The 56,675-nt window shown below is 53.1% G+C and carries 60 protein-coding genes and 1 other RNA gene (2 of these 61 only partly in view); 23 read left to right on the top strand and 38 right to left on the bottom strand.

The features are described from left to right. The 16 genes from HMPREF9623_RS01660 to HMPREF9623_RS01585 all read left to right on the top strand — a co-directional run. Positions 1-2,789 carry the 3' portion of a penicillin-binding transpeptidase domain-containing protein gene (locus tag HMPREF9623_RS01660; RefSeq protein ID WP_009532153.1) on the top strand. Its footprint begins 103 nt before the window's first position, so 2,789 of the gene's 2,892 nt are visible here — the last part of the coding sequence; the start codon falls outside the window, past its left edge; the stop codon is at positions 2,787-2,789. A gap of 83 nt (positions 2,790-2,872) precedes the next feature. Next, positions 2,873-4,042: an FtsW/RodA/SpoVE family cell cycle protein gene (locus tag HMPREF9623_RS01655; RefSeq protein WP_009532152.1), complete on the top strand. Its 1,170-nt coding sequence runs from the start codon at positions 2,873-2,875 to the stop codon at positions 4,040-4,042. Between the two features lie 34 nt (positions 4,043-4,076). After that, complete coding sequence (mgsA, locus tag HMPREF9623_RS01650) at positions 4,077-4,475, top strand: methylglyoxal synthase (protein WP_009532151.1); 399 nt, start codon at positions 4,077-4,079, stop codon at positions 4,473-4,475. Continuing rightward, positions 4,447-5,505, top strand: coding sequence for a D-alanyl-D-alanine carboxypeptidase family protein (locus tag HMPREF9623_RS01645; RefSeq protein WP_009532150.1), 1,059 nt, complete (start codon positions 4,447-4,449; stop codon positions 5,503-5,505). The genes mgsA and HMPREF9623_RS01645 overlap by 29 nt, the downstream gene beginning before the upstream one ends. A gap of 59 nt (positions 5,506-5,564) precedes the next feature. Continuing rightward, a complete protein-coding gene (locus HMPREF9623_RS01640) occupies positions 5,565-5,984 on the top strand; it encodes a hypothetical protein (protein WP_009532149.1) in 420 nt (139 codons plus the stop codon). Between the two features lie 88 nt (positions 5,985-6,072). After that, the gene (locus HMPREF9623_RS01635; protein WP_009532148.1) at positions 6,073-7,467 is read left to right on the top strand and encodes an HlyD family efflux transporter periplasmic adaptor subunit; all 1,395 of its coding nucleotides are present in this window, start codon (positions 6,073-6,075) and stop codon (positions 7,465-7,467) included. A 10-nt stretch (positions 7,468-7,477) separates the two neighbouring features. Then, entirely contained in the window at positions 7,478-8,179 is a 702-nt protein-coding gene (locus HMPREF9623_RS01630; protein ID WP_009532147.1) for a YggS family pyridoxal phosphate-dependent enzyme, read from the top strand. Beyond that, entirely contained in the window at positions 8,176-8,742 is a 567-nt protein-coding gene (gene sepF / locus HMPREF9623_RS01625; protein WP_009532146.1) for a cell division protein SepF, read from the top strand. Before HMPREF9623_RS01630 ends, sepF begins: the two co-directional genes overlap by 4 nt. Further along, entirely contained in the window at positions 8,742-9,503 is a 762-nt protein-coding gene (locus HMPREF9623_RS01620) for a YlmH/Sll1252 family protein (RefSeq protein ID WP_009532145.1), read from the top strand. The genes sepF and HMPREF9623_RS01620 overlap by 1 nt, the downstream gene beginning before the upstream one ends. A 14-nt stretch (positions 9,504-9,517) precedes the next feature. Beyond that, entirely contained in the window at positions 9,518-10,033 is a 516-nt protein-coding gene (gene lspA, locus HMPREF9623_RS01615; protein ID WP_009532144.1) for a signal peptidase II, read from the top strand. Positions 10,034-10,045: 12 nt separating this feature from the next. Further along, positions 10,046-10,960, top strand: coding sequence for an RluA family pseudouridine synthase (locus HMPREF9623_RS01610; protein WP_009532143.1), 915 nt, complete (start codon positions 10,046-10,048; stop codon positions 10,958-10,960). Between the two features lie 79 nt (positions 10,961-11,039). Continuing rightward, the gene (locus tag HMPREF9623_RS01605; protein WP_009532142.1) at positions 11,040-11,687 is read left to right on the top strand and encodes a cytidylate kinase-like family protein; all 648 of its coding nucleotides are present in this window, start codon (positions 11,040-11,042) and stop codon (positions 11,685-11,687) included. After that, complete coding sequence (locus tag HMPREF9623_RS01600; protein ID WP_009532141.1) at positions 11,674-13,569, top strand: LCP family protein; 1,896 nt, start codon at positions 11,674-11,676, stop codon at positions 13,567-13,569. Before HMPREF9623_RS01605 ends, HMPREF9623_RS01600 begins: the two co-directional genes overlap by 14 nt. A gap of 780 nt (positions 13,570-14,349) precedes the next feature. After that, positions 14,350-15,414 carry an NAD(P)H-dependent flavin oxidoreductase gene (locus tag HMPREF9623_RS01595; RefSeq protein WP_009532139.1) on the top strand — a complete coding sequence of 355 codons (1,065 nt, stop codon included), beginning with the start codon at positions 14,350-14,352 and terminating at the stop codon, positions 15,412-15,414. A 558-nt stretch (positions 15,415-15,972) separates the two neighbouring features. Further along, on the top strand, positions 15,973-16,194 hold the full coding sequence (locus HMPREF9623_RS11610) for a hypothetical protein (protein WP_040799169.1): 222 nt from the start codon (positions 15,973-15,975) through the stop codon (positions 16,192-16,194). A 63-nt stretch (positions 16,195-16,257) separates the two neighbouring features. Next, entirely contained in the window at positions 16,258-17,331 is a 1,074-nt protein-coding gene (locus HMPREF9623_RS01585; RefSeq protein WP_009532138.1) for a tyrosine-type recombinase/integrase, read from the top strand. A 2-nt stretch (positions 17,332-17,333) separates the two neighbouring features. Here the strand turns inward: HMPREF9623_RS01585 and HMPREF9623_RS01580 are convergent, their stop codons facing one another. Beyond that, on the bottom strand, positions 17,334-17,717 hold the full coding sequence (locus HMPREF9623_RS01580; protein WP_009532137.1) for a hypothetical protein: 384 nt from the start codon (positions 17,715-17,717) through the stop codon (positions 17,334-17,336). Positions 17,718-17,888: 171 nt separating this feature from the next. Between HMPREF9623_RS01580 and lexA the strand changes: the two genes are divergently transcribed. Continuing rightward, entirely contained in the window at positions 17,889-18,503 is a 615-nt protein-coding gene (lexA, locus tag HMPREF9623_RS01575) for a transcriptional repressor LexA (RefSeq protein ID WP_009532136.1), read from the top strand. Positions 18,504-18,745: 242 nt separating this feature from the next. On the opposite strand, the gene HMPREF9623_RS01570 is transcribed toward lexA, so the two are convergent. The 24 genes from HMPREF9623_RS01570 to HMPREF9623_RS01450 form a co-directional block, all read right to left on the bottom strand. Then, the gene (locus HMPREF9623_RS01570; protein ID WP_009532135.1) at positions 18,746-20,104 is read right to left on the bottom strand and encodes an NCS2 family permease; all 1,359 of its coding nucleotides are present in this window, start codon (positions 20,102-20,104) and stop codon (positions 18,746-18,748) included. A gap of 53 nt (positions 20,105-20,157) precedes the next feature. Further along, complete coding sequence (rsfS, locus tag HMPREF9623_RS01565) at positions 20,158-20,520, bottom strand: ribosome silencing factor (protein WP_009532134.1); 363 nt, start codon at positions 20,518-20,520, stop codon at positions 20,158-20,160. Continuing rightward, positions 20,507-21,082, bottom strand: a complete 576-nt coding sequence (gene yqeK, locus HMPREF9623_RS01560) for a bis(5'-nucleosyl)-tetraphosphatase (symmetrical) YqeK (RefSeq protein ID WP_009532133.1) — start codon at positions 21,080-21,082, stop codon at positions 20,507-20,509. The genes rsfS and yqeK overlap by 14 nt, the downstream gene beginning before the upstream one ends. Positions 21,083-21,111: 29 nt before the next feature. Further along, positions 21,112-21,723, bottom strand: a complete 612-nt coding sequence (gene nadD, locus HMPREF9623_RS01555) for a nicotinate-nucleotide adenylyltransferase (protein ID WP_009532132.1) — start codon at positions 21,721-21,723, stop codon at positions 21,112-21,114. Between the two features lie 6 nt (positions 21,724-21,729). Continuing rightward, on the bottom strand, positions 21,730-22,029 hold the full coding sequence (yhbY, locus tag HMPREF9623_RS01550) for a ribosome assembly RNA-binding protein YhbY (RefSeq protein WP_009532131.1): 300 nt from the start codon (positions 22,027-22,029) through the stop codon (positions 21,730-21,732). Between the two features lie 11 nt (positions 22,030-22,040). Further along, positions 22,041-23,321 carry a GTPase ObgE gene (obgE, locus tag HMPREF9623_RS01545; protein ID WP_009532130.1) on the bottom strand — a complete coding sequence of 427 codons (1,281 nt, stop codon included), beginning with the start codon at positions 23,319-23,321 and terminating at the stop codon, positions 22,041-22,043. A 111-nt stretch (positions 23,322-23,432) separates the two neighbouring features. Continuing rightward, on the bottom strand, positions 23,433-23,726 hold the full coding sequence (gene rpmA, locus HMPREF9623_RS01540) for a 50S ribosomal protein L27 (protein WP_040799321.1): 294 nt from the start codon (positions 23,724-23,726) through the stop codon (positions 23,433-23,435). Between the two features lie 5 nt (positions 23,727-23,731). Beyond that, entirely contained in the window at positions 23,732-24,061 is a 330-nt protein-coding gene (locus HMPREF9623_RS01535; protein ID WP_009532128.1) for a ribosomal-processing cysteine protease Prp, read from the bottom strand. Between the two features lie 3 nt (positions 24,062-24,064). Next, positions 24,065-24,373, bottom strand: a complete 309-nt coding sequence (gene rplU / locus HMPREF9623_RS01530; RefSeq protein ID WP_009532127.1) for a 50S ribosomal protein L21 — start codon at positions 24,371-24,373, stop codon at positions 24,065-24,067. 111 nt (positions 24,374-24,484) lie between these two features. After that, positions 24,485-25,549, bottom strand: coding sequence for a ribonuclease E/G (locus HMPREF9623_RS10750; RefSeq protein ID WP_009532126.1), 1,065 nt, complete (start codon positions 25,547-25,549; stop codon positions 24,485-24,487). Continuing rightward, the gene (locus HMPREF9623_RS01520; protein ID WP_009532125.1) at positions 25,533-26,291 is read right to left on the bottom strand and encodes a TIGR03936 family radical SAM-associated protein; all 759 of its coding nucleotides are present in this window, start codon (positions 26,289-26,291) and stop codon (positions 25,533-25,535) included. The genes HMPREF9623_RS10750 and HMPREF9623_RS01520 overlap by 17 nt, the downstream gene beginning before the upstream one ends. Then, positions 26,275-28,143 (bottom strand): TIGR03960 family B12-binding radical SAM protein, encoded by a 1,869-nt coding sequence (locus HMPREF9623_RS01515; RefSeq protein ID WP_009532124.1) that lies wholly within the window; start codon positions 28,141-28,143, stop codon positions 26,275-26,277. The genes HMPREF9623_RS01520 and HMPREF9623_RS01515 overlap by 17 nt, the downstream gene beginning before the upstream one ends. Beyond that, positions 28,143-28,697: a Holliday junction resolvase RecU gene (locus HMPREF9623_RS01510; RefSeq protein ID WP_009532123.1), complete on the bottom strand. Its 555-nt coding sequence runs from the start codon at positions 28,695-28,697 to the stop codon at positions 28,143-28,145. The genes HMPREF9623_RS01515 and HMPREF9623_RS01510 overlap by 1 nt, the downstream gene beginning before the upstream one ends. Next, positions 28,698-29,678: an RluA family pseudouridine synthase gene (locus HMPREF9623_RS01505; protein WP_009532122.1), complete on the bottom strand. Its 981-nt coding sequence runs from the start codon at positions 29,676-29,678 to the stop codon at positions 28,698-28,700. It lies immediately after the preceding gene. Between the two features lie 15 nt (positions 29,679-29,693). Next, on the bottom strand, positions 29,694-30,272 hold the full coding sequence (locus HMPREF9623_RS01500; RefSeq protein WP_009532121.1) for a hypothetical protein: 579 nt from the start codon (positions 30,270-30,272) through the stop codon (positions 29,694-29,696). Next, the gene (locus HMPREF9623_RS11080) at positions 30,269-31,666 is read right to left on the bottom strand and encodes a pseudouridine synthase (RefSeq protein ID WP_009532120.1); all 1,398 of its coding nucleotides are present in this window, start codon (positions 31,664-31,666) and stop codon (positions 30,269-30,271) included. The genes HMPREF9623_RS01500 and HMPREF9623_RS11080 overlap by 4 nt, the downstream gene beginning before the upstream one ends. Then, entirely contained in the window at positions 31,663-33,033 is a 1,371-nt protein-coding gene (locus HMPREF9623_RS01485) for an RsmB/NOP family class I SAM-dependent RNA methyltransferase (protein WP_009532119.1), read from the bottom strand. Before HMPREF9623_RS01485 ends, HMPREF9623_RS11080 begins: the two co-directional genes overlap by 4 nt. 56 nt (positions 33,034-33,089) lie before the next feature. After that, positions 33,090-33,659, bottom strand: a complete 570-nt coding sequence (locus HMPREF9623_RS01480; protein ID WP_009532118.1) for a hypothetical protein — start codon at positions 33,657-33,659, stop codon at positions 33,090-33,092. Beyond that, entirely contained in the window at positions 33,656-34,165 is a 510-nt protein-coding gene (gene coaD / locus HMPREF9623_RS01475; RefSeq protein WP_009532117.1) for a pantetheine-phosphate adenylyltransferase, read from the bottom strand. Before coaD ends, HMPREF9623_RS01480 begins: the two co-directional genes overlap by 4 nt. Continuing rightward, on the bottom strand, positions 34,162-34,731 hold the full coding sequence (gene rsmD / locus HMPREF9623_RS01470) for a 16S rRNA (guanine(966)-N(2))-methyltransferase RsmD (RefSeq protein WP_009532116.1): 570 nt from the start codon (positions 34,729-34,731) through the stop codon (positions 34,162-34,164). Before rsmD ends, coaD begins: the two co-directional genes overlap by 4 nt. After that, positions 34,728-36,842, bottom strand: coding sequence for a L,D-transpeptidase family protein (locus tag HMPREF9623_RS01465; protein WP_009532115.1), 2,115 nt, complete (start codon positions 36,840-36,842; stop codon positions 34,728-34,730). Before HMPREF9623_RS01465 ends, rsmD begins: the two co-directional genes overlap by 4 nt. Positions 36,843-36,854: 12 nt before the next feature. Next, positions 36,855-38,888: an ATP-dependent DNA helicase RecG gene (gene recG, locus HMPREF9623_RS01460; protein WP_009532114.1), complete on the bottom strand. Its 2,034-nt coding sequence runs from the start codon at positions 38,886-38,888 to the stop codon at positions 36,855-36,857. Positions 38,889-38,964: 76 nt separating this feature from the next. Next, a complete protein-coding gene (locus tag HMPREF9623_RS01455; RefSeq protein ID WP_009532113.1) occupies positions 38,965-40,656 on the bottom strand; it encodes a DAK2 domain-containing protein in 1,692 nt (563 codons plus the stop codon). Between the two features lie 19 nt (positions 40,657-40,675). After that, positions 40,676-41,038 carry an Asp23/Gls24 family envelope stress response protein gene (locus HMPREF9623_RS01450; protein WP_009532112.1) on the bottom strand — a complete coding sequence of 121 codons (363 nt, stop codon included), beginning with the start codon at positions 41,036-41,038 and terminating at the stop codon, positions 40,676-40,678. A 193-nt stretch (positions 41,039-41,231) separates the two neighbouring features. On the opposite strand from HMPREF9623_RS01450, the gene rpmB reads away from it, so the two are divergent. Further along, complete coding sequence (rpmB, locus tag HMPREF9623_RS01445; protein WP_009532111.1) at positions 41,232-41,417, top strand: 50S ribosomal protein L28; 186 nt, start codon at positions 41,232-41,234, stop codon at positions 41,415-41,417. A 45-nt stretch (positions 41,418-41,462) separates the two neighbouring features. Here the strand turns inward: rpmB and HMPREF9623_RS01440 are convergent, their stop codons facing one another. From HMPREF9623_RS01440 to gmk, 8 genes are read right to left on the bottom strand one after another with little or no spacing between them, the layout of a single operon-like run. Further along, positions 41,463-41,870, bottom strand: a complete 408-nt coding sequence (locus tag HMPREF9623_RS01440; protein WP_009532110.1) for a GerW family sporulation protein — start codon at positions 41,868-41,870, stop codon at positions 41,463-41,465. Continuing rightward, positions 41,863-42,771: a hypothetical protein gene (locus tag HMPREF9623_RS01435; protein WP_195891201.1), complete on the bottom strand. Its 909-nt coding sequence runs from the start codon at positions 42,769-42,771 to the stop codon at positions 41,863-41,865. The genes HMPREF9623_RS01440 and HMPREF9623_RS01435 overlap by 8 nt, the downstream gene beginning before the upstream one ends. Positions 42,772-42,820: 49 nt before the next feature. Next, positions 42,821-43,138 (bottom strand): hypothetical protein, encoded by a 318-nt coding sequence (locus HMPREF9623_RS01430; protein ID WP_009532108.1) that lies wholly within the window; start codon positions 43,136-43,138, stop codon positions 42,821-42,823. 5 nt (positions 43,139-43,143) lie between these two features. Next, the gene (locus HMPREF9623_RS01425; protein WP_009532107.1) at positions 43,144-43,662 is read right to left on the bottom strand and encodes a CinA family protein; all 519 of its coding nucleotides are present in this window, start codon (positions 43,660-43,662) and stop codon (positions 43,144-43,146) included. Between the two features lie 2 nt (positions 43,663-43,664). After that, positions 43,665-44,207, bottom strand: a complete 543-nt coding sequence (pgsA, locus tag HMPREF9623_RS01420) for a CDP-diacylglycerol--glycerol-3-phosphate 3-phosphatidyltransferase (RefSeq protein ID WP_040799310.1) — start codon at positions 44,205-44,207, stop codon at positions 43,665-43,667. Further along, positions 44,191-45,540 carry a 30S ribosomal protein S12 methylthiotransferase RimO gene (gene rimO, locus HMPREF9623_RS01415; RefSeq protein ID WP_009532105.1) on the bottom strand — a complete coding sequence of 450 codons (1,350 nt, stop codon included), beginning with the start codon at positions 45,538-45,540 and terminating at the stop codon, positions 44,191-44,193. Before rimO ends, pgsA begins: the two co-directional genes overlap by 17 nt. Further along, positions 45,537-45,809, bottom strand: coding sequence for a DNA-directed RNA polymerase subunit omega (gene rpoZ / locus HMPREF9623_RS01410; RefSeq protein ID WP_009532104.1), 273 nt, complete (start codon positions 45,807-45,809; stop codon positions 45,537-45,539). The genes rimO and rpoZ overlap by 4 nt, the downstream gene beginning before the upstream one ends. Beyond that, positions 45,810-46,472, bottom strand: coding sequence for a guanylate kinase (gmk, locus tag HMPREF9623_RS01405; RefSeq protein ID WP_040799159.1), 663 nt, complete (start codon positions 46,470-46,472; stop codon positions 45,810-45,812). A gap of 288 nt (positions 46,473-46,760) precedes the next feature. Here gmk and HMPREF9623_RS01400 point away from each other — a divergent pair, with 288 nt between their 5' ends. After that, positions 46,761-48,341: a YifB family Mg chelatase-like AAA ATPase gene (locus HMPREF9623_RS01400; protein ID WP_009532102.1), complete on the top strand. Its 1,581-nt coding sequence runs from the start codon at positions 46,761-46,763 to the stop codon at positions 48,339-48,341. A 1-nt stretch (position 48,342) separates the two neighbouring features. Further along, a complete protein-coding gene (gene dprA, locus HMPREF9623_RS01395; protein WP_009532101.1) occupies positions 48,343-49,440 on the top strand; it encodes a DNA-processing protein DprA in 1,098 nt (365 codons plus the stop codon). A gap of 54 nt (positions 49,441-49,494) precedes the next feature. Here dprA and galE read toward each other — a convergent pair whose 3' ends face one another. From galE to HMPREF9623_RS01380, 3 genes are read right to left on the bottom strand one after another with little or no spacing between them, the layout of a single operon-like run. Beyond that, a complete protein-coding gene (gene galE, locus HMPREF9623_RS01390) occupies positions 49,495-50,550 on the bottom strand; it encodes a UDP-glucose 4-epimerase GalE (RefSeq protein ID WP_009532100.1) in 1,056 nt (351 codons plus the stop codon). Between the two features lie 47 nt (positions 50,551-50,597). Continuing rightward, positions 50,598-51,776, bottom strand: a complete 1,179-nt coding sequence (locus tag HMPREF9623_RS01385; RefSeq protein WP_009532099.1) for a phosphoribosylaminoimidazolecarboxamide formyltransferase — start codon at positions 51,774-51,776, stop codon at positions 50,598-50,600. After that, the gene (locus HMPREF9623_RS01380; protein WP_009532098.1) at positions 51,773-52,507 is read right to left on the bottom strand and encodes an IMP cyclohydrolase; all 735 of its coding nucleotides are present in this window, start codon (positions 52,505-52,507) and stop codon (positions 51,773-51,775) included. Before HMPREF9623_RS01380 ends, HMPREF9623_RS01385 begins: the two co-directional genes overlap by 4 nt. A gap of 162 nt (positions 52,508-52,669) precedes the next feature. Here HMPREF9623_RS01380 and pyrB point away from each other — a divergent pair, with 162 nt between their 5' ends. The 3 genes from pyrB (at position 52,670) to HMPREF9623_RS01365 (ending at position 54,548) form a co-directional block, all read left to right on the top strand. Beyond that, positions 52,670-53,593: an aspartate carbamoyltransferase gene (gene pyrB, locus HMPREF9623_RS01375; protein WP_009532097.1), complete on the top strand. Its 924-nt coding sequence runs from the start codon at positions 52,670-52,672 to the stop codon at positions 53,591-53,593. Beyond that, positions 53,587-54,024 (top strand): aspartate carbamoyltransferase regulatory subunit, encoded by a 438-nt coding sequence (locus HMPREF9623_RS01370; protein ID WP_009532096.1) that lies wholly within the window; start codon positions 53,587-53,589, stop codon positions 54,022-54,024. The genes pyrB and HMPREF9623_RS01370 overlap by 7 nt, the downstream gene beginning before the upstream one ends. 98 nt (positions 54,025-54,122) lie before the next feature. Further along, positions 54,123-54,548, top strand: coding sequence for a Dps family protein (locus HMPREF9623_RS01365; protein ID WP_009532095.1), 426 nt, complete (start codon positions 54,123-54,125; stop codon positions 54,546-54,548). Between the two features lie 60 nt (positions 54,549-54,608). On the opposite strand, the gene rnpB is transcribed toward HMPREF9623_RS01365, so the two are convergent. Next, positions 54,609-54,973: RNase P RNA component class A (rnpB, locus tag HMPREF9623_RS10795), an RNA gene on the bottom strand. Between the two features lie 41 nt (positions 54,974-55,014). Continuing rightward, on the bottom strand, positions 55,015-56,675 hold the 3' portion of the coding sequence (locus tag HMPREF9623_RS01360; protein WP_009532094.1) for a nucleoside kinase. It continues 1 nt past the right edge of the window; only the last 1,661 of its 1,662 coding nucleotides appear in the window; its start codon straddles the right edge of the window (only 2 of its three bases are visible, at positions 56,674-56,675); its stop codon occupies positions 55,015-55,017.

Below are 56,675 nucleotides of genomic sequence, written 5' to 3'. Positions count from 1 at the left end.
TGCTCTGCATCATGATCTTCCGGCTCTATCATTTGCAGATTATCAATGGAGAGTCCTATCAGAAAAACTATCTGCAAAAGACGGAGAAGACTGTCGCGATTCCCGCGACGCGCGGCAATATCTTCGATGCGAACGGCAAGCTGCTCGCCTATAACCGCCTTTCGTACAATGTGACCATCAAAGACAGCGGCGAGTACCGGAAGGCTCTGCAGCGGAATCAGATGTATTATCGTCTGATTCAGATTCTGAATGCGCACGGTGAGACCGTGACGGGCCGTCTCGAAATCGGGCTGAATGAGAACAATGAGTTCTATTACACGAGTGTCAATGAAGAGGCGCGGAAACGCTTTCTCCGTGACTTTTACGGTTTAAAGCGTGTGAGCGAACTGACGGGGGACGGGGGCAAGTATCCGTCCGAAATTTCAGCCGAAGAACTTTTGAACAAGCGCTTCCTGAGCTACAAACTGAACCTTCTGACCGATGAGGAGGGCAAACCGGTCACGCTCAGCAATCTGGAGAAACTGGAACTCGTGAATATCCGCTACACCATAGGTCTCACGGCCTATCGAAGCTATGAGAGCACAACGGTGGTGACGCACGTCAAGGATGAGACGAGAGTCGATATCCTCGAGAACCAGGCGAAACTGCTCGGTGTCAACTGTGAGCAGACGACCGAGCGCGTCTATAACGACGAGGTGCCGTTTTCTTCGCTGATCGGCTATGTCGGCAAGATGCCGGACGAGCAGCTAAAGGAACTGCGCGAAAAGAATCCGGACTATACGCTCAGCGATACCATAGGCCGCACGGGCATCGAAGAGTACATGGAGCAGGATTTGCACGGCAAAAAGGGATCCCGCACCATGTATGTCGACAATGTGGGCCATGTGATGGAAGTCGAGAGCGAGACGGAGCCCGTCGCCGGCAACGATGTCTACCTCTCGATTGACCGCGATCTGCAGGTCGGCATTTACCACCAGCTGGAGCAGCACCTCGCAGGTATTGTCGCGGCAAAACTGGTCAATGAGGACAATCCGAACACGGAGACGACGGACTCGACCGCGCGCCTCATTCCGGTCAAAGACGCCTATTATCAGCTGATCGGCAACAATGTGCTTTCGCTGGATCACATGAAGGGGGATTCCGCGAGCGAGACAGAGCGCTACATTGCGGAGCGCCTCAGCGCGTACAGCGAGAGTTCGCTCGCCGCGATGCGGGAGCAACTCATGAACCCGTCGCCGCTCAACATGGCGGAGCTTCCGAACGATCAGCGCGCCTTTCTCTATTTCATGTACACGAGTCTGACTTCCGCGGACAGCGGTGTCATCTCCAAGGATAAGATAGACAGCAACAAGGACTACTATGCGCGCTGGAAGGCGGATTCCATCTCGCTGCGCGAGTTCCTGCAGGATGGCATCAAGGACGGCTGGGTCAATACCACCGCAATCAAAGGCATTAAAAAGTACGCGGGAGCGGAAGAGGTGTATGAGGCGCTCGTCAATTCTTCGCTCGAGTCGCTGAAGACCGATCCGGACTTTGAAAAGCTGCTCTGCCAGTACATGATACGGAATAATCTGGTCGGCGGCAGGGAACTCTGCCTCGCGCTCTATGACCAGGGTGTGCTGGAACCGGATCCCGCGGCCCAGGCGGAGCTCGCTGCCGGCGGTCCGGCCTATGCCTACAGCTTTTTTGTCCGTCTGGTCTCGGAGCTCAAAATCACACCGGCGCAACTCGCGCTCGATCCCTGTACGGCCGGCTGTGTCGTGACCGATGTGACGACGGGCAAGGTAAAAGCGCTGGTGTCGTATCCCGGCTATGATAACAATCGCCTCACGAATACGATGGATGCGAAATACTATAACCGGCTGGTCAAGGATGAATCTCTGCCGCTCTATAACAATGCGACACAGGCCAGAAAGGCGCCGGGTTCTACCTTTAAGCCGATTATCGCGATTGCCGCACTCGAGGAAAATGTCATCGGACTGAATGACACCGTCAACTGTACGGGTATTTACGATGCGATTACGCCGCCGCTGCGCTGCTGGATTTATCCGGGTCGCCACGGCGTCCAGAACATCGTTGCCGGTATCCGGAATTCCTGTAACGTCTTCTTTGCGGACCTCGGACATCGCCTCGCGACGAACCCGCAGGGCGAGTACGATCCCGCGCTCGGCATTGCGCGTCTCAATAAATACGCGACCATGTTCGGTCTGGACCAGAAGTCCGGCGTCGAAATTATCGAGAACGACCCCATGATTTCCGACCAGAGCCCGGAGCGGTCGGCCATCGGTCAGGGTACCAACTCGTTCGCAAATGTGCAGCTCTCGCGTTATGTCACGGCGCTCGCAAACCGCGGCACAGTCTTTGATCTCTCGGTACTCGACCGTGTGACCGACTGGCAGGGCGAGGCAATCCGAAGCTATGATCCGAATGTCATCCGCACCATGGAAGTCAAACCGGAGAACTGGGACGCCGTACAGCAGGGTATGCGCGGCGTGGTCGAGTCGGGCTCCGCAAGCCGTATTTTCAAGGGCTTCGAGGTGAATATCGCCGGTAAGACCGGTACGGCACAGGAGTCGAAGACGAGAGCCAACCACGCGTTCTTCATCTCGTTCGGCCCCTATGAGAGTCCGAAGCTCGCGGTCACGGTCAATATTCCCTACGGTTACACCTCGGCGAATGCCGCTTCCGTCGCAAAGGATGTATACCGCCTCTGCTTTGGCTATACCAATGTGGACGAGATCCTGAATGCGGGTGCGCAACGTGTCAGTGATGTCAATATCGAGGATTAAAGATTGAAAAATTTCGACATTTTAGATAAAAATACTGGAAATATTCCGGCTTTTCCGTTAGAATTTGAGGAGGCTCGCGCGGAATGGATGTAAAACGTTTTTTGCGGGTATTTTCCTTCCGCTTGCTTTTTGCAGTTTGTGCGCTGAATGTCATTGGCATTTTGGCGATTAACAGTGCGACAAACCAGAACATGAGCTATGTCGGGCGACAGGCTGCCGGAATGGTCTTGGGCATCGCGGTCATCGCGTTGCTCTGCTTTGTTCCATATCAGAAGTTGTTGCGCTATGCGGTGCCGGTTTTTGTGCTCTGCGCAATCCTGCTCCTTATGGTTCGCTTCTTCGGTAAGAGCGTCAACGGTGCAAAGCGGTGGATTGTCCTGCCGGCACTGGGACAGGTGCAACCGTCGGAGTTTGCAAAAATCGGTGTTGCGATGTTCTTTTCCTGGCTACTCGGCAAAAACTACGAGAGTATCAATCAGCCCCGATTTTTGCTGCTGTTTGCGGCCTTTGCGATGATTCCGATCGGACTCATCAGCTCGGAGCCGGATCTCTCGACAACCATCGTCGTGGCAGTCAGTATTGCCGCCATGCTGTTTGCGGCGGGTATCAGTTACCGCTGGATCGGCCTTGCGTTGCTGGTCGCCGTGCCCTTTGCCGTCAGCACCGTCTTTTTGCTGAAGCGAGGCATGGTGCCTTTCCTGAAGGAGTATCAGGTGCGCCGCATTCTGGCCTTTCTGTACCCGGCACAGTATGCGGATGCGAACTGGCAGCAGGACAACTCCATCATGGCAATCGGATCTGGGCAGCTCTTCGGCAAGGGCTTGAACAACAACACGCTCGCTTCCGTGAAGAGCGGTAATTTCCTCTCCGAGGAACAGACCGACTTCATCTTTGCCGTGATCGGAGAAGAAATGGGCTTTGTGGGTTGTCTGCTCGTGTTATTGCTCTATGCGATTCTGGTCTATGAGTGCTATTATCTCGCCGGTAAAGCGCGCGACATGGAAGGACGTATTCTCTGCACCGGTGTCGGCACACTCATTGCCTTTCAGGGGTTCAGCAACATTGCTGTGGCAACGGGTATCTTCCCCAATACGGGGCTTACGCTTCCTTTTATCAGCTATGGTGTCAGTTCACTGCTCGCCTTTTATGTGCAGATCGGACTGGTACTGAATGTCGGGCTACAACGGCGGGATATCTACCGGGAGGATGATATGCCGCGTGGTAGAGTTGGGTTCGGAGGGCAATACCGCTGAGCACCTTTCAAAGAAAGAATGAGGAATGAGCAGTATGAATATCGGATTGATTGCACATGATGCAAAAAAGAAGTTGATGCAGAACTTTTGTGTCGCTTACCGAGGAATACTTGCGAAGCACACGCTGTTTGCAACCGGGACAACGGGACGTCTCGTTGAAGAGGTCACCAACCTCACGGTTCACAAGTATCTCGCCGGACACCTGGGCGGTGAGCAGCAGCTCGGCGCACAGATTGAGGACAATGACCTAGATCTCGTGATTTTTCTTCGCGACCCACTGCAGCCGAAGCCGCACGAGCCCAATGTCAGCAATGTCCTTAGGCTCTGCGATGTTCATAATATTCCGGTCGCAACCAATCTTGCGACGGCTGAGCTGTTGATTAAATCCATGGAGCGTGGCGATTTTGAATTCCGAAATTACTACCGGCGCTGACTATGCGTCGAGACGGCGGCGGAGTAGCAGGCGACGCAGAAAGCGTGGTCTGCCGCTCATCCGCCTCTTCCTTTTGCTCGTTCTGCTGTGTGCGGCGCTCGCCTATCGGGAGTTCGGTTCCCTGCTCTCGAATCGCTATGTGCCGAATACGCGCGGCAGCGCACTCTTACAGAGTACGGCGCAGGCCTCGGCGCTGAAATCGTTTGCGGCGGACCTCGCGGTTCCGGAGGCCGACAGCGGCACCGAATTACTCGGCGATATCCGCGCCGAAGGTGTGCTTCTGATTGACGGGACCAATGAAAAAGCACTGCTCTCGCGCAATGCCTATACGCGCATGAATCCGGCCTCGACCACAAAGATTATGACCTGTCTCCTCGCACTCGAAGACAGCGACATCCACATGGACGATGTGTGGACGGCCGGTCCGGAGATTGTCGTCTCGGAACCTGGCGCCAGCATGGGAGGTTTTCAGCAGGGAGACAAGCTAACGGCAGAGCAGGTACTCTATTGTCTCATGGTTCGCTCCGGCGCCGACGCGGCCAATATGATTGCAAAACAGGTGGCCGGCAGTGAAGAGGCCTTTGTCGAGAAGATGAATGCGCGCGCAAAAGAGCTCGGTGCAACCGGGACGCATTTCACCAATTCGCACGGTTTAACCGACCCCGATCACTATACGACGCCCTATGACCTGTATCTGATACTCCACGAGGCGATGAAGTACCCGGAGTTTCAGAAACTGGCGAGTCAGAAGCTCTACACAGCCGACTATGTGGACGCGGCCGGGCAGCCGGTGCAGAAGAAGTGGTTTAACACCAATTACTACCTGGTGGGCAAGGCGAAGCTCCCGGAGGGCTTTTCCGTGGTCGCGGCAAAGACCGGAACCACACTGGCGGCAGGAGCCTGCCTCGCGCAGCTCACGGCGTCGGAGTCCGGAAAGCAGTATTATTCGGTCGTTCTAAAATCGCCGAATCACGACGTGCTTTATCAGGACACCAGCCTCTTATTGCAAAAAAGCGCACAAGTGCATTGAACTTTTTTCGGTGCTAACGTATAATTACTATAACAGACAGAAACCAAGGAGGTAGACACATGGTTCAGATTATTGTGGGCGTCAAGGGAAAAGGAAAGACCAAGCGACTTCTTGAGATGGCGAATGAGGCTGTCAAGAATGCGAAGGGTACGGTCGTCTACCTTGATAAGAGCGCAAAGCACATGTATGAGCTCAGCAATAAAATTCGTTTGATCAATGTGAATGACTACGAGATTATGAGCAGCGACGGCTTCACCGGTTTTGTCTCCGGCATCATTTCGCAGGATCACGATTTGGAGACCATGTTCCTCGACAGCTTCTTGAAGCTTGCGAACTTAGAGGGCGGCGATATCACCCCGGTCGTTGACACGCTGGAAAAGATCGGTGAGAAGTACAATGTGAACTTCGTGCTCAGTGTTTCGATGGATGCGGCCGATCTTCCGGAGAATGCGAAGAAAGACGTTGTCATCGCGCTCTGACCGATAGGCGTAAAGAGAATTTACGGACAGCCCTTTCCGGGCTGTCCGTCCTTGTGTACAGGCATTTTCAGCGCAAGCGGAGGTCGTTTTGGCGAATCAAAAAAAAGCGGACAATGAGCAGAAGGCGAATTCCGTACTTCGCCCGGAATATATTTTGTTGATTGCCGCAGTCGTTTATCTTCTATATACCATCTGTACCCCTGTTATGCGAAAACGTCCGCGCGTCACAACCGTTGAGCCGGGCGAGATTGTGAGCAATCACTACTATACCGGCATCATATTGCGTGATGAGCAGATTGAGACAGCGCCGCGCGGCGGCTATCCGATTTACTATCTGCAGGAGGGGAAGCGCGCCGCCGTCGGCAATCGCATTTATGCGCTCTCCGCAACCGATGTGACGCCGCAGCTCGCAGGCAATTTAGGCGGCAATGCACCGCTCGGCGCCGACAATATCCATGAGATTAAAAATCGTCTCTCCGCCTACCGGAAAAGCTATGACCGCGACCAGTACGCGCAGAACTACACGGCGGAGAATAGCATTCAGTCTCTGCTCTCGTCCTACGCATCGCTAAGCCTGCTCGGCAATCTGGACGAGGAGATGAAGAAGCAGGGAATCGAATTGACGGATGTCACCTCCCCGCTCTCGGGTGTGGTTTCCTTTCGTCTGGACAATTACAGCACTGTGACGGAGGACAATATCACCGCGGCGCTCTTCGATCAGGATACAACTTCCGCGGCGGCCGACAGCAAAAAGACCTTTGTGAACGCGGGCGATCCTGTCTACCGGATTGTGCCCTCCGAGGAGTGGAAAGTCGTCTTTCCGCTCGACAAAAAGGAGAGCCGCGAAAATACGAAGAGCCTGCGGGTCAGTTTCATGGGCAGCAATATCAGCTTGAGCGGAGACTACCATGAAATTACCGGGAAGGATGAAGATGCCAACCAGCGCTACGGCGTCCTGACGTTTCAGCGCTATATGATTCAGTTTCTGGAAGACCGCTTTGTAAAATTCCGCATTGTCGAGGGAAGAAAAGACGGCCTGAAAATCCAGAAGACCGCGCTCACCAAGAAGACGTATTATGCGATTCCGTTGCTCTACCTGACGCGCGGCGGCGCAAACAACGGCAATGTGGTGCATCGTCTGCAGATGGAGAACGGAGAAGAGCAGGCGGTCGATGTGCCGGTCACGGTCGTGCACCGCGATGATACATATTTCTATGTCAGTATGGATGAGAATGCGTCGCTGAAGAAAGGCGACTGGCTCATCAATGACGCCAGAGACCAGAAGGTTCAGGTCGGAGACACCGGAGAATTGCCGGGCGTCTACAGTGTGACCGGCGGCATTGCGGTATTCCGCAAGGTCGAGATTATCGAAGAGAATGATGAATATGCCATTGTACACCGCGGTATCAGCGGCAGTATCAATCCCTATGACCGCATTCTGCTGAACGGAAGCGAGGGGCGAGAGGGCGAGATGGTTTATTGAGGAGGTACCTATGCTGCGTGAGCATTTAGAAGAAATCGAAAGCAATATTCAGAGCGCCTGTGCGCGGGCGGGGCGTTCGCGCGAGAGCGTCAGACTGATCGCCGTGAGCAAGACCCAGCCGGTCTCCGCAATCGAAGAGGCCTATGCGCTCGGACTGCGCGATTTCGGTGAGAATAAAGTGAAAGAGATGCTCGGCAAAGAGTCGCAGCTGCCGGAAGATATCCGTTGGCATCTGATCGGACATCTGCAGACCAACAAGGTTCGGCAAGTGCTCTCCAAGACGGTATTAATTCACTCCTTGGATTCTCTGAAACTTCTCGATGCGGTGGATTTTGAGGCCATGAAACAGCGTATCGTCGTGGAAGGTCTGCTCGAGGTAAATGTCGCGGAAGAGGAGAGTAAATTCGGCTTCTTACCCGAAGAACTCTGGGGACTCCTGAATCGGCTTTGTCAGTATAAAAATCTCAAAATTCGCGGCCTTATGACAGTTGCACCCTTCACAATTAATCAAGAAGATAATCGCGCTGTCTTTCGAAAATTGAAAGAAATATCGATTGACACAAGATGGAATACACTGGATAATATCAGTATGGATATCTTGTCTATGGGGATGACGGGGGATTACAGCGTCGCGATTGAAGAAGGCGCCACCATAATTCGGGTGGGGACAGGGCTGTTTGGCGCGCGGAATTTAGGGGAGGACGGACAATGAGTGCGATAGACTGGTTCAAAAGGGTCATATTGGGAACCGATCCGGATGACGGAGGGCTGGGAGGTCCGGATAATTTCGGCGGTGAAGACGATGACGAAAAAATCAATGTCTTTGGCGGTACGAAACAGTTTTACACGGAAGACGATGATTATCCGTATGCTGAGAACTATGCGTCCGCATCGAGTAAAAAGAGCGGAAACGAGGCAGGCACTACAAAGTCGCAGAGCAGAAAGATGCAGAGCGGCAACATCACACCGGTCACAGGACGCTCAAATCTCAACATCTCGCTGATGACGCCCAAGCGTTTTGAGGATGATGAGATGCATAAGGCCATTCAGATGCTTCGCGATGAAGGGCGCACCATCATTCTCAACCTTGAGAACTGTGAAGAGGAGCAGAGTTTCGTTTCATTTGCGATCGGACTTGCCGGCGGCGTCAACGGCCATATCGACAATGTATCGCAGTCCATCTATATCCTGGTGCCAAAGAATGTGGAGCTCTCCGGTGATTTCGAAGATGTCGAGAGCCAGGTGGCGCAGATGCCGCGCTCCAAGTCTGTCTGATGAACGAGAGAGAGTTGCAGTTGTTTCGCAATCGCCTGCTGGATTTGTCCCGGCAGTGCGAGGATCGGAATGTGCCGACGCACAGCTATTTTCTGACTGTGGAAGAGCAACGTCTCGCAGCGCAATGTTTACCAAACGTCGCCGGAATCCGTATGATTTCCGACGGCGTTTTTTGTGACGCTGAGAGAAAGGTGCTCTTTTTTTTGCCGTCCTATCTCGAAGAACCGCCGGAGGACGAGCTGATTTGTCTGGAGCTTGCACCGCGTGCACCGAAGTTTGCGGAGCCGCTCGGCCACCGCGATTTTCTCGGCGCGCTAATGGGACTCGGCATACGGCGGGAGATGCTCGGAGACCTTATGGTAACGGAAAACAAGGCGCAACTGGTCGCGCTGCCTTCCGTCAAAGCGCTCATAGAGCGCGAATTGACGGAAGTGCGGCATACCCGCATCGAAGTGCTGGAAATACCGCGGGAAGCGCTCAGTGCCGTGCGTCGCACCGAAGTTCGCAGCGTCAATGCGGCTTCTCTTCGTGCCGATGTTCTGGTCGCCGCAGTCTGGAATTTATCCCGTACCCGGGCCAAAGAAGCATTTTCGACGGGAAAGGTGCTGCGAAACGGTACTGAGCTCAGCAATCCGGCCGAGGTTCTGCGGGCCGGAGATGTTATGAGTCTTCGCGGCAAGGGAAAGTTCCGGCTCTGCGACGCGGAGCCGCGCTCCACACGAAGCGGGCGCCTGTATGTGGATATCGCATATTTCGTTTGAGAGAGGATTTTACTATGACAGAAAAAAACGAAACCGCTTGTTCCAAGGCGAGGATGTCATTGCTATTTGCCGTGATTGTTGGGCTCTGTGTTCTGCTGGATCAGTGGACCAAGCGCCTTGCTCTGCAACACTTGCCGCTTGAAACCGCGAGATCTTTTTTGCCGGGACTGGTCGAGCTGATTCGGATAGAAAATCACGGTGCGGCCTTTGGCATGTTGCAGGGACAGATGATTTTCTTTTATGGTATTACGGCGGCGATTTGTCTTTTTGTCGTTTATGTGCTTTATCGCTTGCCGGAAAAGAAAAGATATATGCCGCTTGTTATTAATCTCGCATTTTTAATCGGCGGTGCACTGGGGAATTTATGTGACCGCGTCATGCGCGGTTCCGTCGTCGATTTTTTCTCATTTATTCCGATTTCTTTTCCGGTATTTAATGTCGCGGATATTTTTGTAACCTGTGCGGCAGCTGTCTTTATTCTGTTATTTTGTTTTTATTATAAAGAGGAAGAATTTTCATTCTTAAAATAAAAGGAGACAGGTTTGGAGGAGCTTATTATTCAGGAAGAACTTGCGAATAAGCGACTGGACATAGCAATCTCCCTGCTCTTTCCGGAGCTGACGCGTGCACATGCTCAGAAGTTGATTAAGGAGGGGAGCGTCCTGGTCGACGGCAAGCCGCGCAAGGCGAGCTATCCATTGACAGCGGGGGAACGCCTTTCGGTCACTTTGCCGGAACCCGAGGCGACAGAGGTGCTTCCGGAAAATATTCCGCTCGACATTCTTTATGAAGACAAGGATGTCATCGTAATCAACAAGCCCAAGGGTATGGTGGTTCACCCGGCAGCCGGGCATACCGGCGGAACACTGGTCAATGCCCTCCTGTACCACTGTAAAGACAGCTTGTCGGGCATCAACGGGATTCTTCGGCCGGGAATTGTACACCGCATCGATAGGGACACGACAGGTGTGATGATTGCCTGCAAAAATGACAGGGCGCATCAGTGCATTGCCGAACAGCTGAAGGCGCACAGCATTACGCGCCGTTATCTCGCACTGGCACAGGGCAGGATGCAGGAAGAGGAAGGAACTGTGGACGCACCGCTCGGGCGTGACCCGGAGAACCGGAAGCGCATGAAAAGCGGTATGATCGGCGGCAAGCATGCGGTCACCCACTACAGGGTGCTGGAGCGCTTTGCAGCGGCAACTTATCTCGAGTGTCGTCTGGAGACCGGACGGACACATCAGATTCGAGCACATCTGGCCTCACTCGGCCATCCGTTGCTCGGCGACACGGTCTACGGAAGCGGGAAAAACCCCTATCATCTGGAGGGACAATGTCTGCATGCGGCGGTGCTTGGCTTCCGTCATCCGGCGGATGGCCGCTATCTTGAGTTCACGGCGCCGCTCCCGACCTATTTTGAAGCGCTACTCGACAAGTTTCGACAAAAAGCATAGATTTACCTTTTCCCTGCAAAATGTTACAATAGAAGAACAGAGAAACCCGTATTTTTAGCATTTCTGTGGGAGGTGCCTTATGGAGACAAAGAGAATCATCACCTTGGGACGTGAGACCGGAAGTGGTGGTCATAAAATCGGAGAGATGCTCGCCGCAAAACTCGGCGTCAAGTGCTATGACAAAGAACTTTTGGATCGCGCCGCGAAAGAGAGTGGTCTCTGCCGCGAATTGCTGGAGTCAAACGACGAGAAGCCGACGAACAGCTTTCTCTATTCCCTGGTCATGGATACCTATTCTCTCGGCTATTCCTCCTCGCCCTATGTGGATATGCCGATTAATCAGAAGATTTTCCTAGCACAGTTCGATACCATTCGAAACCTCGCGCAGCAGGAGAGTTGTGTGATTGTAGGTCGCTGCGCCGACTATGCGTTGGACGGCATGCCGGGCGTACTCTCGGTATTTATCTCCGCAGCGGAGGAGGATAAAATCACACGTGTACAGAGTTACCAAGGCGGCAACATCAGCCGCGACAAGGCGCGTGAGATTATGTTAAAGACCGATAAGCGGCGCTCCAGCTATTACAACTATTACTCCAACAAGCGCTGGGGCGATTCCAAGAGCTATGATCTCTGCATCAACAGTAGCAAGTTCGGCCTGGAAGGTGCAGTACAGCTGATTCTTGACAGCTTAAAGAGGGAAGAGGAATTCCGGAATGGCAACAGATGACAAGAACGAGCGCGAGCAATATCTGAAGGAGCTCGCTCGTCTCAAATCACTTCGAAACCAACATAGAATGGAGAAGAAAGACGCGGTGGAGGACGCCGCGTCTCTTCCTGTTCACAGGGAGACCGCAAAGCGACCGGACCGAGAAACGGGAAGAGAAATTGGGGAGCCTGTGACAGAGGACGCCGAGAGCGCTTCCGAGAAGCCGCAGTTTTCTGCGGAGGAGCAGGAGAAACGCAGATTAAGACGCGTCCTTGAAAACATGCGAAGACAGGAGGCGTCTTCCCGCAGACAGGCGGAACAGCAGTCAGCGGAAGCGCAGGAAGTAGCGGAGGAGGACGTCGAAGAAGCGCCGGAAGAGATTCCGGCGGGAAGATTCGCAGAAAGAGAAGGGTTGCGTGAAGCGCGCGACGAGGAGGAAGAGATGGCGGGGAAAACGGCACGCCGACCGCGGCGGCAGGCAAAGGAAAGTAAAGCCGCGACCGTCAAGCGGAAAAAAAGAAATCCTCTTCTGGTCCTGATCGGTCTCCTCTGTGCTTTTCTGGTTGTCTGGGGAGCAAAGACACTCTTGCTCGGCCAGAAGACGCACGAGACCGGCTTCTATACAGTCGCGGTGTTTGGCGTGGACTCCCGGAACGGTAATCTCGGAAAAGGTGCGCTCTCCGATGTCAACATGCTGGTGAGCCTCAATAAAGAGACAGGGGATATCCGCATCTGCAGCATTTTCCGCGATACCTTTGTACAGATTGATAAAAAGGGTAAGCATCATAAATTCAATGAAGCCTATTTTCAGGGCGGGCCCGAGCAGTCCCTCTGGATGATGCATTATAATCTCGACATTCAGCCGGATGACTATGTGACCTTCAACTGGAAGGCTGTGGTCGATGCCGTGAACATTATGGGCGGCGTGGATCTTGAGGTTACACCCGCGGAATTCAAATATATCAATTCCTTCATCACGGAGACGGTGAAGTCCACGGGAGTCGGATCGGTGCAGCTCACGCACGCAGGGATGAATCACCTGGACGGTGTACAGGCTGTTGCCTATGCGAGACTCCGCCTTATGGACAGCGACTACAACCGCACCGAGCGCCAGCGCAAGGTCGTGTCACTTCTGATGGATAAAATTCACGCGGCCGATGCGGCAAAGCGCATTGAGCTTGTGACTTCCGTGTTGCCGGAGACCAAGACCAGCATGGGAATCGATGATGTTCTGGCCTACGCGAAGGATATCAAGAAGTACCACATCGCGGAGAGCTCCGGTTTTCCGTTTGAGCGCGACACAGCCTGGGTTGAGAAAAAGGACTGTGTGGTGCCGATTACGCTTGAGAGCAATGTCGTGAGCCTGCACCAGTTCCTGTATCAGCAGGAAGATTATCAGCCGAGCGCCTCTGTGAAAGAGGTGAGTGCTTATATCGTTAAGCGGACCGGCATGAAAGGCAAAGGCGAAAAGGTCGATATTCAGACAGACAAACCGGGTGCCGTCGGCAATACCGGTCCGGTCAAAGAAAAGACAAAGAAAAACACGGAAGTCGAGACTGCGCGCGAAGAAAAGAAGAGTAACAAGCAGAGTAGCAGTGCGGCGGAAAGTGCTATGTCGGAGACCACCGTGACGGAAACGACCGCTGCCGAGACGACAACAGCTGCCGAGACCGAGAGCCGCAAAAAGCGTCGCACGGAGAGCACGACCGCTACGGCTGCCGAAACCGTGGAGAGCCACAGCGGCCGCGTGCAACCGAACGGCGGCAAAAATAATTCCAATGACAGTGAGAACAGTGAGGCCGAGCGCGGCCCGGGATCCGGCGTCCAGGAAAACAAGCACAGCGCGACTAGTAGTGCAGAGACTGAGCTTGTGGGGCCCGGCGCCGGTTTACCGGCCAACTAAATCGCGAGACCGCTGATGGCATCAATCCCCCTTTTCTGGTAATTTCGGTAGAGGGGGATTTTTTGATATTGTTTTGAATGAGGTGCATTCGCCGATTTCCGAGACAATCAAGTGGGTGAAATAAGATTTCCACTTTCCCGGTGAAAGGCAGAAGAGAATTCGATACAGCGGGTGTGGATTCGCGGGAGTACAAGAAAGAGGTTGCATGAACGCTAGGTAAAAGAAATTTTCGTGGGAAGCAGTTCAGGAAAACGGTGATCGGACGGGGAAGCATAGATGAGAAGCGGAGAAATGCAGAAGCAGATTTGGCATGGCAGGTACGGTTTTACGGCAGCGTCGAGTAAGATTTGCATGAACGCTAGGTAAAAGAGAGTTTCGAGGGGATAAATTCAGGGAAATGATAATTGGCCGATAGGAAGCATGGATGAGAATCTTCGAAGAAGAGAGTGCACAGGAAAAGTCATCGGATGGCGGGAGAGTGTGGAAGTGGAGAGGGAGAGAAGAGGATAGTAGTGCATATGGCGTGAATATATACACAAATAACGAGTATGTATTTAAAATGAATTATTAGTATTAATATACATTAATAATCAGGCGACTGCCGAATGACTGTTTTAACAGCCCGCATCAATCACATCTAGTTTTAAATACCAGTTGACCTAAGTCTAAAAATGACTTAGGATAGAGTCGGTTCCGGAGGATTGCCGGAATTTTGGAATGGAATTGGAATTTTGGTGTTGTTTAAACACGCTACTGATACTGATATTGAGGAGGTCAGCCATGTCGGAAGAACTTCACTTGTCTGTTAACCATAGAGAACTGGAAATTCCGCTGCTGCAAGGTGGCATGGGGGTTGGAGTATCGCTGGAGCGCCTCGCGGGCAGTGTGGCAGCTTGCGGTGCCATGGGCTGCATCAGCACAGCAGACTGCGGCTATCGGGAGCCAGATTTTTATAAGAATCCGGAAGAGGCAAATCTCCGCGCGCTACGGCAGGAAATCTCGGATGCACGTGACATCTCGGGCGGACGCGGTCTGCTCGCTATCAATGCGATGGTTGCCACACAGCAATTTGCCGAGGCCATCCGGACGGCTGTCGCTTCGGGCATTGATGCGGTGATCTCGGGTGCCGGTTTACCCCTGCAGTTGCCGGAATTGGTGCCGGAAGGCAGCGCTCTGATTGCACCCATTGTGTCGGGCGGGCGGGCGGCAAAGCTGATTCTGCAGTCCTGGATGAAGAAGTACAATCGCTTTCCGGATTTCATTGTCGTCGAGGGAGCCAAGGCCGGAGGACATCTCGGGTTCAAGGAGGATGAATTGCTGGCAGGTGAAGCCCCCTCTCTCGCGGCCATTCTGAAAGATGTGCTGGAGAATATTCGCCCCTTTGTCGATGCGGCAAAGCGCAACATCCCGGTCTTTTGTGCAGGCGGTGTCTGGAACCGGGAAGACATACAGGCACTCACGGAACAGGGGGCAGCCGGCGTGCAGATGGCAACCCGTTTTATTGCGACCGAGGAATGCGATGCCTCTCAGGCCTATAAGGATGTGTTACTCGGGGCAAAGCGGGAAGATGTCTCTATCATTCACAGTCCGGTCGGTATGCCGGGACGCGCTGTGCAGACCCCGCTGTTAAAGAAGCTAAGCCTCGCGGGCCGAATTCCTCCGGTCCACTGCTCTCGTTGCATCAAGAAATGCAATCCCGCACAGGTGCCGTTTTGTATTACGAATGCATTGATTGAGGCGGTCAAAGGCAATCTGGAGACAGGACTTTTCTTTACCGGCGAGAATGTCGGCAGAATGAAGAAAATGACCACAGTGCCCGCCCTGATCAAAGAACTCGGGTACTGAAGGGAAAAGTAAGCTCACAAATCAGACATCCTATCTGCAGAGTCCGGAGAAAATCCGGACTCTGTTTTTATCTGTCGTGAGATGTGTAAATTCGTAAGAGCTAAAAGTTTACGGAAATATATTATGTAACCTATAAAGAGCGGCGGTTTCAAGAGAACCCATTGAGCAGTTATCTGTTACGGACAAGCAAATTTGAACGAAAATGTAAATTTTGTAACCATAACACTTACATAAAATGAGAATTACATCCGGACGGCAGATGAACCGATTGAGCAAGCCTGACAGTTGTCAGGATGAACCGATACAACGTTAACCATTATCAGCCTTACAGGTCCTTAGATCATGGAACAGCTGTGCGGCGCAGGGACCTCCGGAAACGAAAGGATAAGCAAGCCAATTCGGCATTAGAATAAGGAAACGACGAAAATTCAGCCTGATAAGCCTTAGGTCAAATGAGTCGATGTACAAGCATTGAAATGAAATAACGAGAAACCAGCCAGCTGGAGGTCCTTAGGTCATAAGATGGCCTTGTGACACAGATACACAGGAAAGATAAAGTTGATACAGCATTACAACAAAAGAAATAACAGAACAAAGCATATCAAAGCGGTACGGATAGCGTTGCGCGGCAGACAGTCCGGTGATATGAATTCGGAAGAAAAATCATTGCAACTTGAGATGACCGTTCAATCCGTGCGTAAAATAGCAAGGCGGGAACGAAAACAGGCCTTGAGAGCAGTAAAACTTCGCACTACAACTATTCGCGAAATGCTTGTTTAACGAATAGTTGCGTCGTATACTATTGCTGAACGGAAAAATTGAGGCATTTCGGAGGTTTTTCGTATGGCTGACAAAACACAAAAAAATAACAATTATTTTGCGGAACTGGATCGCGCGAACATTTTACATCTTCGGGAACTGCTTGCAGAGCTTCCGGACTACTGCAGAACGTATCTCCGCGGCATTGAACCCAGAACACAATCCCGCACACGCATTGCGTATGCCTATGACTTGCGCGTATTCTTTCAATATCTGATGCGCGAAAATCCCTTGGCTGCCCGCTATGGCACAGCCAAGGAAATTCCGCTTTCTCTTCTGGAAAAGCTCCGTGCGACCGATCTCGAGGAATATATGGAATATCTGAAGTATAGACCCACAGAGCAAGGGGAAGGCAAATTGAACCAGGAAACAGGCATCAAGCGGAAACTCTCTTCTCTGCGCAGTTTCTACAAATATCTCTATCAGAAAGAAATGATTGAGAGCAATCCGGCAGACCGTGTACTTCTGCCAAAGCTGCACGAAAAAGAAATTATCCGTCTGGATGTCGACGAAATTGCGGAGTTGCTGGATCAGATTGAATCCGGGGAAAAGCTGAGTGAACGCCAGCGTCGCTACCATGAAAAAACTAAGCTCAGGGATTTGGCGCTGATCACACTTTTGCTTGGTACAGGCATTCGTGTCTCCGAGTGTGTCGGCTTAAATCTCAATGATGTGGATTTTAAAAATGATGGGATCCGGGTACACCGGAAAGGCGGCAAGGAACAAATTGTCTATTTCGGAGATGAAGTTGAGGAGGCGTTGCTAAACTTCATGGAGGAACGGGAAGCCTTGCTCACAGAGGAGTTTCAGGAGCAGGCGCTTTTCCTGTCATTGCAGCAAAAACGGCTCTCTGTGCGGAGTGTCGAAAAACTGGTCAAAAAATATGCGCTTGACGCAGCACCCCTCAAGCATATCACACCGCATAAATTGCGTAGCACCTACGGCACAACGCTGTACCGCGAGACCGGAGACATTTATCTGGTCGCCGATGTTCTGGGGCACAGCGATGTCAATACCACCAAAAAGCACTATGCGGCAATTCAGGAAGATCACCGGCGCAGCGCACGCAATAAGGTGCGGCTGCGCGAGGAAGAGTAAACTTACTCTTCCACTGCCTCCAGGACGGTAAGAAAGCAGCCCGGATACAGGCGGGTATTCCGGTCAATGTGATTGACGCGGCACAACTCCTCCAGATAGGAATCATCGGAGCGATACAGTCCCCGGTTATAGCGCATCGCGAAATCGTCGAGCTTATCTCCCACCTGAATTTTAACCGCGCGGTAGCGATACGCTTCGCTATGATCCGGGAGTTCTCCGGCGCGCGCCACAGAGGCGCGCCCTGCAAAAAAGGCAAGCAGAAGGATAAAAGGAAGCAGGAAGCCGAGCAGGCCGCGCTTGTTCTGTCTGCGCGGACGCACAATGCGACCATAGCTCCTCTGCGGCTCCGATACCCAGTGATTCATTCTGTTGTTTGTCTGTCGCATGGGTTGTCCTCCCTCGAAACTTTGTTCTTGAACATCTGTTTGCATCTTACCACACGAACGGAAGTTCGGCAAGCAAAAAAGCGAACAAAATTTCGCGAACAATCGTTTGCTTTTTGGAGCGCTTCGTGCTACACTTTTAACGAGAAAGCTGGAAGTCCCGGAGGAAAAGTTATGAGCCGCGATACCATATCAGAGAAACAGAGAGAAATTCTTGAATTTATCAAGGATTGTATTTTGCAGAAGGGCTATCCGCCGTCCGTGCGCGAAATTTGCAGTGCTGTAAAGCTTCGCTCCACCTCGTCGGTACATGCGCACCTCGGCGCGCTGGAAGAGGCGGGCTACATTCGCCGCGACCCGGCAAAGCCCCGCACCATTGAAATTGTGGACGAGGCCTTTAATTTGTCGCGCCGTGAGGTCGTCAATGTACCGATCCTCGGAAGTGTTGCGGCAGGACTCCCCATTTTTGCGGAACAGAATATCAGCGACTACTTCCCCATTCCCGCCGAGAATCTTCCGAACCAGGAGACCTTCATGCTGAAGGTACAGGGAAATTCTATGGTCAAGGTCGGGATTCTGAACGGGGATCTGGTCATTGTCGCGCGCCAGTCCACGGCGCGAAACGGTGAAATCGTTGTGGCACTTGTCGAAGACGGGGCGACTGTCAAGCGCTTCTACAAGGAGAACGGCCACTATCGCCTGCAACCGGAGAATGACGCAATGGAACCGATTATCGTCAAAGATGTCACGGTACTCGGCAAGGTTGTGGCGCTCTACCGGAATCTTTGATAACAAGTGTCGGCTGTCTGTCATAAAGTCAAAAAGGATGCCATTCTGAATGATGCAGGATGGCATCCTTTTTTTGGCGGAGCGAAAATTTTGCAGTCTGGAAAACAGGCTAAGCGGCAGGAGTGCGAACGCCTCTCCTCTCATATCAATGAAAATACAGCCCCCGCAACACCGATAGAAACAGGTGTTGCGGGGGCTGTAATCAATCCTTTTCTCCGATTACGTGACAGGTATCTCCTGTCTTACAGGAAAATATATTTCAGGATGAAAATGAAACTCAACACATACATGAGCACCGTGACATTTTTGCCTTTACCCGCTGCGAGGTGCAGTACGGTGTAGCTGATGATGCCGAATGCGATGCCCTCGGAAATCGAGTATGCAAACGGCATTGCAAAGATGCAGATAAACGAAGGAATGGCGGTCAGCATATTGCTCCAGTCAATTTTGCTGACCTGCTGCATCATGAAGAAGCCGACGATAATCAGTGCGGGAGCCGTCGCAAAGGAAGGAATCGCGAGGAAAATCGGTGAGAAAAAGAGGCTCAGCAGGAACAGGAAACCTACGACAATCGAGGTGAGTCCCGTGCGCCCGCCCTCTGCGATGCCGGAGGAGGATTCCACAAAGGTAGTAATGGTCGAAGTGCCGAGTACAGCGCCGACCGTGGTTCCGATTGCATCTGCGAGCAGTGCGCCCTTGATGCGCGGCAGTTTGCCGTCTTTGTCGAGCATATCTGCCTTCGAGGCACAGCCGATCAGGGTGCCGAGCGTATCAAAGATATCGACAAAGAGGAAGGAAAACACAACGACCACAAAGTTCAGCGACAAAAGGTCACTGAAATCCATCTTAAACAGAGTCGGCGTCACCGATGCTGGCATTGCAATGAGAGAAGACGGAATCAGACTGTAAAATCCGGCATCGGGATTCGGTACATAAAGACCGAACAGCTGGCAGAGAATTCCGAGTCCCCAGGTAATCAGAATCCCGAGGAGAATGTTGCCCTTCACGTTTTTGATGACGAGGAGCGCGGTAATCAGCATGCCGATCAATGCGAGCAGCACGGTGATACCCTCCGAGGAAAATGTGCCGCTTGTGACCGAACCCTTGAAGGAAAACAGAGTGACCAGTGTCGCGCCGTCGACAACAATGTGAGCATTCTGAAGACCGATGAATGTGATGAAAAGACCGATGCCGACCGAGACCGCAAGTTTCAGCTCGCCCGGGATTGCATTGAAGATGGCTTCACGCACATTGGTCAGCGAGAGGACGATAAAGATGAGACCTTCCACGCAGACTGCGGCAAGCGCAACTTCCCAGCTGTATCCCATGCCCATGCAGACCGTGTAGGTAAAGTAGGCGTTCAGTCCCATACCGGCCGACAGTGCAAAAGGCAGATTCGCGAGCAAAGCCATCGCGAAGGATGCAATGGCCGAGGCAAGTGCGGTCGCCGTGAAAACAGAACCGCCGTCCATGCCGGTTTTTCCCAGTAGATTCGGATTTACGGCGAGGATATAGGCCATGGTCATGAAGGTCGTGATACCCGCGATCACTTCTGTCCGCACAGTCGTGCGGTTTTCTTTCAGGTGAAAAAACTGTTCCATATGCAAGCTCCCCCTATTCATTTACAGAATTAAATTATGTAACCTCTGTGCCGTTACTCTTCAGAAATGTGGAATGTCTTCGGATCCACGGTGATGCCGTCCGCCCAGATACGCTCCAGATTATAGAAGCGACGATCTTCACCGTTGAAGATGTGAATCACGACGTCCTGGTAATCGAGAAGAATCCAGGTACCGCCGGAATATCCTTCTTTCTGGCGCGGAAATACCTCGTGCTTTGCAAGCTTTTCCTCGATTTCATCGGCAATTGCCTGCGTCTGCTTCTGGTTGGTGCCGCTGACGAGCATGAAATAGTCGGCGACCACCGAGACCTTGGAGATGTCAATCACCGAAATTTCGGTGCCCTTCTTGTCTTCCATTGCGGTGACTGCGTAGGCAACGAGCTCATTTGTCGTCATATTTCTTTACCTCCTTTAACCATTGATAGCACTCTTCTGTCTTTTGATCTGCGCGAATCTGTTTCGATGCGAGATAGCGGAGGGTATCCGCTGTGATGCGATAGACACAAAAATCAAGGTCTTGAAATGCCAGATAACGCATTTCCGCAAGATTATCGGCGCGGTCGCGGTTCGGCTCGATATAGTCGGCCGTAAAAACAATTTTTTCGAGCAGAGACATCTCTCGCCGTCCGGTTGTATGCCAGCGAATGGCGGAGAGAATTTCCGGTTTCGCGACGCCGTATCTCTTTTCGGCGACAACGGGGCCGATGATGGCATGCCAAATCTGTGGCGCGGCCATATCCGCTGCCGAAAAGCGGATGCCGGATTTTTCCGCAATCGAGAGCGATTCCTTTTTGTCATACTCCTTGGCACAGTCGTGCAACAGCCCCGCAAGCTCCGCATCTTCGATAGATGCCTGATAGCGCATTGCAAGCGCTGCTGCCGTATAAGCGACGCCAAGCGTATGCTGATAACGGTCGTTGCTCAGATTTTTCTCCAGTTTGCGGCGTATTTCGGCCATTTCTTTCCGGTTAATGGCGAGCCTCCTTTCTAACGACGATACAGGCCCTCTGTCCGGATGTAGTCATAGACAGCCGGCGGAAGGTACTGCGCCGCACTTTTTTTACCGGCGGCGAGCAGGGCGCGAATGTGCATGGATGAAATATCAATGAGCGGCGCCGGAATCAGTTCAATCCGCGCGCCAAAGAGCGCACGGAGGTGCTCGGCGTGCTCATGCAGACTCGTATGCCGGTCCGCATATTCCCGCGCCGCGACCAGCAGGCGCGCATCGCGACAGATGTCAGCCGGTGCATGCCAGAATTCCAACTGAAAGAACGAGTCCGCGCCGAGAATCAACGAAAAAGCGCAGTCCGGATAGGTCTCGCGAAGTAAGGCCAGGGTGTCACTGGTATAAGAGAGGCCTCTCCGTTTTGCTTCAAAGTCAGAGACACAAAACGCTTCGTAGGGTGCCGTTGCAAGTTCTGCCATCCGTAGACGCTGTGCGTAGCTTGCCAGTTTTCTGTCCTGCTTATGCGGCGGCGCCGCCGCCGGCATGAACCAGCAGGCATCCAGCGGAAAATGTGAGCAGGCTTCTTCCGCGAGTTTCAAGTGCCCGTTGTGAATGGGATCGAAAGTTCCGCCGAGAATTGCAATCTGTCGCATGGCCGTTTAGTCGCGCGGCAGCACAATCTTGCGGTGCTTCTCTTCTTTGGCCTGCCGGTACAGCACGATTTTCTTTCCGATGACCTGCACGACTTCACTCTTGGTGCGAGCTGCGAGGCGCGCTGCCATTTCCTTCGGATCCTCCAGGCAATTCTGAAGCACGGAAATCTTGAGCAGTTCGTGCTTCTCAAGCGTTTCATTGACGGCCTTTGTGAGCTCCGGTGTGAGTGCGGCCTTTCCGATCTGGAAAAGAGGCTCGGTTGTCATTGCGATTCCCTTTAAAAACGAACGCTGTTTGCTGTTCAAGGCATCCTCCCTTATTTATAATAATCAAACTCGTGTCCGTACATACGAACGGTATCGCCGTCCTGAATACCGGCGTGTTCCAGTTCCTCGAGAATTCCGCTGTCTTTCAGGAAATTCTGGAAAAAGTTAAAGCCCTTCTCCGACTCCAGATTGGTGTAGCCGAGCATTTTCTCAATGCGCGGTCCTTCCACGACAAAGACATCCCCGTCTCGCTCGATGGTATAGGGCAAATCCCGATCGGAGAGATACGAAATTTCCATCTCCGGCTCAAAAACGGTGACTCCGCGCTTCATATTGCGGAGAATTTCCAGAATGCCGTAGGTCAATGCACGAATACCTTCGCCGGTGACACCGGAAATCGGATAGAGCGGCAGGTCCGGAAAAGCCGCGCGCAGGCGGTCTATCGGGTTTTCCTCTCCTTCTTCGACCTGGATGCTGTCAATTTTATTGGCAGCAATGATTTGCGGGCGCGTCAGAAGCGCGGGATCGTATTTTTCAAGCTCATGCCGGATGCGGTGCACATCCTCTACCGGATCTCTGCCTTCCGTCGAAGCGGCATCCACGACGTGAACCAGAACCTTGGTTCTCTCCACATGGCGCAGGAAATCGTAACCGAGACCCACACCTTCCGAAGCACCCTCGATGAGACCCGGGAGATCGGCCATCACAAAGCCTTCACCGTCATCAAAATCGACCACGCCGAGATGCGGCCGCAGGGTTGTGAAGTGGTAGTTTGCAATTTCGGGTTTCGCATTGCTGACGCGGCTAAGCAAGGTGGATTTACCGACATTCGGAAATCCGACCAGTCCCACATCTGCAATGACCTTCAGTTCCAGGCGCACAAACATACCCTTGCCGGGCTGACCGGGCTTTGCATAGTTCGGCGCCTGCATAGTCGCCGTGGCGAAGTGCATATTGCCGACGCCTCCCCGGCCGCCGCGCAATACGACCAGTCTCCGGTTTTCACCGGACATATCGGCGATTACCTTTCCGCTCTCATCGTCGCGAATCACAGTTCCCTCGGGAACGCGAATCACGAGATCCTTTCCGTCGGCACCGTGGCAGCGCTTTTTGCCGCCGGGCTCACCGTTTTCCGCGACATACTTCCGGACGTGACGGAAATCCGCCAGGGTATTCAGACCGTCATAGACTTCAAAAATGATATCGCCGCCTCTGCCGCCGTCACCGCCGTCAGGGCCGCCGGCCGGCACATAGAGCTCACGGCGAAAGCTCACATGCCCGTCGCCGCCCTTGCCGGATTGAATAAATATTTTGGCGTTATCTGTAAACATCGTTCTCTCCTGTGCGCATTGCGCATGACAAGCTGTATTCCGTGGGAATGCAAACGGGCTTCATACTTAGCAGTATGAAGCCCGGTCTTACACTACAGCTTTCGTTCAGTTTTACTCAGCAGCTTCTGCTTTCGGGTAGACAGAAACTTTCTTGCGATACTTGCCCCATCTCTCGAACTTTACGACACCGTCTGCCGTAGCAAACAGGGTGTCATCACCGCCTCTGCCGACATTGACGCCCGGATGAATGTGCGTGCCTCTCTGTCTGTAAAGAATGTTACCGGCCAGAACAAACTGACCGTCTGCCCGCTTTGCGCCAAGACGCTTGGACTCGGAATCACGACCGTTCTTGGTCGAACCGACACCTTTCTTGTGAGCATGCAGCTGAAGGTTCATCTTGAACAACATCATTACACCTCCTGATCTTTGATCATCAAATATGAATTGCCGTACGCTTCCTGAACAGTCTGATATCCCAAGAGGAGAGACTGCAAAAGAAGTTCGGCCTTTCCGTTGCGCTCGCCCAAGAGCTTAAAATCAAAACTGCCGTCTTCTTCACCGAGATGAACTTCAAACTTGGCATCCGTCAATTCCTCGACGGAATTCGCAAAATTGAGTTCCAGCGCCGAAACGGCTGCACAGACAATGTCGATGGTTCCGTCTCCGTAGTCTGCGTGACCGAGGGAGTGGATTCCCACTGCCCTTCCGCTCTTGTCGCGTAAAATGTGTACTTCTATCATGCCTCAGGCATTGATCTTGTCAATCTTCACCTGGGTGTAAAGCTGTCTGTGGCCGTTCTTCTTGTGATAGCCGAGCTTTGCCTTGTACTTGTAGACAACGACCTTCTTAGCCTTTGCCTCTCTCAGCACAGTCGCACTGACGCTTGCGCCGGACACCGTGGGTGCACCGACAGTCATCTCGCCGTTGTTGACTGCAAGCACCTGATCAAACGTAACTGTCTGACCTGCTTCAACGCCGAGCTTTTCAACTCTAATGATGTCACCTTCCGATACCTTATACTGCTTCCCGCCAGTCGCAATAATCGCGTACATATTGGTACCTCCTTCAATCATTACTCGCCAACTTTGGTGTCTGCCGAAAGACAAAACTTAAACCTTGTTGTGCGGCATACTCGTACATATTACTGAATAAAATCCATTCTGTCAAGAATTTGGCAAAAAGAATTGTTCCTGTAAACTCTTACCGCGGCGCGGACGAATCAATTCCGCGAGGTTGAGCTGTGTCATATCGACAAAGCGAGTCGCCACGGAGTCCCTTTCGGCGAGTGCGGTCAGAGTTTCCGTGAGCGCCGTGACATCGGCTTCGTCCGCAAAGTCAATAAAGTCTACGAGGATGATGCCGGACAGGTTCCGGAGTCTCAGCTGACGCATCAGCTCTTCCGCGGCCTCCCGGTTGGTGCGACGCAATGTGGCTTCCTTATCTTTACCGCGTACATCCTTGCCGCTGTTCACATCGATTACCGTCAGGGCCTCGGTGCGCTCTATGACAATATTGCCGCCGCTCGGCAACCACACGCGGCGGGCCAGAGCGGACTGCACAGTTGTCTCAAGGCTATAGACAGAGGCCAGTTTGAGCTTCTCGTCAGTATACAGGCGGAGCGAGCAATATGCGTCGAGAGCGACGGCGTTCACCGGTTCGCCGCGAAAGCGCTCCGGCAAATTTTTTTGATACGCAGGCATCTCAGTGGGGGGATTTCCGCTCAGTTCTTCGTAGATATCCGGTAGATCTGTGACCAGTTCGACGCTACGTTTTTCCCGTCTGCACTGAGCGAGAATCTGTTCCCACTGTCTCGGAGCCGGTTTTAAGCAGCGCGGCGCCTGCAGGAAGGCGGCACGTGCCAATACGGGGTCATTTTTCCGGAAGGTAGCCGCCCGGGCACTGTACCCCTTTTTCGCATGTGCGTCTTTCCGGATTTCCACGAGGAGCTCTGTGCCCTCGGTAATTTTGGCGGGCAGTGCACCGGTTGCGAGTCGCGGCAGGCGGCCCTTCTCCAGATTTAAATAGGCGGGCTGTTCCTTGCCGAGATCCAGGAACGCAGCGTTCAGATTTTTTTGTACATGAGAGACACGCGCCAGATAGATGGCGCCGACCTCGCTTTCATTCTCCCGCGAGAAGGCTAGTTCCACAGGCTTTGCGTCCTGAAACCAGGCGGTCAGAATCCCGTCGCGAAAGCCGCACACAATCAGTTTGTCAGAAGATTGTTCCATAACTTTCCAGTGTCTTTCCGGCGCTGTCATAGAGTTCGGTGCGAACCACACGGCGCGGCATTGCGGCAAACGGGCGCGCTGTATCCAGAGAAAACAGCGCCGAGAGCAGAAGTTCCGGCTTTAAATTGGCCTCACTGCCCTGGGCGACCGTGCAGCGCAGGCGATTGTCCTCACAGCGCAGCGCATGAATCATGGGACGAAGGTCGAGTTCGCGGAGATTCCCTTTTTTTCCGGTTTTCTGCACCGGAATTTCTTTGCGCTGTAACAGTTCATCGACTGCTGCGCGAAGGGAACGCTCTTCGTCTCCGGTCAGGCTTCGATAGGCACTGCCGTCGACAAACTGCCCTGCGATTTTGTCCTCCGGTGCAACAGCCCGGAATAAGATTTCGTAATCCGCCGCATGGACGATTGACATACAGTTCGGCGAGTCGTCGGGAAGGCGCAAAAAGGAGAGAATCCGGATGCCCTCCGCCATCTCTCGGTTCAAACGCTCGGCAGCCTCTGCACTGTGCAGTGTGGCTGCGCCCTCTTCCGTGATGCGAAGATCAAAGTATTCCGCCTTTCCCTCGAGGCCCATGCCGAGGGGAGCCGCAAAACTCATAATCTGATGAGGATGAAAGCCCTCCGAATAGGCGACCGGGAGCTCCGCACGCCGATTTGCCTTCTGAAAATAGCGCATCATATCCAGATGTCCGACAAAGCGGAGATTCCCCTCCTTGGAAAATTTAATTCTTGTTTTCAAAGCAGACTCCTCCCTGATAAGACGTTGCGCCGCAACCGGAGCAGTGCTCGCGGCAATTAGGTGTTACCTTTCCCTCCAATGCGCTCTTCCACTCGCGCTTTAAGAATTCCTTGCTCACACCGCAGTCGATAAAATCCCAGGGGAGAAGTTCATCTGTGCTGCGCGTGCGCTGCGTGTAGAAGTCCGGATCCACGCCGCAAGCCGCAAAGGCATTGGCCCAGCGCTCCGCATCAAAGTATTCGGTCCAGGCATCATAGATGGCGCCGTCCCGGTATGCGCGCTCAATGACATCGGCGACACGGCGGTCGCCGCGCGCAAAAACACCCTCCATCAGGGTGGTGCCGACATCGTGATACTGGTAGCGAAGACTCTTCCAGTTTTTCTCCTGCTTAAAAGTCTCTTTCACAAAACGGGCGCGCTCTTTATACTCCTCAGCCGAGCACATGGGAGCCCACTGGAAGGGCGTAAACGGTTTCGGCACAAAGAAAGAGGAACTCGCGGAAATCTGTACCCTGCCGACGCGCTCACTCTTCGGGATTTCATCGTAGAAGAGGTCTGCGACTCTCTCGCAGAGATCCGGAATTCCCTTTCTGTCCTCCTCCGTCTCCGTCGGAAGTCCCAGCATGAAGTAAAATTTAACCTTGGTCCAGCCGCCGTGAAAGGCCGAGGAGACACCGCGCATAATGTCCTCCTCCGTGATGCCTTTGTTGATGACATCCCGAAGACGCTGGGTGCCGGCTTCCGGCGCAAAGGTCAGAGAACTCTTTTTGACGTCTTGAATGCGCTGCATGACATCGAGCGAAAAGGCGTCAATGCGGAGAGACGGCAGTGAAATGTTGATTTTGCGCTCTTTGGTGTACTGAATCAGATATTCCAAAAACTCCTGCAAGCGAGAGTAGTCGCTGGAACTCAGAGAGCTAAGAGAAATCTCTTCGTTGCCTGTGATTTTCAGGAGCTTTTCCGCATAGCGCTTCAGGTACTCGACCGAGTGCTCGCGCTGCGGGCGGTATACATTTCCGGCCTGACAGAAACGGCAGCCGCGAATACAACCGCGCATGAGCTCAAGGACGGATCTGTCCTGGGTCACGCGGATAAAGGGCACCAGCGGGGTGTCGATAAAGTCTGCGCGGTCCAGCACGGACATGACGAGACGGCGAACGGACGCGGGTGCCTCGGGACAGAGCGGTTCAAAGGCGTCAAGTGTTCCGTCTTCCCGATAGCGGGGTTCATAGAGGGAAGGCACATAGATACCGGGCAGGGCAGCCGCTTTTTTGAGGAAAGTGTTCCGGGCGCCGCCCGCTTCTTTGTGCGCGAGATAGAGATCCAGGAGCTGATCATAGATGACCTCGCCCTCTCCCATGTAGAACAGGTCAAAGAAGGGCGCAATCGGCTCCGGATTATAGGTGCAGGGGCCGCCGCCGATTACAATCGGATCGCTGTCACTGCGGTCAGCGGCGCGAAGCGGAATCTCAGAGAGTTCCAGGACCTGCAGGATATTGGTATAGCACATCTCGTATTGCAGTGTGATGCCGAGAAAATCGCATTCCCGCACGGGACGCTGACTCTCCAGCGTAAAGAGCGGAATCTTTCTTTCGCGCAGGATGCGATCCAAATCGGTCCACGGCGAAAAGACACGCTCACAGTAAACATCCTCGCGGCGGTTGAACATGCTGTATAAAATCTGTATCCCCAGATGGCTCATGCCGATTTCATAGACATCCGGAAAGCACATGGCAAACCGGAGTTTCACCTTGTCGGGGTCTTTTTTGACACTGTTGATTTCGCCGCCGATGTAGCGCGCCGGCTGTTCGACCTGCAGTAAAATCTCTTCGTCCAAAGCGAGTTTTTGCATTATAATTCATTCCTCTCGCGGTCTTCCCGCATTTGTAAATACTGATCCAACGCTTCCAGATAGTGCAGCGGCACCGCAGCCGTCTCCCGGATGCGAAACTGTCGATTCATTTCCGCGTAGGTGAAACTCTTGCGGCCGCCGGCTGCCATGCGCGCCGCATAACAACCGAGCTCCTCGTAGGGGAGCAAGTAGTGCTCTTCTCGCACCGTAAAAGAAATCAGCAAAAAGGAAATGCCGCGCTGCTGCTCAAAGGCGCGCATAAAGGCAAGTTGATGTTCGTGAATATTGGCGAGCGGAAAGGTATCACTCGCACATTCCTTTGCGTCGAAGCAAACCGGAATTCCCTGCACGACACCGATATAGTCGACAGTGCTCTGCTTCTCAAAATAGGCGAGGGTAATACAACGATGATTTTTGCTCATTTCGACCGGCGTGATGGGGGTCGGAATTTTTTGTACCAGCGCAAGTCCCTGTGTCCGATAGACCTCATTGCTGTGGTTAATGAGTTCCTCGAGCAGGGAGCCGCGAAGCCCGCGGCTGTTCCAGGTTCCCATTTAAAAAGCCTCCGGAAACAGCCGGCGGAAAGGATCGGGCGGCGGCGCGAGGATGCTTTGCCGATGCAGCGCGCCGAGCACACCTGTCTCCTCCGGAAATTGTACCTGAAAGGCGTGCAGGAGCTGGTATTTTACGCCGAGGCGCTTTGCGAGGCGTGCATTTTCCGCCGGATCTCCGTACTTCGGATCCCCGAGTATGGGGTGACCGACGGCGGCCAGTTGTGCGCGAATCTGATGAGACCGCCCCGTTAAAAGCTGCACCTCCAGGAGACTGATGCCGTCTTGTACTGCTATCGGGCGGTAGGCGGTCTGAATTTCCTTGTCTTCCGCACAGGTTTTACGGCTTCGAATCTGTACCTGATTTTTTCCTTTGTCCTTATACAGAAAAGCAGAGAGTCGCTCGGCCTCTCTGACTTCTCCTTTGACACAGGCAAGATAGTATTTTTGAAGCCTTTTATCCCGGAGCTGCACGGAAAGCTCTTCGGCCGCAGTGCGTGTTTTTGCGGCGAGCACGAGCCCCGAGGTGTTGCGATCCAGACGGTTTACAACGCCGGGGCGGAAACCGTTCGGGTTTTCCGGTTGAAATTCATTCCGGGAGATAAGATACGAAAGCATGTACTCGTTGAGAGAGACATCCGCAGGCGTTGCCTTTTGGGAGAGCATACCGGCCGGCTTATTGATGGCCAGAAGCACCTCATTTTCCAGGATGACCGCGGCGGGAAAACCGTCCCAGCGCGGATAGCTACGGGAATCCGGCTGCGTTCCGGCAAACTTCCGGAAAGTTTCCTCCGAAAACCAGAGACGGATTACATCGCCTGCCTCCACTCTCTCACTGCCCTCTGCCTTTTTGTCATTGCGGGTGATGTTTTTCTTGCGGAGCATGCGGTGTAAAAAAGCAGTGTCTGCCTTGGGAAGAATTTTTGCAAGGAAACGATCCAAACGTTGTCCTGCTGCGGCAGCTGCGATTTTATATTCCTTCAATGCGTCCTATCCTCCTCAGAATGAGAGTCCGAGCAAGGTGCGCTTGCACTTCAGAACCTTTTCCCGTCTTTCCTTCGGAAGCGCGTCCAGCGAAAAGCGCGGCAGGTTGTCAACCGCTTCAAAGAATCCCTTGTCGCCATAGCCCAGAACAATTTTAAAACCGATGTGATCTACCGTCATATAGTGCTCGAGATGCTGCTTCAACTCAGCCTGCTGCGCTGCGTTGCCGCAGCTCTGGACATAGCACTTGCCGTCGGTAATCAGCAGAAAATCCACCGGGAATCCGGTTTTTTTGGTCATAAAAATGCAGTCGTAGAGCAAAATGCCGCGGTCTTCGATGCGCTGTGCGTAAGCATGGCGTTCCTCGGAAGGTGTCTTTGCGCGGGATGCGATAAAAGACATCACGATGGCGAGCGAAAGCGGAATGACGGCCAGAACAATGAAGACCGTGAGTATGGTACTCGGTAATTTGCTGATTCTAAGGGACAGCATGAACAAGAAGTACATCACAAGGCCGAGCAAAATACCGCTTGCCATGAGACGGAACTGGTGCCAACGTCTGTAACCATACATGCCTTTTTTCACGATTTTCATCTTGTGTTCTCCTTTGTCTGCCACAACTCTCTGTAGTCTTTAATCATAGCAAAAGCCAGTTGCATTTTTTCCGCGCGCAGCGGTTCCGAGAAGCTGTCTTCGACGGCATAGACACGCATGCCTGCGCGCTGTCCCGCCTGTATCCCTTCCGGTAAGTCTTCAAAGACAGCGCAACGAGACGGTTCCGCACCGAGGCGCTCTGCTGCCCGGAGATAGATTTCCGGATTCGGTTTTCCTTTTTCCACATCGGTGCCCACGACAATCGCATCAAAGTAGGAAGCGATTCCGTGTGCCTTAAGCACAGCGTCAACCATGGGGCGCGCATTGCTGGTTGCAATGGCGAGTTTACACTTTCTGCGCCGAAGCTCCCGCAAGAAAGGAAGGACTCCCGGTTTCAGAGGCGTATCCTTTGCGTAGCGCTCCATCGAAAGTTCTTCCCAGTCGCGCAGCATTTTTTCCTTGCTGTCCGGAATATGAAAGTGTCTCTGAAAATAGTCGGCCACTTCGCCGATGCCCATGCCGCCGAGCAGCTGGGATAAATTTTCCGGGGCTTCGATTCCGAAACGCGCCAGATAAATGCGGTCAATTTCTTTCCAATGTCCCATCGAATCCACAAGTGTACCGTCGAGATCAAAAATGACAGCGTCATACGCTTCGAAGGAAAAAGGAACCGCGGCATTGCCTGCGGACGCAAAAGCGAGAAGGCTGCTCTCTTCTGCCGGACTGAGCTTTCGAAACTCCCCTGTCTTTAGGCCGAGATCGGAAAGACGCAGCGGCCCCATCGAGAGACGGCGCAGCTTTTCGACCGGACAACCGAGGGCCGCAAACATGCGCTTGACCTCGTGAAATTTCCCTTCGAAAATGGTGAGCAGAGCCGGATTGTCGCTTGTGTCGAGTTGCCCGGGTAAAAACCGAGTTCCGTCTTCGAGCGTCATGCCGGCTGCGATTTGCGCGGCTGCATCCGGCGGGAGCGTTCCCGTGTAATGCACTTCGTACTGTTTCGGCACCCGTTTGGACGGCGCGAGTAAACGATGAACCAGTGCACCGTCGTCTGTGACGAGTAACAGTCCTTCGGTATCAATGTCGAGGCGGCCGCAGGGAGCCAGACCTTTTCGCTGTAAGCCCATATAGGAGATGACTGTTTCATGTCGCCGGTCTTCGGTTGCGCTCAGCACACCCGCCGGTTTGTTGAGGATCCAGTACTCGTTTGCGGCAAAGCAAAAAGGCGTGTCATCCAGTGAGAGCTTCATAGTTTCCGGATCCAGCTTTTCTTCCGGATTTCGCACCGGAACCTCATCTCGCTTGAAACGCCCCGCCTTTATTATCTTTTTTACCTCTGTTCTGGTTCCGACGCCGGCAGAAGCCAGCAGTTTATCTGCCCGCATCAAAGTCATCGCTGCATCCTCCATCCCGGCAGGTAGAGATTTTTGTAGCGCTGTTTATCCTGCTTGACAAAACCGAGAGGATAACCGTCGACACAGAACAAACGGAAACCGCTGCCGCTGTCCGTTGCTTCCAGCGTTTCGCCGCGGAGATAGCGGCGCACGGCGGGATCGTCCGCCGAATAGGAAATCGGATTTTCAAAGTCTTCGGCGCGCAGGTACATGGCAAGCGCCTGAGAAGGTTTAAATCTGCCGTGAGAAATCTGTCCGAGCAAGAGACCCGTCCGCAAATAGCGGAGCGGCGCCCGCAGGACAGTAGCTTCCGGCAACTGCAAAATATAGTCACCCTGCAACTTGAGGCGTGAAGGATCCGGCTTCCGGGCGGAGGCGGAAAAAAACTCGTCGAGCGACGGCTGCAACTGCCGCAGCAACTGCGTTTCTTTTTTCCCCGAAAAGACAGTATTTGCTGTGCCGATTGGCTGTGCTTCTTCGGACTTTTTGAGACGTGCGACAAAATGCCCCTCGGCCCGTGCCTTATGCGGGAACAGGCGCACGGTTCCCGGCAAAAAGGCAGAAGCTGTGAGCCCATGCGTCGCAGGAATCGGATCAACGGAAAAGTCCGGGTGGCGGTCCAGAAAGGCGGCTATCTGATTTTCATTCTCGTTGCGGTTATAGGTGCAAGTCGAATAGAGCAAAGTTCCGCCCGGACGGAGCATATCCGCCGCATCGTCGAGCAGTTTGGACTGCACGGGACAGTAAAAGTCCTTGCCGTGCTCCAACCAGGCCTTGATAACAGCCGGATGTTTCCGAAACATACCTTCGCCGGAACAGGGAGCATCCACCAGAATGCGGTCAAAAAAAAGCGGGTACTCGTTCTTTAATCTTCCGGAGTCCTCGCAGCTGATACAGCAGTTTCCGATGCCCATGAGCTCAATATTTTTGAGCAGAGCCCTGGCGCGCGAAGCGCTCAGGTCATTGGAGAGGAGGAAACCCTCCCCCTGTAAGTCATCCGCAATCTGCGTGCTCTTTCCGCCCGGTGCCGCACAGAGATCCAGAATGCGCTCACCCGGTTTCGTGCCGAGCAGCGCGGCCGAAGACATGGCGGAAGGCTCCTGCATATAGTAAAGGCCCGCATAATAATAAGGATGCGAGGTATATTCCCCGCCGGGCTCGCGGTAAAAACCGTTTTTTGTCCAGGGAACCGGCTGTAAGGCACCGAAGGTTTCCGTCAGCTTTTCGGTGCTGACCTTCAGGCGGTTGACGCGCAGTCCCGAGAGCGGCACTTCATCCATGGAAGCGAGGAAGGCTTCATACTCGACTTCGCCGAGCAAGGTACGCATTTCCTCGAGAAAAGGCCGGGGAAGTCGATCGATTTGCAAACGTATTCCTCCTATGTATAAAAAGAGTTTGCACGGAGGCAAACTCTTTTCGCTGATTACTGCTGTTGTTCTACCGCCTGCGCAGCTTCGTTGCTCGCGGCAAGTTGCTGACGGTTGGCTGCAATCTGATCAAAGCTCTGCCGGAAGGCCAGCTGCAAGGCCTGATTTCTCGCATCTGCCTCTCTGGAGGCATTCCCGATGATATTCTGGACATTCAGCAGTAACTCATCCGTATACTGAATCGAGCTGAGCCGTATGCCGTTTGCCTCTGCCTGTGCGGCATCGACAATGCTCTGGGCCTGCGCCCTTGCACTCTGCAAAATCTCATTGGCAGTTGCCGTCGCCTTCTGGACAATTTCGGACTGATTGACCAGCTGCTCTGTTTTCTTGGAAGCCTCATTGACCATGGTGTTGTAACGAGCCTGAGCATCCAGCATGATGGCATTCTGATTGCTCAGAATCTTCTTGCTCTGATCCAGCTCTTCCGGAATCGCCATGCGAAGTTCGGATAACTTCTCCTCCAACTCTTCTTTCTGGACAATAATCTTTGAGGCGGAAAAGGCCGATGGTCTGCACTCCTCAATGTAATCTTCAATCTCAGAAATCACCTGCTCTATTCTGCTCATGCCTTTGCTCCACTTCCACAATTCTGACTATGACTGTATTTTTCCATAATCTTCGCGGCGACGCGGCTGTCTACAAAGGCGCTGATATCGCCCTGATAGGCTGCAATCTCCTTGACGATGCTGGAACTCAAATAGGAATACTTTAAATTGGTTGTCAAAAATACGGTGTCAATATCGGGTGCAATCACACGATTGGTCTGCGCAATTTGCAGTTCGTACTCAAAATCGGTCACAGCCCGCAGTCCGCGCACCATCACCTGAGCACCCTTTTCATGACAGTACTTAATCGACAGTCCGTCAAAACTCTCGACTTCAATATTTTTGATACCTGCCGTTATTTCGCATAGCATTGTAACACGTTCTGCTGTCGTGAACAACGGTGATTTTGCTTTGTTATTCAGGACCGCAATAATCAAATGATCAAACATTTCGGAAGCGCGTTTGATGATGTCAAGGTGTCCGTTTGTGACCGGATCAAAGCTGCCCGGATAGACCGCAGTTGTCATGTCTCGTCATACCTTCTCTGGAGAAAGATGTGTTGATTGGTCTTGTATTCTTTCACTTTGAGAACCGAATACCCCAAAGTCTCGAAACGGGTGGGGTCCGCCTCAATATCTGTCTCGACGATGAGGAGTGTGTCCGCCTGTAATAAAGCTGTGGACAAAAGCTGCGCAAGCGCCCGGTCTTCCAGACCAAGTCCGTAAGGCGGATCCAAAAAAATCAAATCAAATGCCGCACTCTCGCGGCCTGCCAGCCTGGTAATGGCAGCGGAAGCATCGATCGTGAGCAGCTCGGCTCTGTCGTCAAGATGGGTGTGTTCCAGATTCTCACGAATGATGCGGGCAGCCTTGGGATTTTTTTCGACGATGACAGCAGCGCTTGCACCGCGAGATAAAGCCTCGATTGCAATTCCGCCGCTGCCGCCGAATAAATCCAGGAAACGTGAGCCCGGAATTTCCGCTTGGAGCATATTAAAGAGTGTTTCTTTGATGCGATCCGTCGTGGGACGAGTCTCATCACCCGGCAGAGTTTTGAGGAGCAGTCTTCTTGCATTGCCTGCGATTACTCTCATCGCTTTCCTCCGTCACCCGGTGCCGGCTGTACGGACCCTGTGCCCGGTTTTTTTTGCGGTGCGCCGGTCGAGATGCTGGGATTCGGGGAACCGCTCTCCGTCTCGCCCGGTCCTTTCTTCGCTTCGGTCGCTTTTGTCGCCGGTGCGGTGGTCGGGGCAGCGGCCGCAGAACTGTCGGATGGATTTGCCGTGGCATCCGCAGCGGAACTGCTCTCCGCCGGAGTCGGCTGCGCTTGGACAGGCTTTTTCGGCTCTGTGCCGGGCAGGGTGTAGACCAGCACAGGCGTTCCCGCCGTCACATTCTCAAAAAGCGTTTTGGCAACCGCCGGGGGCAAATTGACACAGCCGTGTGAACCGCCGGTCAGGTAGATGCTTCCGCCGAAGGCGTTTCGCCAGGGGGCGTCGTGGAAACCTTCGCCGTTATTGAACGGCATCCAGTAATCAACGGGAGCGGCATATCCCTGTCCGCGGAGCGTGGCATTGCGCTGCTTATAACTGATGGCATAGGCGCCCTGATGCGTGACCGTGCCCTTTGCCTCGTTGCCGGAAACAAAGTCGGAGGAAATCAGCTGTTTTCCGTCCTTATAGAAATAAAGGTGCTGCGCACTCAAATTGACCTCAACATAGGTAGAGCCGAAATCGGAGCCGTTGAGAGAAGCGGCCTTCTGGGAGAACTCGGGCGTGCGCTGCGTCTTGGTTCCCGACGCGATGGCCTCGCGGAGCCAACTCTTTTCGGCGTCCTGATTCACCTTCCAGCCATAGGAACCGCTTCGCACGGTGACGGTTGCCCCCCAGCTGGATTTGAGGCTTTTCGGTTTGTTATAGGTATCGTACTTGGCTGCGAGATTCTTAATGAACTCGTTCAGTTTGCTCTCATCCAGCTTGACGCCGCCCTTGCCGTCCGGTGAAATCCAGTTGTGAAGCTGTTCGCCGTTTAACACAATTCCGGAATCGCCGGCATAGGAAATATCCGTCTTTAGGTACTGATTCATCGCTGCGGCGGATTTTACGAGAGCTTCATTGTCAGCGCGAATCTCCGGTTCCGTGTAGAGCTTTTCCTGATCGAGATCAATCTCCGGCTGCAGGGTGCAGACTGCCTCCTTAATCTTCTCGGTTGCCTCTTCGGTCTTTAACTCCGTGCCCTCTTCTTCTTTGACAACGGTAAAAGGCTGCCCGCTCTGATAGCTCGAGATGTGGGCGTCGACCGGCTTTTTAAACGCCGAGGTTTGGAAGCAGGGCAGGGCATCGACCGCAGCCTGAAAGCGTGTCTCATCGAGCTTGGCCATCGTATCGAGTGTTTCCTCATGGCGAGAGAAATAACGCGGCCCCCACGAAAAAATACTCTGCTCGGAGATCAGCTTACTCAGGGTATCGCCGAAGTCATAATGCAGATCCACATCCGACGCGTGAATTTCGGCATCGGCGACCTCTCGCGCTTTGATTTTCAGACTGTAATCCGCAATACCGGCGTTCATCAGCTTCTCTGCGTCGACAGCGCTTTTGCCGGAGACATCCACACCGTTGATGACTGTGTTCGGCAGGAAGACACGGTGGTATTTCCGGCCGTAAATGGTATACGAAGCAGCGGTCACTGCGAGGAGTACCGCTGCGGTCAGCAATATTTTCTTTCCGGCGGAAGAACCGCGCTTAGGCGGCAACTCCGGATTTTCGTCACGCGAAAACGACGCAACTTTTTCCGGAACCGCTGCGCTCTCTTTCACTGTCTCATCCTCATCCGGGAGTTCTTCGGTTGCCGAAGTGTCTGCGTTTACGTCAGTGTTTACATAGAAATTATCGGCTTCGGTCTCCGGTTTCATGCCGCTCCACACGGCTTCCTTCTCTTCCGGTACACCGTCATCGGCCTTGACACGCGCTGCATGTGAAAGCGCCGCTGCCGCACTGTCGGAACTCTCCCACTGCAGGGCATCCCCGTTGTCTTCATTGACCGTGACAGGAATCGGTTCATCGTCTTCCGGAAGCACCGCATCCGGGGTATCGGGCTCTTGCACTTCCGTCTCTGTCGTGATTCGCGTTCCGGAGGCGGGCGCCTCTCCGAGATCCAAATCCTCAATCAGTGGGTCTTCGCCCGCCTTCCCCAATAATTCATTCATTCAATCTGCTCCCTATAATATAACTTTTGTATGAACTTCCGGCAGAATAAAATCCGCTTGTGCTAGCGCATCCACTGCTTCTTTTGCAAGTTGAAGCACTGAATAATCATTATAAATGTCCCCGAGACCGAATGTCAACTCTCCGCTCTGGACTGCGCCGAAAAGCTCGCCGGGGCCGCGGTGTTTCAAATCTTCCGCCGCAATTTCAAATCCGTCATTGCTACGCTGCAAGAGTGAGAGCCGCTCGGTTCCGTCCTTACTCTTTTTGCCCTGCACGAAGATACAGTAGGCCTGGTCCTTTCCTCTGCCGACGCGGCCTCTAAGTTGATGGAGGGTTGCCAGGCCGAAGCGCTCCGCATTTTCAACCATCATAACCGTTGCATTCGGGACATCGACCCCGACTTCAATCACAGTCGTCGCAACCAGTACGGAGATCTCACCGCGCGCAAAGCGCTCCATAACAGCTTGCTTCTCGGCCTCTTTCATGCGCCCGTGCAGAGCGCCCACGGTAATTTCACCGTGAAAACTTTTGCGGAGTGCCGCACTGTACTCTTCTACATTTTCCAAATCCGTCATGGGGTTCGGTTCAACCTGTGGGCAGACAATATAGGCCTGGTGCCCGGCGGCGATTTCCCGTTTGATGTGCAGCAGTGCCTTCGGTCTGTCCTTTTTTTCAATGACGGCGTTTTTAATCGGGTTGCGCCCGGCGGGACGCGCGTCAATCACAGAGTTGTCGAGATCCCCGTAGAGAATCACAGCGAGTGTTCGCGGAATCGGTGTTGCGCTCATCACCAGTACATGCGGCAACTGTCCTTTGGAAGCCAGCTTTTCGCGCTGCAATACGCCGAAGCGGTGTTGTTCATCCGTCACAACCAGTGCAAGTGCCGAAAAAACGACAGTCTCTTCCAGCAAGGCGTGCGTTCCGATTAAAAGATCGATTTCTCCGCGCTTCAGCTGTTCCAGAAGCACCCGGCGTTCCCGCATGCGCGTGGAACCGGTCAGCAGACCGAGACGCAGGGAGGGCTCAGCCTTGGCAAACAGGATGCAAAGCGTTTCATAGTGCTGACGTGCCAGGACTTCTGTCGGCACCATGAGCGCCCCCTGATAACCGGCGCGGCACACCGCAAACAGGGCGGCGGCGGCGACAGCGGTTTTGCCGGAGCCTACATCTCCCTGTACCAGACGGTTCATCACAGTCCCCGAAGCAAAATCTCGGCAAAAATCATCGCATACTTTTTGCTGGGCAGCTGTCAGGGAAAAGGGCAGATACCGTTGGAATTCGACCAGAGATGCGCGCGCATCAAACGTATAGAAGGATTTTTCTTTGCGCAGCGTCTCCTTCAGACGACGCACGGCATAGAGAAAGCGAAAAAAGCCGTCAAATACGATGCGCTTTCTGGCAGCGGCGAAGTTTTCCATGTCGCGCGGCGCATGAATTTCCCGCACTGCCGTATCTTCCGGGAGAAGGCCGTAACGTTCCCGAAGGGACGGCGGCAGCCAGTCCGAAATCGGCGGTGTTATAGAAAGAGCCTGTTCCATCAAAGCCCCAAAGGTTTTCTCGCTGATTCCTTTTGGCAGTGCGTACTGGGGAACGGGGCGATGCAGCAATTTTTCGTATTGCTCTCTTGTGAAGAGTTGCGGTTGCTGTAAATGCAGGCGATTTCCGTTCGGTTGAATTTTTCCGAAGAGTATGGTGCGCCTGCCCGGTCGAAGCGTTTCGCGCAAATAGGGCATATGAAACCAGGTTGCGGAGAGCTCTCCCGAACCGTCGCTAAATGTGCCTGTACAGAGCTGCATGCCGCGTCCGCTGCGTCGCACCAGTTCCCGGACCGGCTCCGCACAGACGGCCACCGGCGTGCCTGCGTCGTCCGCGCTGAGCGCGCCGATTTCCGTGAGTTCCGGATATGTGACAAAACGCAGCGGATAGTGAGCGAATAAATCCGCGAGCGTTTCAATGCCCATGCGTTGCAGCAGGGTCTCGGTTTTCGGACCGACGCCGCGCAATACAGACACGCGCTGCGTTGATCCTGTCCTTTGTTCCGGCATAGATGTTCCTCTCTTTGATGCGAAAAAAGGACTTCCCATCGGGAAATCCTTTTCAAAACAGACTGTATGCGATGGCTCACTCCGCAGAGATGAAATAATAGTAGACAGGCTGGCCGCCGTAGTTTAACTCTACTTCGCAGTCTTCAAAACGCGCTTCCGCGAGCTCTTTGACGAGTTTCGCATTCTGCTCGGAGACATCACTGCCGTAGTAGAGGGTGACAAGTTCTTTGCCGTCGGCCGTGAGCTTTTCAATCGCATTCAGCACAGCGTCTTCGACCTTCTTTTCAACGGTCAGCATACCGTTTTGTCCGATGGCCATGAAATCACCGGCGTGAATTTCAAAATCGTCCATCGTGGTGTCGCGCACCGCATAAGTGACTTCTGCCGTCGCGAGATGTCGAATGGCCTCCTGCATCGCGGCCAGATTCTCCTCCGGACTGCTCTCCGGGAGGAAACTTACCATTGCGGTGATGCCCTCCGGAATATTGCGGGTCGGTACCACCACGACATTCTTCCCTTTGGTCAAATCGCGCGCCTGCTGCGCCGCGAGAATGATGTTTTTGTTGTTCGGGAGAATGAAAATCGTGTCCGCGTTGATTGCTGTGATGGCGTTCAGAATGTCTTCGGTGCTGGGATTCATCGTCTGACCGCCGGAAATTAACTGATCTACGCCGATTTCCTTGAAAATTCGGTCCAGACCGTCTCCCACGGAGACACTCAGGAAACCGTAGGGTTTCTTTTCTGCCGACGCTGCCTGTTTGCGCTTCTCTTCCGCCGCAAGCTGCGAGGCGTTGCGAATCAGGCGTTCATTGTGCTCCTCGCGCATATTGTCGATTTTCATGCGGGAAAGAGATCCCATGCTGAGTCCCTTTTGAATTGCAAGTCCGGGATCGTTTGTGTGGACGTGCACCTTCACCATATCTTCCGAGGCGACGCAGACAATCGAATCGCCGATGGATTCCAGAAAAGACTTAAATGCCTGTTCCTCGTCATCGGAGAGCGGATGTTCCAGATTGACAATGAACTCCGTACAATAACCGAAACGGATCTCGGAGGTATCCAGATGAGAGGTGTCAATCGGATGCGCCTCTCTGCTCTCGCTTGCCTGTGCGGCATCGAAATTCTCAAGGAAAACTTCTCCGATTTCTCCGCTTAGCGCCTGAAACGCACCGTGCATGACCGTCATGAGCCCCTGACCGCCGGAGTCCACAACACCTGCCTGTTTTAAGACAGGCAGTAATTCCGGCGTCTGCTCTAGGGCGGCATCACCGGCGGCAATGATATCTTTCGCAAAGGCGATGATATCCGTTGCACCGTTTTGCAACTCTTCCGCTTTGTCACTCATGGCGCGCGCCACAGTGAGGATGGTGCCCTCCTTCGGCTTCATAACCGCCTTATACGCGGTCTCCGTTGCCCGGACAAAAGCAGCCGCAAGCTGGGGGATCTCTACGGTACTCTTCTCCGCCGCAGCCAACTCGCGGGTGAATCCGCGAAACAACTGCGAGAGAATGACACCCGAATTACCGCGCGCGCCGCGGAGAGAACCGGAGGCGATTGCCTTGCACAGCACTTTCATATCGTCCGTCTCGAGCGCTGCGACTTCCTTGGCGGCCGACATCATCGTCATGGTCATGTTGGTGCCTGTGTCGCCATCCGGAACCGGAAATACATTCAGTTCATTAATCCATTCTTTTTTGGATGCAAGCTCGTTGGCAGCGGCCAAAAAGCACTTGCGAATCACAAAGGCATTCAACTCGTGAATTTCCAAAGCTCAAACTCCTCCCGTGTCAGTCGATGGATCTGACGTCCTCTACGTAGATTTTAATTTTCTCAATTTCCATACCGGTAAATGCCTCCACCCGGTACTTTACATTTTCAATCAGATTGTCGGAAACTGCATTGATATTGACACCGTAGGCGACAATCAGGTGAAATGCAATCCGGAGCTTGTTCTCCGGGGTGATCAGGACCTGGATGCCCTGTCCGAGCTTATTTCTGCCCAACAGGCGAACCAGTCCGTCTGTCATGTTGACAGATGCCATGCCGACAATGCCGAAGCATTCCACGGCAACGGACCCCGCATAGGCAGCAATCACTTCAGGTCTCACTTCAATCTGTCCCAGTTCATTGTTCAGTCGTCCCTTGACCATATGATTTCCTTCCTTGCGCGCAGTTGCCTGCGCTGCCTTCTATGCACGCATCGGTTTCACGAAAAGTATACCTTATTTGGGCGTGAAAAGGAAGTCTGAAGAATTTACTTGCATTCATTATGCTGTTCTGTTAGAATGAGGAACGATATGGGCTTTGCGACCACAAAACCCAAAGAAGATAGGAGGTGTTACCATGGCAAAGTGTGCTATTTGCGAAAAGGCCGCTCACTTCGGAAATAACGTGAGCCATTCTCATAGAAGAAGCAATCGCATCTGGAAGGCAAACGTCAAGTCCGTTAAGGTCAAGACGGAAGGTGGCGTGCGGAAGATGTATATTTGCACTTCCTGCCTTCGCTCGAACTTCGTTGAGAGAGCATAATTTTTCGTGATGATTAAAAAACCGCCCGGTTACCCGGGCGGTTTTTTAATGCGCTTCGCTCTCTTCTTCCGCAAAAACTTGTGTAGCCCGCTCCGTTGCCTCCGGAGAAATCTTGGAATTTGCGGTAAAGCGGTTGATGACATCCGGCACCAAATCCATGACGCGTGTCACAGCATCCTGGTTTTTCACATTGATCAATCTGGTGGCGCCGTTCTGAATAATCAGCACCGCGGCCGGAGAAATTTTGGTGCTCATGCCGCCGGCACCGTTGCCGTCACTGCTCTTCTTGCCGCTGAATGCACCGGTCGCCATGCCGCAAGAGACATCTACCAGCGGTATGATGATGGCGTCTCCCGCCTGTTGCGGTGCACCGACGACTGTCTTCGTTGAGACAAATGCGTTCATCCCCCGGAACAAAGCCTCTGCCTGTTCCGCAAACTGATTGTCAGCCATGTGTGTCCTCCCTATTCTTTCTCTTGTTCTTTCCGCGTAGATGCCGGTAGACAAAGCGGAAATCCGGATGAAACCAAAGTTGTGCCGCACCGAATAAAAATACAAAAAGCTGTATTCGCCCGCGGAAGGCAAGATTTCCCGAGAGCTCTTCGCGGTCGAACAGCGGCTCTATTTCCAGGTTATCCCGGTACAGTGGCAGTAACATGGCCGCCAGTGCGGCCCCTTGTCCTGTCAGAGCGGGGTCTGCAAAGCCGAAACGAAGTGCGCCGGACATGCGCCGCGGTAAAAGTTCCCGCAAAAAGCGGAATACTTTTCGCTTCAGGAATCGCAGGAAACGCTGTGTTCTCTCATCCTGAAAGAAGTCAAACCGGGTCTCGGCCGACCGGATAAAATCCTGTAACTTTCGGGTGCCTGCCGAAATCTGGTCTCGCTGCTTCCGGAAGCGACGGCGACTTCGGCCGCGACATCGCATCGCGCGCTGTTCTTCTTCTGGGACGTTTCGGCGCCGCTTGTCTTCTCTCTGCGGAGGTATTCCCTTTCTGTTCGAAACAGGCTCCGTCACTTCGAAATGTTCCGACGAAATCTCCGCCTGCTCGGTAATTGCCTTTTGCTGTTCGACAACTGCCGTTTCTGCTGTATCCGGTTCGAAATCCTCCGAAGCCATAGACTCCGGATAGTCGAAATCATTCTCTTCCGCCGCGTCCGCTGTATCTTCTGTTTCATCGCTGTGATAGACACGGAAACCCAGAACAAAAAATTCCGCTTTTTTTTCCGCCGCATACGAGAGACTGAAGCGAAGCAGAGAAAATAACCAGGAGACCGAAAAACAACCCGAGAGCTGTTTCTCTTCCCGCGCACCGCTGCCTCGATAACGGAACGGAACAAAAAGCAGAAGCAACAAAAGAAACAACAATAGACCGATCAAGAACAGGAGGAGAAACAGTATTCCTTTAAGTATCGCTGGTATCAAAGCTGGCATCGATATTCACCGTTCCGTTTCTCGCGTACAGCTCTGTAATAATGGTCTGTGCAACTTGAAAGGCCTCTTTCTTTCCGATGGCTATGCCGATGAGCAGCGGATTATCGCGCTGTACCGCCTCACTTCGAAAGTCACGCACGGCATAAATATCTATCAGCTCCTCTTTTGCGGCCGCTCTGGTCAGAACATAGACGAAAGGGAGCGGCCCGCCGTGTTGCAGTTTGCGGAGAATTTCCGCGCGTTTCGGAGCGGCATACTGTCCCGCATAAAGCTGTCTGGAAATGCGCATACCGCTCAGGCCTTGGTGTTTTCGAGGATAGTTGCGCGGAGCAGACGCAGAGCGCTCTGCACAGCTTGGGTTCGCACTGCGGTGCGATCTCCCTGAAAGCGATGCTCTTCCACGGTCACGCGGTCATTCATGTAGCAACCGATGAACACAAGGCCGACCGGCTTCTCATCATCGCCGCCGTCCGGCCCGGCAATGCCGGTAATCGAAACCGCGATGTCCGCACTCGCGGCGAAAACAGCGCCGATGGCCATTTCCCGTGCGGTCTGTGTGCTCACGGCGCCGTATTTTTTCAGTGTTGTTTTACTGACATTCAAGAGGCGACGCTTCGCTTTGTTTGAATAGGTGATGTAGCCTTCCTGAAACACTTCCGAGACACCCGGAATATCCACCAATTTTGCGGACAGCATCCCGCCGGTACAAGACTCTGCCGTCGTGACAGTCAATCGGTTCTTTTGCAGTAACGCCACGCAGGCATCCGCAAGGCGATTCAAATCCGCAGTGCTTCCGGAATCATAGAGTTCCATGCTCATCCTTCCTGAAGAACCTCACGGTTCCTCCATATATAATCCACAAGAGAAATGACGGTGAGTGCCAACATCAGCCACATGAAAACAACGGTGAGAATGCTGAGAATCCCTCTGTTACTCTGTATCAGCATCAACACAATAAAAATCATCTGACATACGGTTTTTAATTTGCCCCAGATGCCCGCAGCGATGACAATACCACGCTCCGCTGCCACGAGACGAAAGCCGCTGATGATGAACTCACGCGCAATGACCGCCAGCGTAATCCAGGGATTGAGGTCCTGCAGCGCCACAAAACAGATGAGCGCCGAGCAGACGAGTAACTTGTCGGCAAGCGGATCCATGAATTTCCCGAAATTGGTGATGAGATGATACTTTCTTGCGATATAGCCGTCCAGAAAGTCGGTAAAACTTGCTATCAGAAACAGGGCGAGCGAAAGCCAGCGGGCTAACGAATCGGTCCCGTCCCGGTAGAGCAGGGCGGCCACAAAAAAGGGAACCATTATGATACGCAACAGAGTCAGTTTATTCGGCAGAGTCATCTTCATAGAGCACTCCTTTTAAGTCATACTCAGATGCTTCGGTCACCAGGACAGGGACCATACTTCCTGACATCAGTTCAATTCCGTTTCCCGGGAAAAAGAGATAGCCGTCCACATCGGGGGCATCCATATAAGTGCGTCCGATATTGACATCGTCCTCCGGGAGATAGCCTTCGACAAAGACATCGAGCACAGTGCCGACCTTGTGCTGCAGATTATCGCGGGAAATCCGCTGTTGCAGTTCCATAATCTCATTTCGACGCGCTTCCTTGATTTCTTCCGGCACCTGATCCGGGAAGGCTGCGGCAGGCGTGTCTTCCTCCTGCGAGTACGGAAACACGCCGAGGCGATCAAAATGAATCCGCTCCACAAAATCAAGGACACAGTCCTGGTCTTCTTCGGTTTCCCCCGGGAACCCGCTGATCAGCGTGGTGCGGAGCGCAATGTCCGGCATGGCGGCACGCAGTTTGCCGATGATTTCTTCGAGATCTCTGCGAGAGGTTCTACGCCCCATGCGCTTTAAAATCGGATTGCTTGCGTGCTGAATGGGTAAATCCAGGTAGTGACAGATCTTCTTCTCTTCCGCCATGACCTGAATCAGTTCGTCCGTGATTTCCTCCGGATAGCAGTAGAGAATTCGTATCCACCGAAGGTCTTCAATTAGACATAAACGGCGCAGCAGCTCCGGCAAACGCTTTTCGCCGTAGAGATCCATGCCGTAGCGCGTGGTCTCCTGTGCGACAAGAATCAGCTCTTTTACGCCCTCTTCCGCCATGCGAGCGGCCTCCTTGACCAGAGCCTCCATCGGATAGCTGCGATAAGCGCCGCGCAGGGAAGGAATAATACAGTAGGTACAATGCTTGTCACAGCCCTCGGCAATCTTCAGATAGCCGTAAGCAGCCAGAGAAGTCCGGACGCGTCTTGCCTCCGTGCCGATGACGGGTAAGCGGTTTAAGTCCTCAAATTCCGTGACTTTCTCGCCCGCCAGGACGCGCTCCAGCACCGCACTGATTTTATCATAGGCGGAAGTGCCGACAACCGCATCGATTTCGGGAATTTCACGCAGCACTTCATCTTTATAGCGCTCTGCCATACAGCCTGCCATAATCAGCGCTTTCAGCTGTCCCTCTTCTTTATAGCGCGCCGCAGTCAGCATGGTCTGAATACTCTCATCTTTGGCGTCCAGAATAAACGCGCAGGTATTCACAATAATAACATCTGCTTCCGCCTGCTCGTCTGTCAGCGAGACATCGTCCCGCCTCAGATAACCGAGCATCATCTCCGAGTCCACGAGATTCTTATCGCAGCCCAGAGAGATCATGCATATCTTCATTCTTCGTCCTGTTTCTGCTCTTCTGTCGTCTCTTCGGTCTCATCCTCCGAGACAATCTTTACCTTACCCTTGTGAAGCTCCTCAATCGCGACGGAGAGAGGCTTTTTCTTGAAATCCGGAACCTCTGCAATCTCCCCGGCAATCAGCTGTCTCGCGCGCTTTGCGGTCGCAATGACAATCGAATAGCGACTCTGCACAACCGGCTGCTCACCCGGTTCCACCTCGCTGTTGACGGCATCGATGATTTCTGTATAAGACGGATGTAACATTTATTTTTCCTCCTTTAAGTAAAAGCGGTTCAAAGCAGCTCGAATTTCCTCTGCGAATGCGCGATGACGGCGCATGCTGAGGTGTTGACTCTCCAGGAGTGCGCGCAGACGCGCTACGGTCTCGCTGAGATCATCGTTGACCAGAAGGTAATCATAATCCGGCATCCAGCGGCTCTCCTCGGCTGCCCGTTTCAGACGGGCGAGAACCTGCTCGCGGCTCTCCGTGCCGCGCCCCGTGAGACGCTGTTCCAGTGTCTCGGCATCCGGCGGCGCAACAAAGACAAACACCGCCTCCGGAAAGATATCTTTGACTTTCAGTGCGCCCTGAATTTCAATTTCCAGAATCACATCATTGCCGGCTGTCAGCATTTCTTCGACATAATCTCTGGGTGTGCCGTAATAATTTCCGACATAGGATGCATATTCAATGAGTTTATGTCCGGCAATCATCTCTTCAAAGCGCTCGCGGCTCACAAAAAAGTAATCTTTTCCGTCCTCCTCGCCCGCGCGCGGTGCTCTGGTGGTCGCGGATACCGAGAGACGATAATTGGGATACTGGCGCAACAATTCCCGAATCAAAGTGCCTTTGCCGGCGCCGGAAAACCCCGATACAACGACAAGCAGACCTCGCTTATTTTTCTCAGTCACAGCATTTCCTTCCATTTTGCCTTTTATGTGATAATCAGTTTATTATACGTCTCTCAAAAGAACAAGTCAAACCTTGCCACGCTGGGACAGCACTGATAAAATAAGTATAGATAGTATTACTGAAAATAATTCTATATCTATAGCACATTTACAAGTCCATACGGTTGCACCTTCGGCTTCATCCCAGTCTTCAAATTTCGATTGTCTTCTCTTCTCACCGAAAATGTCATCTGTACCTCTTCTCGTCTTAAATCTATTCCCGGATTCGTTTCCCTTCCCCTTTCAATCCCATAGGAGTACATAATGTTAAAGAAAATTTACGGCGCAGCCCTGATTGGCACCAAAGGTGTTCTTGTCCGATGTGAGGCAGATGTCGAACAAGGCTTTCCGACCATTACTTTCATCGGTTCGCTTGCAGCTTCTGTCCGGGAGGCAGCCGATCGTGTTCGCACGGCACTCGGGAACAGCGGCTTTCATCTGGAGCCTCGCCGCGTGACGTTGAATCTGAGTCCCGCAGAGCTTCGCAAAGAAGGCTGTGCCTATGATCTTCCGATTGCCGTCTCTCTTCTGGCGGCCTATGGAGAACTGCCGGAAAACCTGCTCACCGATACATTGTTTGCCGGAGAACTCTCGCTGAGCGGTGAAATTCTTCCCGTGCGCGGTGTGCTCTCAATGGTGCGCTGTGCCGCTGCTGCCGGTTTGAAGCGCTGTTTTTTGCCGCTTGAGAATTTGCGGGAAGGCAGTGTCATCGGCGGAATCGATTGCTACGGTGTGTCGACGCTCGCAGAACTCTCGGTCTTGCTCCGGGGACGAACGCCCTTGCCCGAACCGGCTGTCTTTTCGGAAGAAAGCCTTCCTCTCGAAGAGACGCCTGACTTTTCGGATCTCGCGGGACAGGAGCTTGTCAAGCGGGCCACTTTGCTTGCGGCAGGCGGTCGCCACAACATTTTATACATCGGGCCTGCCGGCACAGGCAAGAGTATGATTGCTTCACGTCTGCCCTATATTCTTCCCGCAATGAGTCGGGAAGAGCGGCTCAGTGTTTCCGAAATATACAGCATCAGCGGTCTTCTGCCACCCGACAGACCGTTAATGACAAAGCGCCCTTACCGCTCGCCGCATCACACTGTGACAGGGCTTGCGTTGTCCGGTGGCGGGCAGAAACCACGTCCGGGAGAAATCAGCCTTGCCCATGAGGGTGTTCTGTTTCTCGATGAGCTTCCGGAATACCATGCGGCGACACTTGAGGTGTTGCGGCAGCCCTTGGAAGAGCATCTCGTACACATCGCGCGTGTCAGCGGAAATTATACCTTTCCTGCGAATTTTCAGCTGGTCTGTGCGATGAATCCCTGTAAATGCGGCTTCTGGCCGGACCGGAATCGCTGCCGCTGCACGGAATCTCAGGTCAGAACGTATCTGAGTCACATTTCAAAGCCGCTCCTTGACCGCATTGACCTCTGTGCGGAGACGGAGGCTGTTCCCTTCGCCGCGCTACAACAAAAGAAACGCCCCAAAGAAAACCCCGTCATGCAGCGAGCCGTGGAGCGCGTTCGCAATATTCAGGAGCGTCGCTTCCAGGGAAGCGGCATTCACTTTAACGCCGAGATGTCACCCGCGCAAATCGAAGCCTATTGTTCTCTCTGCCCGGAAGACTCGGCCTTTCTGGAATCGCTCTACAACACGGGAGCAATGTCGGCGCGCGCGCTCCACAAACTTCTGAAAGTTGCGAGAACAGCAGCCGATTTCGATGGATCTGCCGAAATTCAGCGCGCACATCTCGCCGAGGCGCTCGCCTATCGCTCGCCGGAAGAAAAATACTGGGGAAGTATCTCTAAATTGGCGCGTCAGTCGATTCGATATCCGCATACAAGGAGGCAGCACTGAGATGGAACGGCGAGCTCTTTATCTCTATTTGTCCTGTGAGCTCCGACTGACGCGGGCAGAAGTCAGAAAGCTTCCGGGTGATATCTGTGCGCCCGAAGATCTTTTGAATCTTCCGGATAGTTTCCTTGACACTCTGTCACCCGGCTTACAGCACAAACTGGAACAGCTTCCCGATACCGCAGCGCAGCTTTCTGCCGCCTTGCGGGAAATTGAAGAGGCGCTTTATATAAGGCATATACGCTTTCTGACGGCAGCGGATACCGACTGGCCGGAGCGCTTTTCTACCCTGGAGGATCCGCCGCTCTGGCTGTATCTCCGGGGAGATTTGCCGGCGGAATATAACCCGACTGTCGCCATGATAGGCAGCCGCAGCGCCAGTTCCTACGGTCTTCGCATGGCGGATTTTATCGCCGCGGAACTCGCGGCAAAGGGCGTTTCGATTGTGAGCGGTCTCGCCGCAGGAATTGACAGCCGCGCGGAGGAAGCTGCCATCGAGGCGGGCGGAAAGAGTTTTGCCGTGCTCGGCTGCGGTGTCAATATTTGTTACCCCAAAGAAAATTATGCGCTCTTTTCAAAGCTTTGCGAAAACGGAAACGGAATTCTCAGCGAATTTCCGCCGGGCACCGCCTCCCGCGCCTGGCATTTTCCGGATCGAAATCGCCTGATTGCTGCGCTCGGCGATTGTCTCTGCGTGCTGGAGGCGCGCGAACAGCAGAGCGGCAGCTCCATTACCGTAGGTTCGGCGCTCGAACAGGGGAAGGAAATCTTCTGTCTGCCGGGTCGCATCACAGATCCTCTGAGTCGCGGTTGCCATGTCTTTATCCAGAACGGCGCCAATCTGTTGCAGAGTCCGCAGGATATTCTCGACTATCTGGGACTCAGACTTCGCTGCATGCTGACACCGCGCATTCGCTCGGTCGAATCCCTAAGCCCGGAGGAACAGCACTTGTACCGGCTCATTCGGGAGGAAGCCTGTTTCCTGAACCGGCTGTTGCAGCGGAGCGGCTATGACATCGGTACGGTAATGCGCTGTCTCTTAAAACTGGAACTCGAAGGGTATATCGAGCAGCTCTCGGCAAATTACTACAGCGTTTGTTGATAAAAGAGCTGTCATCTCACAGATAAGTACTGTGAGGTGACAGCTCTTTTTTAATCAGCGCAGTTCACCCTTCTTTCGGATGGTAAGTCCCGTGTCTTCGTAGCCGTTCGGGTTGTTCTTCTGCCATCTCCAGGAATCGCGGCACATTTCTTCCAGCGTCTTTTCCGCTTTCCAGCCGAGTTCCCGTTCTGCCTTCGAAGGATCCGCATAGCAAGCGGGAACATCACCCGCGCGGCGCTCCTTGAAGACATAGTTAATCTTGAGGTCGTTTGCCTTCTCGAATGCCGTGATGACATCCAGCACCGAATAGCCGGTTCCGGTTCCGAGGTTATAGATTCTGACTTCAGGTGCCTCTTTGACCATCTTTTCGAGTGCTTTGACATGACCCTTTGCGAGATCTACGACATGGATATAGTCGCGAATACAGGTGCCGTCCTTGGTCTCATAGTCATTGCCGAAGACACCGAGGCAGACCAGCTTTCCGATTGCAACCTGGGTGATGTAAGGAAGCAGGTTATTCGGCACACCCTTCGGGTTTTCTCCCATGCGTCCGGATTCGTGTGCGCCGATCGGGTTAAAGTAGCGGAGCAGCATGACATTCCAGTCCGCATCCGCGGTGTGGAGGTCGGTCAAAATCTGTTCGAGCATCGCCTTGGTTCTGCCGTAGGGATTTGTGACCTCTCCCTTCGGGCACTCTTCCGTAATCGGAACAAAGGCCGGATTGCCATAGACGGTTGCACTCGAGGAGAAGACAATATTCTTGACGCCGTGCTTCCGCATGCACTCACAGAGCACCAGTGTGCCTGTGATATTGTTGTGATAGTATTCGAGCGGTTTATAGACGGACTCGCCGACAGCTTTTAAACCGGCAAAGTGAATGACCGCCTGAATCTCTTCTTTTTCAAAAACCTGATCCAGCTTCTTCTTGTCCAGAAGATCCAGCTCATAAAAGCGCAACTTCTTTCCCGTAATTTCCATCACGCGGTTCAGCGCCTCTTTGCTGGAATTGATAAGATTGTCGACGACGACGACCTCATAGCCCGCGTTTAAAAGTTCCACACAGGTGTGGCTGCCGATAAAACCGGCGCCTCCGGTCACTAAAACTGTCATAGCAAACTGCTCCTCTCAAAATGAATTTTTTATCCGTAGTCTGCTTCTCAGTGGTGGAAGAGACGAATGCCCGTAAATGCCATGGCGATACCGTAGCGATTGCAGGTCTCAATGACCTGGTCATCGCGAATGGATCCGCCCGGTTCCGCGATATAAGAGACACCGCTCTTCCTCGCTCGTTCAATGTTATCGCCGAAGGGGAAGAAGGCATCCGAGACGAGCGAGACGCCGTGTAGCGTATCGAGCCACTGACGCTTCTCTTCCCGCGTGAACGCTTCCGGTCTGACGGTAAATACGCGCTCCCAGCTTCCGTCCCGCAGCAAATCCTCACTCTCCTCACCGATGTAGACATCGATTGCATTGTCGCGATCGGCGCGCTTTACATCTAAGCGGAAGGGAAGGTTTAATACTTTCGGTGACTGTCTGAGATACCAGTTATCGGCCTTCTGCCCCGCCAGCCGTGTGCAGTGAACGCGCGACTGCTGTCCGGCGCCGATGCCGATTGCCTGTCCGTCCAGTGCGTAGCAGACGGAATTGCTCTGGGTGTACTTGAGTGTAATCAGCGCAATCAGCAAGTCGGTCTTTGCGGATTCCGGAATCTCTTTTGCTTCGGTCACGACATTGTTAAGCAGTTCCCGCGTGAGCGGCAACTCGTTTCGTCCCTGTTCGAAACAGACCCCGAAGACCTGCTTGACCTCCGTTGCTGCGGGACGATACGAGGAATCGATTTCAATCACATTGTATTTACCCTTCTTTTTTTCACGGAGTATGGTCAGGGCTTCCTCGGTATAGCCGGGGGCAATCACGCCGTCGGAGACTTCGCGTTTGATGAGACGTGCGGTATCCGCGTCGCAGACATCCGAGAGGGCAATGAAGTCTCCGAAACTCGACATGCGATCGGCACCGCGGGCTCTCGCGTAAGCGCAGGCGAGCGGACTGAGTTCCCTGTCATCTTCAACCCAGTAAATTTTCTTCAGGGTATCCGAGAGGGGACGCCCGCAGGCGGCTCCCGCCGGTGATACATGCTTAAACGAAGTCGCTGCCGGAAGTCCGGTCACCTCTTTTAATTCACGCACCAGCTGCCAGCCGTTCAGGGCATCCAGAAAATTAATGTAACCGGGAGTGCCCGAGAGTACTTTGACCGGAAGTTCCTGTCCGTCTTGCATAAAAATGCGCGCAGGCTTTTGATGCGGGTTGCAGCCGTATTTCAGAGAGAGTTCACTCATTTTGTACCTCCGCTCATCTTCTCATGTCGATTGATCAGAATATCTTTGACGGCGCCGCTTGCAAGATCTGTCTCGCGGACATAGAGTGAAATCTTGTTGTCCGGATCCAAGGCTTCCCAAAGCTTTGCGGCAAACGGCTCGAGTTCGTCATCGACGGAAACGGATTTCGGTTCTCCGCAGAAGCTTTGCAAGGGGGTGCCGTCACCGATATACGTGTGAATCAGATGTCCTTCTCCCGGGAGCGGCGTCGGATAGCTATAGGTAAAGCGGAGGCACTGCGCCGGATTCATGCGATCGCTTTTCAGGATGCTGAGCTCATAGGAAAAATCTCTGTCCGCAAAGTAGAGTACACCGGAAATACGCGGCGTATAGTTCGGCGCGTCCGGTTCAAATTCTCTCACGGAAAGCGCTTCCGCGAAACTCTTTCCGTTCTGAAATCCCTCATAAATCGTATCGGTCTGGTCACCGTTGCTGACAATCAGACGGTTTTCAAAACCTTTCACCGGTGCATAGATAATCAGCGACGGGTCGGAGAGCTTTGCCGGATCAAAGGCTTCTGTCCGGATTCCGTCCGCGGTGCGGGAAAAAATCCGGTTTCTCGAATTTTCACTTCGCCCCATGATGAAATAGGCGAGCATTGCTTTGCTTCCGTCTTTGCTTCTTCCGAGGACTATGCCTCTGCCCGGGTACCGATTTCCCCGGAGCTCCTCATACAGGGAACTTTTTTCCATGAAAAGGTCTCCTTCCTGTCTACCGCACAGTTTCACCTGTATCATAACACCCACTGCAATTTCCTTCAAGAATTGCTCTCGGAGCGTGGACATTTTAGAGTCTGTATTTTATGATTGGGAACGACACTATACCGTTTTTTCCGGAAGGAGGCTTGTCAAGTCATGAGACACATGCTGAAGCCCTTGGATTTTTCCGTCGAGGAGACCGCCGAGCTGCTCTCTCTCGCCGGACGCATTGAAAAAAATCGAGCTGCCTATGCAAAGGTAATGGAGGGAAAGAAGCTTGCGACACTCTTCTATGAGCCGAGCACCAGAACACGTCTTTCCTTTGAGGCAGCGATGCTGAATCTCGGAGGATCGGTTCTCGGTTTCCAGTCTGCCGATGCGAGTTCTGCGAGCAAAGGAGAGAGCGTTGCCGACACGGTTCGCGTCGTTTCCTGCTATGCCGACATTATTGCCATGCGTCATCCCAAGGAAGGTGCACCGATGGTTGCCAGTGAGTTTTCCCGTGTGCCGATTATCAACGCGGGTGATGGAGGCCACCAGCATCCGACACAGACTCTGACAGATCTCATGACCATACAGTCTCTGAAGGGAAGACTTGATCACATGACGGTCGGACTTTGCGGCGACCTGAAGTTTGGCCGCACGGTTCATTCGCTGATCAGTTCCCTGATTCGTTACCCCGGCATTCGCTTTGTGCTGATTTCGCCGCCGGAACTCCGGATTCCGGGCTATATCCGGGAAGATGTGCTTGAAAAGAATCGGATTCCGTTTACCGAGGTCGACAGTCTGGAGGCCTCCATGCCGGATCTCGACATACTCTATATGACGCGCGTGCAGAAAGAGCGTTTTTTCAACGAGGAGGACTATATCCGCCTGAAGGACAGCTATATTCTGACTGAGGAGAAGTTGAAAAACGCAAAGGAGGATATGTTCATCCTGCATCCGCTGCCGCGTGTCAATGAGATTGCGGTGGAAGTGGACAAGGATCCCCGCGCAGCGTATTTCAAACAGGTACAATACGGTGTCTATGTCCGCATGGCGCTTATCATGAAGCTTTTGGAGGTAAAAGAGACATGTTAAATATCAGCGGCCTCTCGGAGGGCATTGTCCTGGATCACATCAAGGCGGGCAAGAGCCTCGATATTTACTATCAGCTCGGTCTCAACAAGCTGGATTCCCAGATTGCGATTATCAAGAATGCACACTCCCAGAAAATGGGAAGAAAGGATATCATCAAGGTGGAGGGGGATGTGCTCGACCGCATCGACCTCGATGTCCTCGGTTACATTGACCACAGTATTACGGTCAACATCATCCGCGACAGCAAGATTGTCGAAAAGCGTGTTCTTAGGCTGCCGAAACAGATTACCAATGTGATTCACTGCAAGAATCCGCGCTGCATTACTTCGATTGAGCAGGAGCTTCCGCATATCTTCTATCTCTCCGATCCGGAGCGAGAAATTTATCGCTGCCGCTACTGTGACGAGCGCTACACCGACAAGACGCGCTGAGTCCCGGTTCCTTTTTGTAAAGTACTTGTCAGATTCTGCCTCGTGTTATACAATACTAATTAGCAATAGCTATCTCACATTATGTCAGGAGGTATGACATGAAGAATCTGGATTGTTACCTTTCCAATCTGATGATCGGAAATATCAAGCTTCATAACCTGCATTGGAATGTGACGGGGCTCACATTCAAGGCAGTGCATGAGTATCTGGAGTCTCTCTACGAGGACAGCTTTGAGAAGTATGACGAGGTCGCGGAACTGCAGAAGCAGTTCGGACTTCCGGTGCTCGCCTCTGCCAAGGACTATCTGGAGAATACCAGTCTGAAGGAGCTTGGCAATGCGGAATACAGCCCGCGCGAAGCAATCGAACTCGCAAAAGAGTATATCGAGACCATGCGCGCACTTGCGCTGACGATTCGCGAAGAGGCGCAGAAGGAGGATTGCTTTGTTTTAAGCAACCTGATGGAGGATCATGTCACGGGATATGACAAGCACCTCTGGTTCCTCGGCAATATGCTGAAGTAATCGATTGAACGAAAAAACAGAGCGAATACAGCCACTGTATTCGCTCTGTTTTTTTGTTTGAGAGAAAGACGGGCGATAAGCCGGGTTATGTCGTGGATGATCATCTATCTAGCTGTGCCGTCACCGGCACAGTCGAGCAACCTACCCGGACAGTGTTGTCTCGAGAGACAACCGACGGGCCGCCGATCTGTCCTGTTCGGTCTTGCTTCGGATGGGGTTTACATGTGCCCCGGATGTTACCACCCGGGCGGTGGTCTCTTACACCGCCTTTGCACCCTTACCGGCCTTGGCCGGCGGTTCTTTTCTGTTGCACTTTCCTGGGAGTTTCCTCCACCGGACGTTATCCGGCATCCTGCCCTTTGAAGCCCGGACTTTCCTCACCTGCAGCCTTTCGTCTCTGCAGCCGCGATCACCTGCCCATCTTTCGGCATACATTATAGCACAGTCTCCGATGTTCGTATACAGACTATGCACCGTAAGCGCTGCCGCCGATAAATTCTCGCAGCAGGGAGGTCGCCGGAATTTCTTCGGACGGAAAAGTCAGAAAGTAGCTCAAAAATTTCAGGAGTCGCTTTGCCTCCAGGAAAGAGGGATGCTCTTCCGGGATGTCAAAGAGCAGAGCCTCTGCATAGGGCTTCAGGGCTGCTGTCTCATAGGGCAGAGCCGAATTAAAGACATCATCCGCATTTTCCTGATAAGGAAAGATATAGCGTGTCTCTCCCGCGCTGACGGAAGCCCAGCGCGCCAGACTCTCGGCTGCATTGTTGCCGCGAAGTCTCGCATCCCGTACAATGCGACGCAAAATACGGGCATCGCTGGTCGGAATGCGGTTATGGGCATCCAGATTCAGCTGTGTCAGACAGCTCACATAGATTTTATGCTTTTTTTCGGCCGGAATCGAAAAAGACAGCGCCTCATTGAGGCAGTGAATCCCTTCGACCAGCAGAATATCCGACGGCGCGCACTGTAAAAAGTCTCCGCTGTAGCGCCGCTCGCCCGAAATAAAATCAAACCGTGGCAATTCGACGCGTTCTCCGCGAAGCAGTGCATTCAGATCGCGATTAAAACAGTCGACATCCAGCGCGCCGAGGGATTCAAAATCGAAATTCCCTTTTTCATCGCGAGGTGTATCGCTCCGGTTTTTAAAATAGTTGTCGACTTCAATCGCATGCGGTGTCTTTCCGAGTGCCAGTAGCTGGGTGGCAAGGCGGCGGGCAAAGGTTGTTTTGCCGGAAGAGCTGGGACCTGCAATCAGTACAATCCGCACGGCATTGCGCCCGCAAATCTTTTCTGCGAGATCTCCGATGCGTTTTTCCATCTGGGCTTCCGCGCAGAGAATGAGTTCTTTCATTTTTCCGGAAGTTGCGCGCGCATTGAGGGCGCCAACAGTCTCAATCTTTTGTCGGGAAAGGTTCTCGCGGCTCTCTTCCATCGCCCGGAAAATCTTTTGTGAAGGCTGAAATGCGGCGAGTTGCACGGGAAGTCGCTGTGCGGGGAGGCAGAGCACAAAGCCGTCTTCATACGGTCGCAATGAAAAGTCGGTGAGATATGAGCTGTCCGGAAGCATATAACCGTAAAAGTAATCTTCATATTCGCCGAGCCGGTATAGATTGACCGAGGAATATATGCGAAAGCGAAGTAATTCCGCCTTGTCTTGCATGCCCCGCGCCGCAAAGAGCCGTACCGCTTCCCGCGTCGGAACGCTGCGCTTCTCAATGGGATGTGCGGCCGCGGCCAGGACGCGCATTTCCGCTTCGAGACGTGCGAGCTCTGTTTCCGTCACCGTCTGTCTGCCGGCAATACGACAGCGCAAGGCACCGCTCTCTTTATAGTCAATCCAGACAGCTGCGCTTCTTTCACCATAGAGTTTATGATAGGCGGCGAGCAGAAGTAAAATCGCACTGCGCTCGTAACTCTGATATCCCGCCTTATCCCGTATGGTCAAAAAGCGGAGTTCTCCCTCCTCTTCCACGGTTGCTCCGAGCTCATGCAGAATACCGTTTAGCGTCACAAGCAGAATGGGCGAAGTATATCCGGACGAGAACTGTTTTGCAAGCTCCAGAAAACGAGTGCCCTTCGGAACTTCGAATGTTTTTCCGTCCAGTCTCAATTTTAGTTGTTGTTTCA

This window comes from Stomatobaculum longum, from assembly GCA_000242235.1.
GTDB lineage: Bacteria > Bacillota > Clostridia > Lachnospirales > Lachnospiraceae > Moryella > Moryella longum.
The sequence above is the reverse complement of the archived record's forward strand: the minus strand, read 5'-3'. Positions and strand labels throughout refer to the sequence as shown.

Coding starts and splice junctions, on each gene's coding strand:
- HMPREF9623_RS01655 (WP_009532152.1), top strand. CDS start 2,873: ATGGATGTAAAACGTTTTTTGCGGGTATTTTCCTTCCGCTTGCTTTTT.
- mgsA (WP_009532151.1), top strand. CDS start 4,077: ATGAATATCGGATTGATTGCACATGATGCAAAAAAGAAGTTGATGCAG.
- HMPREF9623_RS01640 (WP_009532149.1), top strand. CDS start 5,565: ATGGTTCAGATTATTGTGGGCGTCAAGGGAAAAGGAAAGACCAAGCGA.
- HMPREF9623_RS01630 (WP_009532147.1), top strand. CDS start 7,478: ATGCTGCGTGAGCATTTAGAAGAAATCGAAAGCAATATTCAGAGCGCC.
- sepF (WP_009532146.1), top strand. CDS start 8,176: ATGAGTGCGATAGACTGGTTCAAAAGGGTCATATTGGGAACCGATCCG.
- HMPREF9623_RS01620 (WP_009532145.1), top strand. CDS start 8,742: ATGAACGAGAGAGAGTTGCAGTTGTTTCGCAATCGCCTGCTGGATTTG.
- lspA (WP_009532144.1), top strand. CDS start 9,518: ATGACAGAAAAAAACGAAACCGCTTGTTCCAAGGCGAGGATGTCATTG.
- HMPREF9623_RS01605 (WP_009532142.1), top strand. CDS start 11,040: ATGGAGACAAAGAGAATCATCACCTTGGGACGTGAGACCGGAAGTGGT.
- HMPREF9623_RS01600 (WP_009532141.1), top strand. CDS start 11,674: ATGGCAACAGATGACAAGAACGAGCGCGAGCAATATCTGAAGGAGCTC.
- HMPREF9623_RS01595 (WP_009532139.1), top strand. CDS start 14,350: ATGTCGGAAGAACTTCACTTGTCTGTTAACCATAGAGAACTGGAAATT.
- HMPREF9623_RS01585 (WP_009532138.1), top strand. CDS start 16,258: ATGGCTGACAAAACACAAAAAAATAACAATTATTTTGCGGAACTGGAT.
- HMPREF9623_RS01580 (WP_009532137.1), bottom strand. CDS start 17,717: ATGCGACAGACAAACAACAGAATGAATCACTGGGTATCGGAGCCGCAG.
- lexA (WP_009532136.1), top strand. CDS start 17,889: ATGAGCCGCGATACCATATCAGAGAAACAGAGAGAAATTCTTGAATTT.
- HMPREF9623_RS01570 (WP_009532135.1), bottom strand. CDS start 20,104: ATGGAACAGTTTTTTCACCTGAAAGAAAACCGCACGACTGTGCGGACA.
- rsfS (WP_009532134.1), bottom strand. CDS start 20,520: ATGACGACAAATGAGCTCGTTGCCTACGCAGTCACCGCAATGGAAGAC.
- yqeK (WP_009532133.1), bottom strand. CDS start 21,082: ATGGCCGAAATACGCCGCAAACTGGAGAAAAATCTGAGCAACGACCGT.
- nadD (WP_009532132.1), bottom strand. CDS start 21,723: ATGCGACAGATTGCAATTCTCGGCGGAACTTTCGATCCCATTCACAAC.
- obgE (WP_009532130.1), bottom strand. CDS start 23,321: ATGTTTACAGATAACGCCAAAATATTTATTCAATCCGGCAAGGGCGGC.
- HMPREF9623_RS01535 (WP_009532128.1), bottom strand. CDS start 24,061: ATGATAGAAGTACACATTTTACGCGACAAGAGCGGAAGGGCAGTGGGA.
- rplU (WP_009532127.1), bottom strand. CDS start 24,373: ATGTACGCGATTATTGCGACTGGCGGGAAGCAGTATAAGGTATCGGAA.
- HMPREF9623_RS10750 (WP_009532126.1), bottom strand. CDS start 25,549: ATGGAACAATCTTCTGACAAACTGATTGTGTGCGGCTTTCGCGACGGG.
- HMPREF9623_RS01515 (WP_009532124.1), bottom strand. CDS start 28,143: ATGCAAAAACTCGCTTTGGACGAAGAGATTTTACTGCAGGTCGAACAG.
- HMPREF9623_RS01510 (WP_009532123.1), bottom strand. CDS start 28,697: ATGGGAACCTGGAACAGCCGCGGGCTTCGCGGCTCCCTGCTCGAGGAA.
- HMPREF9623_RS01500 (WP_009532121.1), bottom strand. CDS start 30,272: ATGAAAATCGTGAAAAAAGGCATGTATGGTTACAGACGTTGGCACCAG.
- HMPREF9623_RS11080 (WP_009532120.1), bottom strand. CDS start 31,666: ATGACTTTGATGCGGGCAGATAAACTGCTGGCTTCTGCCGGCGTCGGA.
- HMPREF9623_RS01480 (WP_009532118.1), bottom strand. CDS start 33,659: ATGAGCAGAATAGAGCAGGTGATTTCTGAGATTGAAGATTACATTGAG.
- coaD (WP_009532117.1), bottom strand. CDS start 34,165: ATGACAACTGCGGTCTATCCGGGCAGCTTTGATCCGGTCACAAACGGA.
- rsmD (WP_009532116.1), bottom strand. CDS start 34,731: ATGAGAGTAATCGCAGGCAATGCAAGAAGACTGCTCCTCAAAACTCTG.
- HMPREF9623_RS01465 (WP_009532115.1), bottom strand. CDS start 36,842: ATGAATGAATTATTGGGGAAGGCGGGCGAAGACCCACTGATTGAGGAT.
- recG (WP_009532114.1), bottom strand. CDS start 38,888: ATGCCGGAACAAAGGACAGGATCAACGCAGCGCGTGTCTGTATTGCGC.
- HMPREF9623_RS01450 (WP_009532112.1), bottom strand. CDS start 41,038: ATGGTCAAGGGACGACTGAACAATGAACTGGGACAGATTGAAGTGAGA.
- rpmB (WP_009532111.1), top strand. CDS start 41,232: ATGGCAAAGTGTGCTATTTGCGAAAAGGCCGCTCACTTCGGAAATAAC.
- HMPREF9623_RS01440 (WP_009532110.1), bottom strand. CDS start 41,870: ATGGCTGACAATCAGTTTGCGGAACAGGCAGAGGCTTTGTTCCGGGGG.
- HMPREF9623_RS01430 (WP_009532108.1), bottom strand. CDS start 43,138: ATGCGCATTTCCAGACAGCTTTATGCGGGACAGTATGCCGCTCCGAAA.
- HMPREF9623_RS01425 (WP_009532107.1), bottom strand. CDS start 43,662: ATGGAACTCTATGATTCCGGAAGCACTGCGGATTTGAATCGCCTTGCG.
- pgsA (WP_040799310.1), bottom strand. CDS start 44,207: ATGACTCTGCCGAATAAACTGACTCTGTTGCGTATCATAATGGTTCCC.
- rimO (WP_009532105.1), bottom strand. CDS start 45,540: ATGAAGATATGCATGATCTCTCTGGGCTGCGATAAGAATCTCGTGGAC.
- rpoZ (WP_009532104.1), bottom strand. CDS start 45,809: ATGTTACATCCGTCTTATACAGAAATCATCGATGCCGTCAACAGCGAG.
- gmk (WP_040799159.1), bottom strand. CDS start 46,472: ATGGAAGGAAATGCTGTGACTGAGAAAAATAAGCGAGGTCTGCTTGTC.
- HMPREF9623_RS01400 (WP_009532102.1), top strand. CDS start 46,761: ATGTTAAAGAAAATTTACGGCGCAGCCCTGATTGGCACCAAAGGTGTT.
- dprA (WP_009532101.1), top strand. CDS start 48,343: ATGGAACGGCGAGCTCTTTATCTCTATTTGTCCTGTGAGCTCCGACTG.
- galE (WP_009532100.1), bottom strand. CDS start 50,550: ATGACAGTTTTAGTGACCGGAGGCGCCGGTTTTATCGGCAGCCACACC.
- HMPREF9623_RS01385 (WP_009532099.1), bottom strand. CDS start 51,776: ATGAGTGAACTCTCTCTGAAATACGGCTGCAACCCGCATCAAAAGCCT.
- HMPREF9623_RS01380 (WP_009532098.1), bottom strand. CDS start 52,507: ATGGAAAAAAGTTCCCTGTATGAGGAGCTCCGGGGAAATCGGTACCCG.
- pyrB (WP_009532097.1), top strand. CDS start 52,670: ATGAGACACATGCTGAAGCCCTTGGATTTTTCCGTCGAGGAGACCGCC.
- HMPREF9623_RS01370 (WP_009532096.1), top strand. CDS start 53,587: ATGTTAAATATCAGCGGCCTCTCGGAGGGCATTGTCCTGGATCACATC.
- HMPREF9623_RS01365 (WP_009532095.1), top strand. CDS start 54,123: ATGAAGAATCTGGATTGTTACCTTTCCAATCTGATGATCGGAAATATC.